Origin of the sequence: Saccharopolyspora kobensis (assembly GCF_900108315.1) — a bacterium.
Lineage (GTDB): Bacteria > Actinomycetota > Actinomycetes > Mycobacteriales > Pseudonocardiaceae > Saccharopolyspora > Saccharopolyspora kobensis.
In genome coordinates, this window is record NZ_FNVB01000005.1 from 1 (window position 1) to 57671 (window position 57671).

Annotated in this window: 40 protein-coding genes, 1 tRNA gene and 1 rRNA gene (1 of these 42 running past the window's edge); 17 read left to right on the forward strand and 25 right to left on the reverse strand. The window is 71.5% G+C overall.

What is annotated here, in order from left to right; genetic code table 11:
- The 6 genes from C4T78_RS16945 to C4T78_RS16975 all read right to left on the reverse strand — a co-directional run.
- A 16S ribosomal RNA gene (locus tag C4T78_RS16945) occupies window positions 1-89 on the reverse strand; the annotation flags it as partial.
- 865 nt (window positions 90-954) lie between these two features.
- On the reverse strand, window positions 955-2541 hold the full coding sequence (locus tag C4T78_RS16955; RefSeq protein WP_093348677.1) for an ABC transporter ATP-binding protein: 1587 nt from the start codon (window positions 2539-2541) through the stop codon (window positions 955-957).
- Window positions 2538-3359, reverse strand: coding sequence for an ABC transporter permease (locus tag C4T78_RS16960; RefSeq protein ID WP_235863199.1), 822 nt, complete (start codon window positions 3357-3359; stop codon window positions 2538-2540). The genes C4T78_RS16955 and C4T78_RS16960 overlap by 4 nt, the downstream gene beginning before the upstream one ends.
- 226 nt (window positions 3360-3585) lie before the next feature.
- Entirely contained in the window at window positions 3586-4545 is a 960-nt protein-coding gene (locus C4T78_RS16965) for an ABC transporter permease (protein ID WP_093348682.1), read from the reverse strand.
- A gap of 1 nt (window position 4546) precedes the next feature.
- Window positions 4547-6160 (reverse strand): ABC transporter substrate-binding protein, encoded by a 1614-nt coding sequence (locus C4T78_RS16970; RefSeq protein ID WP_093348685.1) that lies wholly within the window; start codon window positions 6158-6160, stop codon window positions 4547-4549.
- A gap of 119 nt (window positions 6161-6279) precedes the next feature.
- Window positions 6280-6741, reverse strand: coding sequence for a histone-like nucleoid-structuring protein Lsr2 (locus tag C4T78_RS16975; protein WP_093348687.1), 462 nt, complete (start codon window positions 6739-6741; stop codon window positions 6280-6282).
- A 362-nt stretch (window positions 6742-7103) separates the two neighbouring features.
- Between C4T78_RS16975 and C4T78_RS16980 the strand changes: the two genes are divergently transcribed.
- Window positions 7104-7448, forward strand: a complete 345-nt coding sequence (locus C4T78_RS16980; RefSeq protein WP_093157756.1) for a histone-like nucleoid-structuring protein Lsr2 — start codon at window positions 7104-7106, stop codon at window positions 7446-7448.
- A 102-nt stretch (window positions 7449-7550) separates the two neighbouring features.
- On the opposite strand, the gene rbsK is transcribed toward C4T78_RS16980, so the two are convergent.
- On the reverse strand, window positions 7551-8450 hold the full coding sequence (gene rbsK, locus C4T78_RS16985; RefSeq protein ID WP_093349993.1) for a ribokinase: 900 nt from the start codon (window positions 8448-8450) through the stop codon (window positions 7551-7553).
- Between the two features lie 103 nt (window positions 8451-8553).
- On the opposite strand from rbsK, the gene C4T78_RS16990 reads away from it, so the two are divergent.
- Window positions 8554-9621 carry a hypothetical protein gene (locus C4T78_RS16990; RefSeq protein ID WP_093348690.1) on the forward strand — a complete coding sequence of 356 codons (1068 nt, stop codon included), beginning with the start codon at window positions 8554-8556 and terminating at the stop codon, window positions 9619-9621.
- 107 nt (window positions 9622-9728) lie between these two features.
- On the forward strand, window positions 9729-10505 hold the full coding sequence (gene map, locus C4T78_RS16995) for a type I methionyl aminopeptidase (RefSeq protein WP_093348693.1): 777 nt from the start codon (window positions 9729-9731) through the stop codon (window positions 10503-10505).
- Window positions 10506-10611: 106 nt separating this feature from the next.
- Here the strand turns inward: map and C4T78_RS17000 are convergent, their stop codons facing one another.
- The 4 genes from C4T78_RS17000 to C4T78_RS17015 all read right to left on the reverse strand — a co-directional run bounded on the left by C4T78_RS17000 (window position 10612) and on the right by C4T78_RS17015 (window position 15259).
- Window positions 10612-11484 (reverse strand): spermidine synthase, encoded by an 873-nt coding sequence (locus tag C4T78_RS17000; RefSeq protein WP_093348695.1) that lies wholly within the window; start codon window positions 11482-11484, stop codon window positions 10612-10614.
- A 192-nt stretch (window positions 11485-11676) separates the two neighbouring features.
- A complete protein-coding gene (gene speD, locus C4T78_RS17005) occupies window positions 11677-12069 on the reverse strand; it encodes an adenosylmethionine decarboxylase (protein ID WP_093157750.1) in 393 nt (130 codons plus the stop codon).
- Window positions 12070-12146: 77 nt separating this feature from the next.
- Window positions 12147-13361: a type III PLP-dependent enzyme gene (locus tag C4T78_RS17010; RefSeq protein ID WP_093348698.1), complete on the reverse strand. Its 1215-nt coding sequence runs from the start codon at window positions 13359-13361 to the stop codon at window positions 12147-12149.
- A gap of 386 nt (window positions 13362-13747) precedes the next feature.
- A complete protein-coding gene (locus C4T78_RS17015) occupies window positions 13748-15259 on the reverse strand; it encodes a PucR family transcriptional regulator (protein WP_093349995.1) in 1512 nt (503 codons plus the stop codon).
- Window positions 15260-15438: 179 nt separating this feature from the next.
- On the opposite strand from C4T78_RS17015, the gene C4T78_RS17020 reads away from it, so the two are divergent.
- The 6 genes from C4T78_RS17020 to C4T78_RS17045 all read left to right on the forward strand — a co-directional run bounded on the left by C4T78_RS17020 (window position 15439) and on the right by C4T78_RS17045 (window position 23098).
- Window positions 15439-16308: an FAD binding domain-containing protein gene (locus C4T78_RS17020; RefSeq protein WP_093348700.1), complete on the forward strand. Its 870-nt coding sequence runs from the start codon at window positions 15439-15441 to the stop codon at window positions 16306-16308.
- Window positions 16299-16769 carry a (2Fe-2S)-binding protein gene (locus C4T78_RS17025; protein WP_093157745.1) on the forward strand — a complete coding sequence of 157 codons (471 nt, stop codon included), beginning with the start codon at window positions 16299-16301 and terminating at the stop codon, window positions 16767-16769. The genes C4T78_RS17020 and C4T78_RS17025 overlap by 10 nt, the downstream gene beginning before the upstream one ends.
- Complete coding sequence (locus C4T78_RS17030) at window positions 16766-18244, forward strand: 8-oxoguanine deaminase (RefSeq protein ID WP_093348703.1); 1479 nt, start codon at window positions 16766-16768, stop codon at window positions 18242-18244. The genes C4T78_RS17025 and C4T78_RS17030 overlap by 4 nt, the downstream gene beginning before the upstream one ends.
- 214 nt (window positions 18245-18458) lie before the next feature.
- Window positions 18459-20762: a xanthine dehydrogenase subunit D gene (gene pucD, locus C4T78_RS17035; RefSeq protein WP_093348705.1), complete on the forward strand. Its 2304-nt coding sequence runs from the start codon at window positions 18459-18461 to the stop codon at window positions 20760-20762.
- Between the two features lie 85 nt (window positions 20763-20847).
- Window positions 20848-21336: a nucleoside deaminase gene (locus C4T78_RS17040; protein ID WP_093348708.1), complete on the forward strand. Its 489-nt coding sequence runs from the start codon at window positions 20848-20850 to the stop codon at window positions 21334-21336.
- Between the two features lie 319 nt (window positions 21337-21655).
- Window positions 21656-23098, forward strand: a complete 1443-nt coding sequence (locus C4T78_RS17045) for an NCS2 family permease (protein WP_093348711.1) — start codon at window positions 21656-21658, stop codon at window positions 23096-23098.
- 72 nt (window positions 23099-23170) lie between these two features.
- Here the strand turns inward: C4T78_RS17045 and C4T78_RS17050 are convergent, their stop codons facing one another.
- Entirely contained in the window at window positions 23171-23416 is a 246-nt protein-coding gene (locus tag C4T78_RS17050) for a hypothetical protein (protein WP_093348713.1), read from the reverse strand.
- Between the two features lie 182 nt (window positions 23417-23598).
- Here C4T78_RS17050 and C4T78_RS17055 point away from each other — a divergent pair, with 182 nt between their 5' ends.
- From C4T78_RS17055 to C4T78_RS17065, 3 genes are all read left to right on the forward strand, one after another.
- Window positions 23599-24192: a nucleotidyltransferase family protein gene (locus C4T78_RS17055; RefSeq protein WP_093348716.1), complete on the forward strand. Its 594-nt coding sequence runs from the start codon at window positions 23599-23601 to the stop codon at window positions 24190-24192.
- A gap of 97 nt (window positions 24193-24289) precedes the next feature.
- On the forward strand, window positions 24290-24550 hold the full coding sequence (locus C4T78_RS17060) for a hypothetical protein (RefSeq protein WP_093157738.1): 261 nt from the start codon (window positions 24290-24292) through the stop codon (window positions 24548-24550).
- A gap of 118 nt (window positions 24551-24668) precedes the next feature.
- Entirely contained in the window at window positions 24669-25307 is a 639-nt protein-coding gene (locus C4T78_RS17065) for a TetR/AcrR family transcriptional regulator (RefSeq protein WP_374703879.1), read from the forward strand.
- 292 nt (window positions 25308-25599) lie between these two features.
- On the opposite strand, the gene C4T78_RS17070 is transcribed toward C4T78_RS17065, so the two are convergent.
- The gene (locus C4T78_RS17070; RefSeq protein ID WP_093348721.1) at window positions 25600-25821 is read right to left on the reverse strand and encodes a DUF3618 domain-containing protein; all 222 of its coding nucleotides are present in this window, start codon (window positions 25819-25821) and stop codon (window positions 25600-25602) included.
- A gap of 150 nt (window positions 25822-25971) precedes the next feature.
- Here C4T78_RS17070 and C4T78_RS17075 point away from each other — a divergent pair.
- A tRNA-Leu gene (locus C4T78_RS17075) sits at window positions 25972-26048 on the forward strand.
- Between the two features lie 6 nt (window positions 26049-26054).
- Here C4T78_RS17075 and C4T78_RS17080 read toward each other — a convergent pair.
- Complete coding sequence (locus tag C4T78_RS17080; RefSeq protein WP_093348723.1) at window positions 26055-27197, reverse strand: FAD-dependent monooxygenase; 1143 nt, start codon at window positions 27195-27197, stop codon at window positions 26055-26057.
- Window positions 27198-27294: 97 nt separating this feature from the next.
- Here C4T78_RS17080 and C4T78_RS17085 point away from each other — a divergent pair, with 97 nt between their 5' ends.
- The gene (locus tag C4T78_RS17085; protein WP_093348726.1) at window positions 27295-27630 is read left to right on the forward strand and encodes an ArsR/SmtB family transcription factor; all 336 of its coding nucleotides are present in this window, start codon (window positions 27295-27297) and stop codon (window positions 27628-27630) included.
- 49 nt (window positions 27631-27679) lie between these two features.
- Complete coding sequence (locus C4T78_RS17090) at window positions 27680-28618, forward strand: sensor histidine kinase (RefSeq protein WP_093348728.1); 939 nt, start codon at window positions 27680-27682, stop codon at window positions 28616-28618.
- Here the strand turns inward: C4T78_RS17090 and C4T78_RS17095 are convergent.
- From C4T78_RS17095 to C4T78_RS17105, 3 genes are read right to left on the reverse strand one after another with little or no spacing between them, the layout of a single operon-like run.
- Window positions 28615-30414 (reverse strand): hypothetical protein, encoded by a 1800-nt coding sequence (locus tag C4T78_RS17095; RefSeq protein WP_093348731.1) that lies wholly within the window; start codon window positions 30412-30414, stop codon window positions 28615-28617. The genes C4T78_RS17090 and C4T78_RS17095 overlap by 4 nt on opposite strands.
- On the reverse strand, window positions 30411-31085 hold the full coding sequence (locus C4T78_RS17100; RefSeq protein WP_093348733.1) for a response regulator transcription factor: 675 nt from the start codon (window positions 31083-31085) through the stop codon (window positions 30411-30413). Before C4T78_RS17100 ends, C4T78_RS17095 begins: the two co-directional genes overlap by 4 nt.
- Window positions 31076-31624 carry a hypothetical protein gene (locus tag C4T78_RS17105; RefSeq protein WP_093348736.1) on the reverse strand — a complete coding sequence of 183 codons (549 nt, stop codon included), beginning with the start codon at window positions 31622-31624 and terminating at the stop codon, window positions 31076-31078. Before C4T78_RS17105 ends, C4T78_RS17100 begins: the two co-directional genes overlap by 10 nt.
- A gap of 281 nt (window positions 31625-31905) precedes the next feature.
- Here C4T78_RS17105 and C4T78_RS17110 point away from each other — a divergent pair, with 281 nt between their 5' ends.
- Window positions 31906-33663, forward strand: coding sequence for an Hsp70 family protein (locus tag C4T78_RS17110; RefSeq protein ID WP_235863348.1), 1758 nt, complete (start codon window positions 31906-31908; stop codon window positions 33661-33663).
- Between the two features lie 354 nt (window positions 33664-34017).
- On the forward strand, window positions 34018-34530 hold the full coding sequence (locus C4T78_RS17115) for a sigma-70 family RNA polymerase sigma factor (RefSeq protein WP_211841188.1): 513 nt from the start codon (window positions 34018-34020) through the stop codon (window positions 34528-34530).
- Window positions 34531-34605: 75 nt separating this feature from the next.
- Here C4T78_RS17115 and C4T78_RS17120 read toward each other — a convergent pair whose 3' ends face one another.
- The 8 genes from C4T78_RS17120 to C4T78_RS17155 all read right to left on the reverse strand — a co-directional run.
- Complete coding sequence (locus tag C4T78_RS17120) at window positions 34606-37626, reverse strand: AAA family ATPase (protein WP_235863201.1); 3021 nt, start codon at window positions 37624-37626, stop codon at window positions 34606-34608.
- Complete coding sequence (locus C4T78_RS17125; protein ID WP_093348741.1) at window positions 37623-38447, reverse strand: hypothetical protein; 825 nt, start codon at window positions 38445-38447, stop codon at window positions 37623-37625. The genes C4T78_RS17120 and C4T78_RS17125 overlap by 4 nt, the downstream gene beginning before the upstream one ends.
- Before the next feature lie 11 nt (window positions 38448-38458).
- Window positions 38459-41239, reverse strand: coding sequence for a hypothetical protein (locus tag C4T78_RS17130; RefSeq protein WP_093348744.1), 2781 nt, complete (start codon window positions 41237-41239; stop codon window positions 38459-38461).
- A 289-nt stretch (window positions 41240-41528) separates the two neighbouring features.
- A complete protein-coding gene (locus C4T78_RS17135) occupies window positions 41529-53657 on the reverse strand; it encodes a WXG100-like domain-containing protein (RefSeq protein WP_093348747.1) in 12129 nt (4042 codons plus the stop codon).
- Window positions 53658-53667: 10 nt separating this feature from the next.
- A complete protein-coding gene (locus tag C4T78_RS17140; RefSeq protein ID WP_143185753.1) occupies window positions 53668-53979 on the reverse strand; it encodes a hypothetical protein in 312 nt (103 codons plus the stop codon).
- Entirely contained in the window at window positions 53976-54371 is a 396-nt protein-coding gene (locus C4T78_RS17145) for a YbaB/EbfC family nucleoid-associated protein (protein WP_093348752.1), read from the reverse strand. The genes C4T78_RS17140 and C4T78_RS17145 overlap by 4 nt, the downstream gene beginning before the upstream one ends.
- 1581 nt (window positions 54372-55952) lie before the next feature.
- Complete coding sequence (locus tag C4T78_RS37500) at window positions 55953-56189, reverse strand: hypothetical protein (protein ID WP_502572836.1); 237 nt, start codon at window positions 56187-56189, stop codon at window positions 55953-55955.
- Window positions 56190-57343: 1154 nt separating this feature from the next.
- Window positions 57344-57671 carry the final stretch of a hypothetical protein gene (locus C4T78_RS17155; RefSeq protein ID WP_093348756.1) on the reverse strand. Its footprint extends 1145 nt past the window's final position, so only the last 328 of its 1473 coding nucleotides appear in the window; the start codon falls outside the window, past its right edge; its stop codon occupies window positions 57344-57346.

Below are 57671 nucleotides of genomic sequence, written 5' to 3' on the forward strand. Positions count from 1 at the left end.
CCACACCCGAAAGTGCTTCAGCGTTCGACTTGCATGTGTTAAGCACGCCGCCAGCGTTCGTCCTGAGCCAGGATCAAACTCTCCAACAATGCTGTTGAACAATCCCAGCAGACACTCAAACCATCAAAGGCGAGCGTCATACTCAAAGAAACCACCAACCAAAACAAACATCTGGTCGGGGGCATAAAAGAACACTAACCAAAACAGTCCGCTGTTGAGTTCTCAAAGAACACACCCACACCATCACCCACGACCCGAATCAGGCCGCCAAGCTCCGGGGAGCATTTCCTCTGTTCGCTTTCGTGTTTACCACACTAGACCATCCCGTTTTCCGGAGTCAAATCGGGGGGGCACTCTCGTTTCCCCGCATCCAATTCGTTATCTACCGGATTCGAAGCGGTCTGTAGTTTTCAACACGTGCAAGCGTTTCGCATTTTCAAAGTCTTGCCGTTTCGGGCTCACCCACTCTACCACTCGTTCGTGGGAGCTTGGTTCGTGACCCCGCGCCAGGCCCGTTCCGGTTTTCCCGGCCCGTGTCGCTCTGACTCGTAGAACTTTACAGACCCCCGAACACCCCCTGAACACCACCCCCTCTTAAAGGTCATCTCCGCAGGTCAGACCTGATCTTCAGGCCTCTGCGGCGAGGTCCTCCCGGAGTGCTGTTGATGTCCACGTTCGTGTGGTCCTGCTTCGTCACCGCGATTCGTCCCGTGCGCGCGGGTAGCCTGCCAGGCGACCGTCAGAACGGGGGTACGCAGTGGACTCGACGCCGATCTACACCGAGCTGCGAAAGACTCTGATGGACCCGGAGGACCGGAATTGGGGTCCGAGCTCTCCTCCGGAGTTCGCCGCTGCGCTGGCGGATCGGGTCGAGCGGCCCAAGGCCGAGTCGAAGAAGCCGGCGCGCTCCGCTCCCGGTCAGCGCGCTCGCTCCCGACGGCACCGCGCCGAGGACTAGGCCAGCCGGCGTTCGCGCTGCCGCTCCGGGTCCGGCACCGGGACCGCGGCCAGCAGGCGCTGCGTGTACTCGTGCTCCGGGTTCCCGAGGACCTGCGCCGTCTCCCCCTGCTCCACCACCTGGCCGCGCCGCATGACGGCCACGCGGCGGGCGAGCATGTTCACCACCGCCAGGTCGTGGCTGATGAACAGGCAGCTGAAGTTCAGCCTGGCCTGCAGCGACTGGAACAGCTCCAGCACCGCGTCCTGCACCGAGACGTCCAGCGCGCTGGTCGGTTCGTCGGCGATCAGCAGTTCCGGTTCCAGCGCGAGGGCGCGGGCGATGCTGACGCGCTGCCGCTGACCGCCGGAGAGCTCGTGCGGGTAGCGCTGGCGTCTGGACGCGCCCAGCTCCACCGCGTCCAGGAGTTCGTCCACCCGCTTGTCGAGCTCCCGGCCTCGCGCGACGCGGTGCAGGCGGAGCGGTTCGGCGATGCTGTCCGCGATGCTCATCCGGGGATCCAGGGACGAGCCCGGGTCCTGGAAGACGATGCCGATGTTGCGCCGCAGCGGGCGCAGTCGGCGGGCCGGCAGGCGGCTGATGTCCTGGCCGTTGAGCACGATCCGGCCCTCAGCCGGGGTCAGCAGGCGGGCCGCGCACTTGCCGACGGTGGACTTGCCGGAGCCCGACTCGCCGACCAGCGCGAGGACCTCGCCCCGGTCGACGCGCAGCGATACGCCGTCCACCGCGCGCTGGCCGCCGTAGGTTACGACCAGGTCCTCGACGACGAGCACCGGTTCGGCCGGTTCGGGCTCCGCGCTCTCCCCGATCTCCAGCCTGGGCACCGCGGCGAGCAGCGCTTCGGTGTACTCGTGCTGGGGCGCGCGGAACAGGTCGGCGGCAGCCGCCTCCTCGACCACCTCGCCGCGGTACATCACCACCACCCGGTCGGCGAGGTCGGCTACGACGCCCATGTCGTGGGTGATCAGCAGGATCGTGGTGCCCAGCCGGTCGCGCAGGTCGCGCAGCAGGGCCAGGATCTCGGCCTGGACCGTCACGTCCAGCGCGGTGGTCGGCTCGTCGGCGATCAGCACCTTCGGCTCGCAGGCCAGCGCCATCGCGATCATCACGCGCTGCCGCTGACCGCCGGAGAGCTGGTGCGGGTAGTGCTTGAGCCGTCGCGCCGGTTCCGGGATGCCGACCAGGTCGAGCAGTTCCACGGCGCGCTCGCGGGCCTTCGCACTGGTCGTGCTGGTGTGCAGCCGGATCGCCTCGACGAGCTGCCAGCCGATGGTGAACACCGGGTTCAGCGAGGTCATCGGCTCCTGGAAGATCATCGCGATGTCCTTGCCGCGGACCCGGCGCAGTTCCTGCTCGCCGAGCTCGGCGCCGTCGAGCTCGATGCGCCCGGTGACCTCGGCGGTGCGCGGGAGCAGCCCCAGCGCGGACATCGCGGTCACGCTCTTGCCGGAGCCGGACTCGCCCACCACGGCCAGGATCTCGCCGGGTGCGACGCCGAAGCTGACCCCGCGCACCGCCTCGGCGGTGCCGTCCTCGGTGCGGAACCGAACCCGCAGGTCGGTGAAGGAAAGCACGTCGCTCATCGGTTCCCCTTCGGGTCCAGGGCGTCCCGCAGGCCGTCGCCGAGCAGGTTGAAGCCGAGCGTGGCGAGCACCACCGCGATGCCGGGGAAGACCACCAGCCACGGGGCCTGCGTGAAGTAGGTCTGCGCGGACGAGAGCATCACGCCCAGCGACGGGGTGGGCGGCTGCACGCCGAGGCCGAGGAAGGACAGCAGCGCTTCGCCGATGATGGCCTGCGGAATCGCCACCGTGATCTGCACCAGCAGGGCGTTCACCGAGTTCGGCAGGATGTGCCGGAACATCGCCGTGGCACCGGACGCACCGGCCGCCACGCTGGCGGTCACGTAGTCCTCACCGGCCAGCCGCAGGGTTTCGCCCCGCACGACCCGGATCAGGTTCGGCACCTGGGACAGGCCGATCGCGATCGCCGCGTTCACCATCGAGGCGCCCATGACCGCGGCGAGCCCGACGGCCAGCACCAGGAACGGGAAGGCCAGCAGCGTGTCGGTGATGCGGGAGACCACGGAGTCGACGACACCGCGGTAGTACCCGGCGATCAGGCCCAGCGGCACCGCCACCACGACGGCCAGCAGCACCGACAGCACGCCCACCACGATCGACGCGCGGACGCCGTAGAAGATGCGGGAGAGCTGGTCGCGGCCCAGTTCGTCGCTGCCCAGCGGCGCGGCCAGCGACGGCTGCTGCAGGACCTCGTCGAAGTTCACCGCGGCCGGATCGCTCGGTGCGATCAGCGGTGCGGCCAGCGCCACCAGCACGAACAGCACCGACAGGACGAGGCCGACGACGCCGGTGCGGTGCCGCAGCAGGCGGCGCAGCACGCGGCGGGATGCTGCCCCGCCTCTCCGCGATTCACAGTGGTGGTTGCGTTCGGCAGTGACCTCGCGTTGCGGGGTTTCTTGTGGCTGGTTTACGTCACGTTCCCCTGGGGTGCGGTTGCGCAGGGCTCGGGTTGGTTCAGAGCCGGGATTACTCATGCGGACACCTCCGAACGCTCCCCTGATGTGCGGTTGCGCAAGGCTCGGGTTGGTGCAGGGCTGGGGTTGCTCATGCCGCACCTCCGCTGACCCGGATTCGCGGGTCCACCACCGAATAGAGCAGGTCGACGAGCAGGTTCACCACGATGTAGCCGGCCGCGCTGATCAGCACCGCGGCCTGGATGACCGGGTAGTCGCGGGTGAACACCGCATCGACCATCAATTTGCCGAAGCCCGGCAGCACGAAGATCTGCTCGGTGACCACCGCGCCGGAGATCAGCGTGCCGAGCTGCAGGCCGAGGATGGTCAGCACGGTGATCAGGCTGTTGCGCAGGCCGTGCACCGCCACCACCCGGAACTCCCCCGCGCCCTTGGCGCGCGCGGTGCGCACGTAGTCGGCGCTCAGGGCGTCCAGCATGGACGATCGCATCTGCCGCATCAGCACCGCGGCCAGCCCGCTGCCCAGCACGAACGCCGGCATGATGAGCCGTTCCAGGTTGCCCAGCGGGGATTCGGTGAACGGCACGAAGCCCGATGCGGGCAGCCAGCCGAGGCCGACCGCGAAGACCAGCACGCACATCAGGCCGAGCCAGAAGTTCGGGATGGACAGTCCGAACAGCGACACCCCGTTGCCCAGCCAGTCCAGCGGCCCGCCGCGGCGGACGGCCGCGATCACGCCGGTGGTCAGCCCGATCAGCGCGGCGAACAGCAGGCTCAGCAGGGCCAGTTCGAGGGTGACCGGGATCCGGCTGAGGATGATCTCGCCGATCGGCAAGCCGGTCTGGGCCGATTCGCCCAGGTCGCCCTGCAGGGCGCGGCCGATCCAGCTCAGGTACTGCACGTGGACCGGCTCGTCGAGCAGGTAGGTGCGGCGGACCTCCTCGATCGCGGCGTCGTCGGCTTCGGCACCGGCCAGCGCGATGGCCGGGTCGCCGGGCAGCGCGCGCAGGCCCGCGAACACGACGAGCGAGACCAGCACCAGGGTCACCAGCGACTGCAGGACGCGGTTGAGCGCGTAGCTGCGCAGCATCTCAACTCCCGGACTCGACGCGACCGGCGGTCTTCAGCCGCATGATCCCGTCGGGGTAGACCTCGACACCGGCCAGCTCGGCGGTGTGCGCGGTGTAGTACTGCTGGCGGTAGAGGTAGATCACGTTGTTGCGCTGCTGCAGCTGCTCGACGACCTGCTCGTAGAGCTCGCGGCGGCGGTCGGTGTTCTGCTCGGCGGCGGCCTGCTTGAGCAGCGCGTCGGTCTCCGGCGTCGAGAAGCCGCTGTAGTTCTGCGCCGCGCCTTGCGCGTGCATGCCGGTGATGTTGCCGTCCGGGTCGGGGCGGCCGGACCAGCCGATCAGGAAGGTCTGGAAGCGGCCCTTCTTGCCCGCGGAGATGGCGCTGGTGGACTCGCTCGGGCGGAGCACGACGTCGAACCCGGCCTCGGCGGCCATCGCCTGGATGACCTGGCCGACGCGGCTGGTCGTGGAGTCGTTGGTGAGCAGCAGCTCGACGCGCACCGGGGTGCGCGCGCCCGCTTCGGCGAGCAGCCGGCGGGCCCGGGCCACGTCGTGCGGCGGGCAGGCCTGCGTCGCGGGGGTGGCGAACTCGCTGGTCGGCGGGATCGGGCCGCAGGCAGGCTGGTAGAGGCCGTTGAAGGCGATGCGGTTGAGCGTTTCGCGGTCGATGGACAGCGACAGCGCTTCCCGCACCCTGGGGTCGTTGGCCAGCGGTCCGTCGACGTGGCCGGTCTTCCCGTCGACGTTGTTGGTGTTGACGGTGATGCCCATGTACTGGATCGACGGCTGGTTGAGCAGCACCAGGTCCTGCTCGCGGGAGACCACCGGCACGTCCGGCGGGCCGACCTCCCAGACCACGTCGAACTCGCCGGAGCGCAGGTTGGCGATGCGGATGTTGTCGTCGGGGACCGCCTTGTAGACCAGCCGGTCCAGCCGCACCGCGTCGCGGTCGTAGTAGAACTCGCTGCGCTCCAGCACGATCCGGTCCTGGGCGATGCGCTCGACGAAGCGGAACGGGCCGACGCAGACCGGGTCGTCGGAGAAGTCCTCGCCGAGCTCGTCCAGCTTCGCCGGGGACATGATCATGCCCGCGCGGTCGGCGAGCACGGTGGGCAGCGGGGCGGACGGCTGCTTGAGCTTCAGCCGCACCGCGGTCGGATCCACGACCTCGACGGAGTCGATGGCGGTGAGCTCGGAGCGGCGGCCGGAGGACGGCAGTTCGCGGTGCCGGTCCAGGCTCTTCTTCACCGCTGCCGCGTCGAACGCGGTGCCGTCGTTGAACAGCACCCCGGTGCGCAGCGGGATGGTCAGCTCGCGCCCGTCCGGGGAGACGCGCGGGAGTTCGGTGGCGAGCTGCGGGACCGCGCGACCGGCCGGGTCGACGTCGTAGAGCTTCTCGCACATGCTGTTGAAGACCTGCCGCCCGGCCAGCGTGGTGGCCAGCGTCGGGTCCAGCTTGTCCGGCTCCTGGTCCAGCGCGATCACGGCTTCGCCGCCGCGCACCGTGGGTGCCTGCACCGAGGCGCGCAGCTGGCCGGCGGTCTGCTCGACGTCGACCAGCGGGCTGCACCCGGTCGCGCTCACCGCCAGGACCAGCAGTGCTGCCGGAGCACCACGTATCAACCGCGCCGTCACCGGGCCTCCCGCCAGCAAGAGGAGCAAAACGCGAGAACCGTATTTGCCGGCGGCCGGCCGTGTCCACAGCCGTGATCATTCCGGCATCGGGCCGGAACCCGGTGCCGCCCGTGGTGGGGTCAGTCGACGGCGGAGGAGAACAGCGGCAGCGAGACCGCGGAGGCCTGGGCCGGCTCCTTCTTCTCCGCAGCGGCGGCGTCGAAGCGCGGCGCGGATTCGACGATCTCGGGCTCGACGATCTCGGGCTCGACGGCCTCGGCCTGCGCCTCGGGCTGCTCGGTGGCCTTCTTGTGGTGCTCGCGGGTGCGCTGGGCGGCGCCGCGGATCTGCTCGGTCAGCTGCTTGTTGGCGAGGCGGGTCTGCTCCTCTTCGCGCTCCTGCTGACGGGTGGTGCGCGCCGGTTCCGGCTTGGGCTTGCGGGCCGCTTCGATGTAGCGGGTGAGCAGCGCGCGCAGCTCTTGGGCGTGTTCGTCGTTCAGGTCGATTTCGTACGTCACACCATCCAACGCGAAGGTAACGGTGTGGGTGGCTGGAGACCCGTCGATGTCGTCGACGAGTTCGACCTGAATCCGCTCGGCCATGATCACCTGTCTCGGGAACGTGCCCCGCCTCGATCCGCGACACTTGCAGGTAAGACTACTGCGAGTCCCGCTCACGTTGTAGCACGTGACATCTCAGTTGTCTCGCATCCAACCATAGAACAGCGGACCCACCTGCCGATAACCGCCAGGTGGGTTGGTGTTGCCAGGCGTGCGAGCAGCGCGACGAACGGGAACGCACGGTAACCGGCGCCCGGTCTATCCGGAAAGTAATGCAGGGCACAGCGGAGAAAATTCCGGCGGCGGGTGGAACATTCTTCGCGCGATCGTTTATTGTTCGCTCGCTCTTCTCCGCACGCGCGGTGCGGAGAAGGAGGGGAATCGGACCGGAATCGAGGGTTACCGTGGCGCAGAAAGTCACCGTTCAGCTCGTCGACGATGTCGACGGCACACCAGCCGACACCACCGTCGAGTTCGCCTTGGACGGGGTGAGCTACGCAATTGACCTGTCCTCGGACAATGCCTCGAAACTGCGCGACTCGCTCGCGTCTTTCGTGGCCAGCGCGCGGAAGACCGGCGGTCGCAAGCGGATCGCGACCAAGCCGGGCAAGCCGTCGAGCACCCCGACCACCGCGGACCGGGAACGCAACCAGGCCATTCGGGAATGGGCCCGGAATCAGGGCATGCAGGTTTCCGATCGGGGCCGCATTCCCGCCGAGGTCGTCGAGGCCTACGACAACGCTCAGTGAGCGCTGGCACGGACGGCCGGTATGCGGTCGGGGAAACCGGCCGTCCGTGAAACCCGGGAATGACGCCTCGTAACCGGGCGATCGACCTTCGGTAATTGCGCCTTATCGACCGGCGAGGAAGTCGGCGATTTCCCGGCGGGTCGGCATCGAACTGCTCGCTCCGTTGCGCTGCACCGACACCGCGGAACCGGCGGAGGCCGTGCGCATCGCCTCGGGCATGTCGGCGCCCTCGCCGAGCGCCGCGCTGAGCACGCCGACGTAGGTGTCGCCCGCCGCCGTGGTGTCCACCGCCTCCACCGGGAAGCTCGGCACCTCCACCCGCGCGCCGTCCCGGCTGCCGTAGAGCGAGCCGCGCGCACCGAGCGTGATCACCACTTCCGGGACAAGTTCGAGCAGCTTCTGCAGCGCCCGGTCCGGGTCGTCGTGGCCGGCCAGGATCGCCGCCTCGTGCTCGTTGGGCACCAGCACGTCCACGTTCGACAGGATGTCCTCGGACAGCTCCGCGGCGGGTGCCGGCGTGAGCACCACGCGCACCCCGTTGCGCCGCCCGGCCGCCGCGGCCGCGGCCACGCCGGAGAACGGGATCTCCAGCTGCAGCAACAGGCTCTGCGCGCCGGCGATGAGCTCCTCGTCGCCGTCGACCAGCCCGTCGACGGTGCCGTTGGCGGCGGGCACCACGACGATCGAGTTGCCGCCCTGGTCGTCCACCACGATGTGCGCGGTGCCGCTGCGGCCGGGCACCGCGCGCAGCCCTGCGATGTCCACATCGGACTCCTGCAGGACGCGGCGGATCTCCGAGCCGAACTCGTCCTCGCCGACCGCGCCGATCATGCGCACCGCCGCGCCCGCCTTCGCCGCGGCGAGCGCCTGGTTGGCGCCCTTCCCGCCCGGCACCGTGTGGAACTCCCGGCCCAGCACCGTCTCACCGCGCTTCGGGGCGGTGTCCGCGTACGCCACCAGGTCCATGTTGCAGCTGCCGAATACGGCCACAGTCGTCGTCACGTGGTCCATCATGGCTGATGAGGGACCCCGGATCGGCTGACGGGTCCGGGCGCCCGCGAGGACGTACCATGCCGACCAACCGGCGAGGAGAGGGCGAGACGCGGTGGACTATGCGGTGACAGCGGAGCTCGGACCGCCGAACGGCGTGGTGGAGCTCGACCCGCTGCAGCAGGAGGGGATCGCGGCCGTGCTGGACCGCCACCTCGCGCTGGTCGAGGGGGTCTCCGGCCCCGGTGACGCCGACATCGACGTCCTGGACTACCGCATCACCGTGCACCCGGCCGGGGCCAGCGTGGTGCTGGCGCTGGACGCGCCCTCGCTGCTGGCCGCGGAGGACGCCGCCGCCTCGGTGCTCGACGAGCTGATCGGCGAGAGCGAGGTGCTGGCGGGCTGGTCGGTCGCGCACTCGGAGGTGCGGATCACCGAGGACGAGTTCAACCGGCTGGCGGCCAGCGGCGAAGCGGTCGTCGACGAGCTGGAGGCGGCCGTCGAGGAGGCGCTGGAGAGCTCGGCGGAGCCCGCGATGGACGTCGAGCAGTGGCGGGCCCGGTTCCTCGGGCTCGCGCCGCGGCTGCGGGCGTTCGGGCCGGAGGCGTTCGGCGGGCCGGGCGACGCGGCGTCGCTGGCCGCCGGAGCGCTGGTGCACGCGGTGCGGGTGGTCACCGACGAGGTCTTCTACGACGAGCTGGCGCTGGCGGTGAACAACGCCACCGTCGCCGACGCGGTCGGCCTGCTGGTCCTGGAGGAGCTGCCGCCCTGCTACGACCACCGCTACGACGCGTTCTTCGCCCGTGCGTTCGTGCTGGCCTCGATGCCCGTCGCGGAGCGGTTGACCGCGTCGTCGTGGACGCCGCCGCGCTCGGTCGCCGAGGCGCTGGCGCTGCGGCTGTTCGTCAACGAGGCCAGGGTGGCGCTGGAGGCCGCCGAGCTGATGAACTGGGACGACAGCGAGCCGGTGTTCGCCGGTTTCGCCGCGCGGGCGGCCGGCGGGATGGCGCTCGACGAGCTGTACGAGATCGATCTGCCGCTGGCCGGAGACGCGGAGCCGGAGACGGCGGCGCAGGCCGCCAAGCTGGAGGCCGAGCTGCACTCGCGCGGCTTGGCGTTCGACCAGTGGTTCGCGCCGCGCGACGGGGACCCGGCGCAGCACCCCTACCTCGACTCGCTGTGAACCTCTTCGCCGGTCGGGGCGCGTGAGCCGCCTGGTTGGTATTTCTATACCGCTCGGTGCTAACGTCGGTATTATTATACCGGAATCCACTGGCACGCGAGGTACCCGTGATCGAGCTCAAGACGCCCACCGAGATCCAGCGCATGCACGTGACCGGCCAGTTCGTGGCCGAAGTGCTCACCGAGGTCGGCCGGATCGCCGACGTGGGCGTCAACCTGCTGGACATCGAGCACCACGTGCGCGACATGATCAAGCAGCGCGGCGCGGAGTCCTGCTACTGGGACTACGCCCCGTCCTTCGGCAAGGGGCCGTTCCGCAACGTCATCTGCCTCTCGGTCAACGACGCCGTCCTGCACGGTCTGCCGCACGACTACGTGCTGCGCGACGGTGACGTGCTCACCGCCGACATCGCGGTCGCCATCGACGGCTGGGTGGCCGACTCGGCGCGCACGGTCATCGTCGGCACCCCCGCCGAGGAGGACCTGCGGATCGTCCGCGCCACCGAGGAAGCGCTGGACGCGGCCATCGCGGCGGCGCGCGCGGGCAATCGGATCGGCGACATCTCGGCGGCGATCTGGGCGGTGGCCTGCGAGTACGGCTACCCGGTCAACACCGAGTTCGGCGGCCACGGGCTCGGGCGCACCATGCACGAGGACCCGCACGTGTCCAACCGGGGCAAGGCGGGGCGCGGCATGAAGCTGCAGGCGGGCATGACGCTCGCGCTGGAGCCGTGGTTCGCCCGCACCACCGACCGGATCGTCTTCGACCCGGACGGCTGGACGATCCGCTCGGCCGACGGCTCGCGCACGGCCCACTCCGAGCACACCGTGGCCATCACCGAGGACGCCGCCCTGGTGCTCACCCAGCGCGAATCGGCCGCCTGAAGAACCGTTTCCGCTGGTCAGCGACCGTGAGTGTTTTGGGGGCCTACAGCACCCCAAAACACTCACGGACCCGCGCCCGACCGCAGGCCGAGTCGGCTGCCGGTGTTCAGCCCTGGTTGCGGACCGAGTACGGCGGGACGGTGGCGCCGATGATCGTCGCCTCGTCGATCGTCTCCGGGCGGTACGACGACTTCGGGAACGCTTCGAGCAGCACGTTCGTCGGGTCGTCGATCGGCTCCACGCGGCCGAAGATGAACGCCCACTCGTGCTCGTCCGAGCCGAAGTAGGCGACCGTGTCGAACGCCGCCTGGAACCGGTTGTAGGCGCGGATCAGCGTCTCGTTGCGCCACACCGTCGGGCAGCCCGCCTGGAACGCGACGACCCCGCCCGCGGACAGCACCGACTGGCAGCGCTGGATGAACTCCATGCCGTAGAGCCGGTTGTGCTGCCCGTCGGCGTCGTCGGCCCGCTCGTCCGGCAGGTCGACGACCACGATGTCGTAGCCCTCCGGCGGCGCCTGGTCGAGGAAGCCCCAGCCGTCCGCGTAGTGCAGCTTGATCGGCCCGTCACCCCGCTCGGCGCGGGCCAGGTCCTCGGTGCTGTAGCCGTAGGGCAGGTGCTCGGCGCACTTGCGCACGCACAGCTCGTCGATGTCCACGTGGTCGACGCGGGTGGCGCCGGCGGCCACCGACATCTGGCTGGCCACGCCCTCGCTGGAACCGATGATCAGCACCCGCTCCACCTGCGCGGCCAGCAGGAACGCGGGCACCATCATCGCTTCGTGGTAGACCAGCTGGGAGAACTCGGTGCTCTGCCGGTCGTCGTCGCAGAACAGCGAGACGCCCTGTCCGGTGCGGCCGATCACCACGTGCTGGTAGGGGGTGTCGCCCTCCCACAGCACCTCGTCGACCCGCCACAGGCGCTGCAGGTCGGCGCCCATCGGCTCCTTGATCCACCGCTGCCCGTCGATTTCGATCAACGGTGCTCCTCCTTAGAGAGTGTTCCAGGCTCGTTCTGCTCGGCGGTGCGAGTAGCGGGTCCTCAGCGCCCTCCTGGACTGCGGGTGCCCCGACTCGTGTGCGGATACACGGCGTCAGGGCCGTCCGCCCAGGCGAACGCTGAGGACCCGCGGCGGCGCGAGCGCTGACCGCGCCCCCTCGCCACCGCAGGTTCAGCTCAGGTGTTCGTAGTCCCGGCCGCGCTGGATGGTCTGGACGTTCTGCGTCGTGGGGCGCAGCGCGTCGGCCAGCAGGCGCACCGCCAGCTCCGGCTTCGCCGTGTGCCCGCAGGTGAAGACGTCGATGAAGATCGAGCCGTCCTCCGGGTAGGTGTGCAGCGAGGCGTGGGATTCCGACAGCAGCGCCAACACGGTGACCCCCTGCGGTTCGAACCGCTTGGCGATCATCTGGCACACCGTGGCGTGCGACCGGCTCAGCGCGTCGTGCAGGGTCTCGCGCAGGAACTGCTCGTCGTCCAGCAGTTCCGGATCCACGCCCTCCAGCTCGGCGAGGACGTGCTGGCCGGTGAACAACCCGACCGGTGGTGTCCCGGTGTCGACGGACATCTATCGACCTCCCATCATTTCGCAGAATTCCTGGTTCTTCGCGGCGTTCTCGGGCGCCTTCGCCCGGTGCCGGGCGATCAATGCCGCTGATCGCCGTCGACGCAGTGGGTGGGCAGCGGGGCGAACCCGTTGAAGCCCACGGAGGAGTAGCTCGCCGTGTAGGCGCCCGCGCTCAGCAGGTCCACCCAGTCACCGCCGCGCAGCGTGCGCGGCAGTTCGTAGCGGGTCCGCTGGTAGAGCACGTCATCACCGTCGCAGGTCGGGCCCGCCAGCACGACCGGACCCACCGGATCGCCGTCGCGGGAGGTGCGCAGCCGGTAGGTGATGGCCTCGCCCTCGGTCTCGGCCAACCCGTTGTAGCGGCCGATGTCCAGGTAGACCCAGCGGGACTCGCCGTCGCAGGAGTCGGTGACCAGCACCACCTCGCTGCGCAGCACGCCCGCGTCGCCCACGACGAACCGCCCGGGTTCGACGAGCAGCTCCGGGCGGTCGGCGCCGAAGTGACGGTCCAGTGATTCCTCAATGCGGCGCACGTAGTCGGCCAGCGGCGGCGCGGACTGGGTGTAGGCGGCGGGCAGCCCGCCGCCCAGGTTCACCATCCGCAGCCGGAGCCCCTGCTCGGCGCAACCGGCGAAAACCCGCCGTGCGGCGTCGATCCCGTGCTCCCAGGCCGTCGGCTCCAGCTGCTGCGATCCAATGTGGAACGACACGCCGAAGGCGTCCAGGCCGAGGTCCCGCGCGCGCACCAGCAGCTCGACGGCGGTCTCCGGCAGGCAGCCGAACTTGCGGCCGAACGGGGTCCGGGAGCCCTCGTTGTCCACCAGCACCCGGCAGAACACCTGCGCGCCCGGCGCGACCTCGGCGATGTTGGCCAGGTCGGCGGCGCTGTCCGTGGCGAACAGCCGGACGCCCTGCTCGTGGGCCCGGGCGATGTCGCGGCGCTTCTTGATCGTGTTGCCGTAGGAGATCGACTCCGGCGCAGCGCCCCGGGCCAGGCACAGGTCGATCTCGCCGGGGCTGGCGACGTCGAACGACGCACCGAGGCCGACCAGCTCACCGACCACTTCGGGCGTGGGATTGGCCTTGACCGCGTAGCAGATGCGAGCATCGGGCAGGGCGGTCCGCAACTGCCGGTAGCGGTTGCGCACCTGCGCCAGATCCACGACCAGGCAAGGGGTTTCGGGCCGCTGCCGGTCCAGGAACTGCTGGATCGCATCCGGAGTCGTGCCGGTCTGCTGCGCGGTGCCGCTCGGGCGGTCCGTCACACCGGTGGTGGCGGACAGATCGGTCAATCCCGGTACCTCCGTCTCGGGTGGTGGGGTGGGGGTTTCGCCGGGCCGATCCCGCCGGAGCGGGTGCCCGTGGAGCACAACTGCGACCAAGCACGGTACCTCCCTCACGGAGAGATTTCGAACCGCGCCCACCTGTTCCCCCGGAAAGCCGAACTCGGTGTGAGCACACCCACGGATCGGCGGCGCGCTCGTCGCGTTGCGTGCACGGCCACCGACGTGACGTGTCGGTGGCGATTTCGCGCGAAATCGTCCCGTTCACCCGGCGATCACGCCGATTTCGCGCGAAATTGCCCGGAACCCGGTTCCGGTGGTCGCGGAAAATCCTTGCACGGCAAGGACTCCCGCAGCGCGGTTCTTCACGGGACGTTGACGGTGACGCCGCTCGCTCAGCGCCCGGGCGGCGTGGTGCGGTCGAGTTCGAGGGCCAGGTAGAAGTCCACTCGGGACGGGAACTCCGAGAGGTCGCGCCCGGTGATCTCCTCCACGCGCTGAATCCGGTAACGCAGCGTGTTCACGTGGACGTGGAGTCGCTTCGCGCAGCGCGACCACGAGCCCGAGCAGTCCAGGAACGTCCGCAGCGTGCGCACCAGGTCGGAGTGGTGCACGTCGTCGTAGGCGATCAGATCGGCCAGGAGCCGTTCGCGGTAGGAGCGGCGCAGCTCGTCCGGGGTGGAGGCGAGCAGCACCTCGTGCGAGGCCAGCTCCGCCGCCGCGACGACCTCCGCTCGCCCGCGCTTGCGCTGCGCCAGCCGCCGCGCGTAGCCCGCCTCCTCCAGCGCACCGCGCAGCGCGGTGGCGCGGGTGATGTCGCTTACCCCGACGGCCAGGTTCCGCCCGTCCAGGCACGGTTCGGCGTCGGCGACGATCCGGCCGAGCTGCACGTCCAGCTGCCCGAGGTGTTCTTCGTCGTCGACGAACAGCGCGGTCGCGCCATCGCCCAGCGGTGCGGTCACCGAGGCCATGCCGGTGGCCGCGGCGATCTCGCGCAGCAGCGTCGTGGACTCGACGACGTCGCCGACGTCGAGCGCCACCGCGCGCAGCGGGTCCCCGGCGGGCAGGCCGGCGGTCTCCAGCCGGGCGGCGACCTCGGCCGGGGTGGACGTCCCGTCCAGCAACCGGCGCAGAGCCGCCTCCACCGAGCGCCCCGCGATGCGCCGGGCCTCGTCCACCCGCGCGCGCAGCAGCGCCACCACGGTGCCGAGGTCGGTGGCGATGGCCAGCCGTTCCGCGTCCCACTCGTCGTAGGCGCCCTCGGCGAGGACGAACCAGCGGGCCGCTCGCGGCTCGGCGTCGGATTCCACCGGCCACAGCACGTGCGCGCCATCGGAGCGGGCCGTGCTCGGCAGCCGACCGGTCGCGAACTCGCGCAGCGCGGCGCGGCGGGCGTCCTCCGGCAGCTGCGCGGTCCCGCCGACGATCCAGCCCGCGGCGGACAGCACCCAGCACTCCGCGCCCAGCTCGTCGGCCGCCATCCGCAGCGCCTGGTCCAGGTCCGCGCCCGCGGCCACCGCGGCGACCAGCTCCCGGCGCGGCGCGGCGCGGCGCTGGATGCGGTCGGCGAGCGTGTTGAAGCTGACCGTCAGCGGTACCTCGACGACGGGCAGGTCGTGGCGGCGGCAGGCTTCGACCAGGTCGGGCGGGGCGTGCCCGAGGCGCGCCGTGCCCGCGGCCAGCGCGGCCACCCCGGCGTCGACCAGCGCGGCCACGAAGCGCTCCGAATCGGCCGGGCCGTTGTGCCACATCAGGCCGCTGAGCACCAGCTCGCCGCCGTTGAGGTAGCGGCGCGGGTCGATCAGGTCGGTGATGTAGACGCCGCGCACCGGCCGGTCCGCCCGGTCGGCGCCGTGCAGCGGCACCAGACCGAGCTCCGGGTCGGCGAGCAGGTCGCCCAGCAGCACGCGATCCACCTCCCCGCCGACCGGCGGCGTCGTGAGCCGGTCATCCGCATTTGGAGAAACATACAACTCCCGTTCGGCGGCCGGAAGGCTTTTTCGGGGTTTCCGCCGCTAGTCAGCGGGAGCATCCCGGCTGTGTACTGACTCACACCTTTTCACCGGCCGTGACGAGGAGAACAACCGTGGAATTCCTCCGCCCCGCGACGTGGCGGGAAGCGCTCGAGGCCAAGGCCGCGCATCCCGACGCCACGCCCATCGCCGGCGGCACCGACGTGATGGTCGAGATCAACTTCGACCACCGGCGTCCGGACGTGCTGCTGGACCTGACCCGCATCCCCGAGCTGACCACCTGGTCGCAGGACGGCGACGTGCTGCGCATCGGAGCCGGGCTGCCCTACACCCGACTGATCGAGGAGCTCGGCGACCGGGTGCCCGGCCTGGCGATCGCCAGCCGCACCGTCGGCTCGCCGCAGATCCGCAACCGCGGCACGCTCGGCGGCAACCTGGGCTCGGCCTCACCGGCCGGCGACGGGCACCCGCCGCTGCTGGCCTCCGACGCGCAGATCGAGGTCGAGTCGGTGCGCGGCACCCGGCTGATCCCGGTGGCGGAGTTCTTCACCGGGGTCAAGCGCAACGCGCTGGCCGCCGACGAGCTGATCTCCGCGGTGCACATCGCCCCGGCGACCGGTCCGCAGCAGTTCTCCAAGGTCGGCACCCGCAACGCGATGGTCATCGCGGTGTGCACCTTCGCCATCGCACTGCACCCCGAGCAGCAGCGGGTGGGCACCGGGCTCGGTTCGGCGGCCCCGACGCCGCGGCGGGCGCTGGAGGCCGAGGAGTTCCTGTCCGCCGAGCTCGACTGGGCGGGGCGGCGACCGCTGGAGGACTCGGTGGCGCGCCGCTTCGGCGAGCTCGTCGCGCAGGCGTCCTCCCCCATCGACGACGTGCGCGGCACCGCCGACTACCGCCGTCACGCGCTGGCCGTGATGGCCCGCCGGACCCTGTCCTGGGCCTGGCACGAGCACTGTTCCGGGAGGCAGGAATGCGCCTGAAGTTGACCGTCAACGGGCAGCCGCACGAGGCCGACGACGTGTGGGAGGGCGAGAGCCTGCTGTACGTGCTGCGCGAGCGGCTCGGCCTGCCCGGCTCCAAGAACGCCTGCGAGCAGGGCGAATGCGGTTCCTGCACGGTCTACGTCGACGGCGTCCCGGCCTGCGCGTGCCTGGTGGCCGCGGGGCAGGCCGAAGGGCGCGAGGTGCGCACCGTGGAAGGCCTGGCCGACGGCGAGCGGCTGGACCCGGTCCAGGAGGCGTTCGTCGAGGCGGGCGCCGTCCAGTGCGGCTTCTGCACCCCGGGCCTGCTGGTGCAGACGCACGACCTGCTGGAACGCACGCCGGAGCCGTCGGACGCGGAGATCCGCGAGTCGCTGGCGGGCAACCTGTGCCGCTGCACCGGCTACGAGAAGATCATGGACGCCGTCCGGCTCGCGGCCCAGCGGAAGGCCCGGGCATGAGCAGCCCTTCCTCCAGCCGAGTCCGCCCGGGCCGCAGCTCGGGGGACCGCGACGCGAACCAGCCGCGGGAAACCGCGGAACGCCAGGTCGATCCCGAACGCGACCACCACCGCGCACCGCGGAGAGGCGGGACCGTGGTCATCGAGGGCGGGGCCGTGGTGACCGTCGACGACTCGGGTAGCGAGTTCACCGAGGGCCACGTCGTGGTCGAGGGTGATCGGATCGTCGCGGTCGGCCCCGGTTCCGCGCCGCCGCAGGACGGCGCGGTGCGGCGCATCGACGCGACCGGTTGCCTGGTCACGCCCGGGCTGATCAACACCCACCACCACCTCTACCAGTGGGCGACGCGCGGTTACGCCGCCGACGCCACGCTGTTCGGCTGGCTGACCGAGCTGTACCCGGTGTGGGCCGGGATCGACGAGGAGATCACCCACGCCGCCGCATCGGCGGGCCTGGCGCGCATGGCGCTGTCCGGCTGCACGACCGCGGCCGACCACCACTACGTCTTCCCGCGCGAGGGCGGGGACGTGTTCGGCGCGGTGGTCTCCGCCGCGGAGCGGATCGGCGTCCGGCTGCACGCGGTGCGCGGGTCGATGGACCGCGGGCAGTCGCACGGCGGGCTGCCGCCGGACTCCGTGGTCGAGGACCTCGACCAGGCGCTGGCAGGCACCCAGGACGCCATCGACCGGTTCCACGACCCCTCGCCCGGGGCGCGCGTGCAGGTCGCGGTCGGGCCCTGCTCGCCGTTCTCGGTCAGCACCGAGCTGATGCGGCAGGCCGCCGAGCTGGCCCGCCGCAACGGCGTCCGGCTGCACACCCACCTCGCCGAAACGGTCGACGAGGAGGAGCAGTGCCGCGCCGAGTTCGGCAAAACTCCGGTGGAGTACGCCGACGACCTCGGGTGGCTCGGCCCGGACGTGTGGCTGGCGCACACGATCCACCTGTCCGAGCAGGGCATCGCGCGGCTCGGCGAGACCGGCACCGGGGCGGCGCACTGCCCCAGCTCCAACGGCAGGCTCGGCGCCGGGACCGCCCCGGTCCGGCCGCTGCTGGACGCCGGTGTGCCCGTCGGGCTGGGCGTCGACGGCGTCGCGTCCAACGAGGCGGGCGGGCTCGGCGAGGAGATGCGGCAGGCGCTGCTGACGGCGCGCGCCCGTTACGGGCCGCAGGCGCTGTCGGTGCGCGACGCGCTGCGGCTGGCCACCCGCGGCGGGGCGCGCTGCCTCGGCCGCGACGGCGAGCTCGGTTCGCTGGAGCCCGGCAAGCTCGCCGACATCGCCGTCTGGCAGCTGAACGGCGTCGACCACGCGGGCATCGCCGATCCGGTGGCCGCGCTGGTGCTCGGGCAGCTGCCGAGGCTGGAGCGGCTGCTGCGCGGCGGCGAGATCGTCGTCGACGACGGCCGGTTGATGTCGGTGCCCGACCTCACCGACGAGCTGACCAGGGCCAGCACCCGGCTCCGGGAGGCGTCATGACCAGCACGAACAGGATCTCCACCAGTCGGTCGCACCGAATCCCGAGCTCGGGCGCCAGCCTCGAACCCGCAACTTCCATTGAAATCGGACGTGCAATTTCAATGGAAATTGGACACCTGATTTCCATTGAAATTGCGGATGACCGAGCCGGACGACCGCGCACGACCACCACGAGAAGCACTGATCGGGTCCGAGCAACACCGGAGGTGTCCGCATGAGCAGCAACGCGCCTGCTCGCAGTCCGCAGGAGCTCAACGACGCCATCGGCGGCGGCATCGGCGAATCGCCGCTGCGGCCCGACGGCACCATCAAGGTGCGCGGCGAGTTCGCCTACTCCTCCGACCTGTGGGCCGAGGACATGCTGTGGGGCGCCACGCTGCGCAGCCCGCACCCGCACGCCCGGATCCGGTCGATCGACATCGGCCCGGCGATGGCGATGGCCGGGGTGCAGACGGTGCTCACCGCCGAGGACGTGCCCGGCGACAACTGCTTCGGGCTCAAGTACGCCGACCAGCCGGTGCTGGCCTCCGACGTGGTGCGCTACGTGGGCGAGGCGGTCGCGCTGGTGGCCGCCGACCACCCGGAGACGGCGCGGCGGGCGCTGGAGAAGATCGTCGTCGACTACGAGGTGCTGGAGCCGGTGCTCGACGCCGAGCGGGTCGCGCACGACGAGTCGCTGCCGCGCCTGCACCCGGACGGCAACGTGGTGCGCCACCAGAAGATCGTCAAGGGCGATCCGCACGCGAAGGCCGACGTGGTCGTCTCCGGCGTCTACACCGTCGGCATGCAGGACCAGGCCTTCCTGGGCCCGGAGTCCGGGCTGGCGATCCCCGCCGAGGACGGCGGCGTCGACATGTACCTGGCCACCCAGGACCTGCACTCCGACCTGCGGCAGACCGCGCGGGCGCTCGGGCTGCCGCCGGAGAAGGTGCGGATGACCATGTCCGGCGTCGGCGGCGCGTTCGGCGGCCGCGAGGACCTGTCCATCCAGGTGCACGTCTGCATGCTGGCGCTGCACCTGGGCAAACCGGTCAAGATGGTCTACAACCGCGAGGAGTCGTTCTACGGCCACGTGCACCGGCACCCGGCCAAGATGTACTACGAGCACGGCGCGACCCGCGACGGCGAGCTCGTCTACGTCAAGGCGCGGCAGTACTTCGACGGTGGCGCCTACGCCTCGAAGACGCCGGTCGTGGTCGGCAACGGCACCACTCTCGGCGCCGGGCCGTACAAGGTGCCCAACGTCGACATCGAGGGCTGGGGCGTCTACACCAACAACCCGCCGTGCGGCGCGATGCGCGGATTGGGCGCTGTGCAGCCGACTTTCGCCTACGAGTCCCAAATGGACAAGCTCGCCGCCGAGCTGGGCATCGATCCCGTCGACCTGCGCATCCGCAACGCCATCGAGCAGGGCGACTCGATCCCGACCGGCCAGGTGCTGGACTACCCGGCGCCGGTCGCCGAGCTGATGGAGCGGGTGCGGGCGCTGCCGATGCCCGCCGAACCGGACGGGCCGGTGGACATCCGGAACCTGCCGGGCGGAGCGTCGAACACCACGCACGGCGAAGGCGTGGTGCGCGGCGTCGGCTACGGCGTGACGATCAAGAACATCTGCTACGCCGAGGGCGCCGACGACTTCTCCACCGCGCGGGTCCGGCTGCAGGTCATCGGCGGTGAACCGGCCGCGATGGTGCACACCGCGGCGGCCGAGGTCGGCCAGGGCCTGGTGACCGTGCAGCAGCAGATCGCGCGGACCGAGCTCGGCGTGGAGCGGGTGACCATCCACCCGAACGACACCAGCGTCGGGCCGGCGGGCTCCAGCTCCGCCTCGCGGCAGACGCTGGTGACCGGCAGCGCGGTCAAGGCCGCCTGCGAGGCGGTGCGCGACGAGCTGTTCGCCCGGGTCGCCGAGCGCTTCGACGTCGACCCGGCGCAGCTCTCGCTGCACGGCGGGAAGATCTCCTCCGAGACCGGCGGCGTGCTGGCCGACCTGGTGGAGGTGCTGGGCGATGACGTCATCGAGCAGACCCGCGAGTACCACCACCGCGAGACGTTCCCGCTCGACGAGCAGGGCCGCAGCGACCGGGTGCACGTCCAGCACGCGTTCTCCGCGCACCGCGCGGTGGTCGACGTCGACCTGGACCTGGGCCTGGTCAAGGTGGTGCAGCTGGCCTGCGCCCAGGACGTCGGCAAGGCGATCAACCCGGACGCGGTGATCGGGCAGATCCAGGGCGGCTCCGCGCAGGGCATGGGGCTGGCGGTGATGGAGGAGATCAAGGTCGCCGACGGCCGCATCCGCAACCCGTCCTTCACCGACTACCTGATCCCGACCATCCTCGACACCCCGCCGATGGAGATCGACATCATCGAGCGCGGCGACCCGAACGCGGCCTACGGGGTCCGCGGCGTGGGCGAGCCGCCGACGATCTCCACGACGCCGGCGGTGGTCGCCGCGATCCGCGCGGCCACCGGCCGGGAGCTCCCGCACACGCCGGTGGCGCCGGAGCACATCGTGTGAGGCCAGACCTGCTGCGGCGGCGGGGCCGGGCCGCCGCCGCAGCAACCCCCTCACCCCGGCATCGAGAAACCGAAGGAGAAACAGCATGTCCGTGGACGTCGCGACGAGCGCCGAGCAGGACTGGATGGCCCGGGCCATCGAACTGGCCACCAGCAACGTGGCCGCGGGCGGTGGGCCGTTCGGCGCGCTCGTCGTCCGGGACGGCGAGGTCATCGCGACCGGCACCAACAAGGTGACCGTCGACCTCGACCCGACCGCGCACGCCGAGGTCACCGCGATCCGCAACGCCTGCCGCGCGCTGGGCAGCTTCAAGCTCGACGGCTGCGTGCTGGTCACCTCGTGCGAGCCGTGCCCGATGTGCCTGGCCTCCGCGCTGTGGGCGCGGGTGGACCGGGTGCTGTTCGCCGCCGACCGGGACGACGCCGCCGAAGCGGGCTTCGACGACCGAGCCTTCTACGACGTCTTCGAGGACCCGCGGACCGAGACGCCGACGCCGGTGCAGCGGGTGGCGATGCCCGACCGCAACGCGGCCTTCGACGCCTGGCGGAACAAGTCCGACCGCGTCGACTACTGATCCGCTCCTGAACCGGGCGGACGCCCGTCCCCTCACCCCGACAGCCGCCTTGACCAGCGGTTCCGGCAGCGACGACCGGGTCGCCCCGGAACCCAGCGAGCGGGCCTCCACCACCGCTTCCGCCTGATGCGGAACCAGGCCCGCCCGCCATCCCGGAAACCCTTACCGGGACAGCGAATTCAACTCCGTTCAAACGCCCCAGCTCGAATTCGGCGGATTCCCGCCGGGCCCTCCCCTGCCCGGAAAACCCGCCGGAGGAAACAGTCCGGGCGGCACCGAGACGTGCCGCACGGGGGCGCCCACCGGCATGGGAGGACTCATGACCCAGCAGCTGAGACCGGAAAGAGCCGACGCGGAACCGTCCGGATTGGACCGCTTCTTCCGCGTCAGCGCCCGCGGCTCCACCTTTTCCCGCGAACTCCGCGGCGGCCTGACCACCTTCGTCGCGATGGCCTACATCGTGATGCTCAACCCGCTCATCCTCGGCTCGTCGGCGGACGCCACCGGCGCCCAGCTCACGCCCGAGCAGCTGACCACCGCCACCGCGGCCACCGCCGGGGTGATGACCGTCGTGATGGGCCTGGTCGGCAACGCGCCGCTGGCCCTGGCCGCCGGGCTCGGCGTCAACGCCGTGGTCGCCTTCACCATCGCCCCGGCGATGACCTGGGCGCAGGCGTTCGGGCTGGTGGTGCTGGAAGGCATCGTAATCATCGTGCTGGCGGTCAGCGGTGTGCGGGAGCGGATCATCAACGCCATCCCGGCACCGCTCAAGACCGCGCTGACCGTCGGCATCGGCCTCTACATCGCGCTGATCGGCCTGGTCAGCGCCGGTTTCGTGACCCGGAAGCCGGACGCGGCCAACACCACGGTGCCGGTCCAGATGGGCCAGGGCACCGAGGGCCACCTGGTCGGCGTGCCGATCGCGATCTTCTGCCTGAGCCTGCTGCTGATGCTGGTGCTGCTGGCGCGGAAGGTGCCCGGCGCGATCCTGATCGGCATCGCGGTCAGCACCGCCATCGCGGTCGCGGTCAACGCGGCCTTCGGCATCGCGCCGGAGCAGTGGGGCACGATCGTTCCGGAGCTGCCCGACCACGTGGTCGGCAGTCCCGATTTCAGCCTGTTCGGCCAGGTGGACCTGTTCGGCGGGTTCGCGGCGGCGGGCGGCATCGCGGCCACCGTGTTCCTGTTCACCCTGGTGCTGTCCGGGTTCTTCGACGCGATGGGCACCATCACCAGCGTCTCCTCGGAGGCCGGGCTGGTGCGCAACGGCAAGGTCGAGGGAATGGGCCGCATCCTGGCCGTGGACGGCGTCGCGGCCGCGGCAGGCGGTCTGACCGGCTCGTCGCCGAACACCGTGTTCCTGGAGTCGGCCACCGGGGTCGCCGAAGGCGCGCGCACCGGGCTGGCGAGCGTGGTCACCGGGCTGCTGTTCTGCGCGACGCTGCTGTTCACCCCGCTGGCCGCGGTGGTACCCGCGCAGGCCGCCGCCCCGGCGCTGGTGATCGTCGGCGCGCTGATGATGGCGCAGGTCCGGCACGTCCCGTGGGACGACCCGGAGTACGTGATCCCGGCGTTCCTGACCATCGCGGTGATCCCGTTCACCTACATGATCACCAACGGCATCGGCGCAGGCCTGATCGCCTACGCGGTGATCAAGGTGGCCCGCGGCAAGGCCCGCGAGATCGGCTGGCTGGTCGGCGTCCTCGCCCTGGTCTTCGCGGCCTACTTCGGCGTCGAAGCCGTGGAAGCCCTCATCGGGTGACGACGATCCCGCGGGTGCGCGGCGCTTCTGGACGGCCCGGCTTCCGACGGCAGCGGAGGCCGGGCCGCTCCGTCACGGGAAGGCCACGTCACCGACGAAGGTGTGCGTCTGCACGAGGGTTCCGGCGGAGCCGTTGTTGATGTTGGACCGTCCGTGAAGGCCCTGAACGGCGCAGTCCAGGATGACCTGCCCGAGATCGACACCCTCGGCGGCGGCGATCTGCTCGAGTGCTGCCCGGTCATCCGCGTCCAAGCGGTCGAGCTGCACGTTCACGATGTCGGCGCCATCCGTCTCCGCCGCACTGCCCGTGTTCGTCATATGCCAAATCGTGGCACACGGGGCGTTCTCATCAGGTCGGGTTCACCAATCCGACCCAGCTCGGCTCGGCGAGGTGTCACGCTCCGCAACACCGAGTCGATCGTCGCGAGACACCTCGCCGCCGAGGGCCGGGACGCCCGTCGCACGTCACCTGATCAGGTGGAATCGGGAGTCGAGATCGGATGAGTAGCGTGGGTGAGGTGGAGGTCGCGGGAGTGGTGCTCGCCGGCGGCGCCGGGCGGCGGTTCGGGATGCCCAAGGCGCTGGTCGAGCACGAAGGCGCGTTGCTGGTCGAGCGGGCCGCTCGGGTGCTCGCGGACGGCGGGTGCTCGCCGGTCCTCGTGGTGCTGGGCGCCGCTGCCGACGAGGTGCGCGAGCGCGCCGATCTGTCCGGGGCGGCGGTGGTGCTGAACCCCGACTGGGAGACCGGGATGGGATCCTCGCTGCGGGTCGCACTCGATGCGCTGACCAGCACTGATGCCGATGCGGCGGTGGTGCTGCCGGTCGACATGCCGGGGATCGGGGCGGCTGCTGTGCGTCGCGTCGCCGAGCTGGCGAGCCCGTCCGCGCTCGCCGCCGCCGCGCACGATGGCAGGCGCAGCCACCCGGTGCTGCTCGGGCGCGAGCACTGGGCCGGGGCGCGGACCGCCGCGACCGGGGACGCCGGGGCTCGCGGCTACCTGCGCGACCGCGAAGTGGCGCTGGTGCCCTGCGACGACATCTCCGCCGGGTTCGACGTGGACCGTCCCGAAGACCTGCCGCGAGCGGACACGTAGAGTCGGCGGCCACGCGGGACCGGTCCGGTGACCGCGTCATCGCTGCCGGGCCGGGACGTCACACCAGCGCCCGAGAAAGCCAGAGCAGGAGGCGTCCATGGCAAGCGGACACATCACCGCCAACTACCTGCCCGAAGGCGACGACTGGCTGGTCACCGTCACGACCGACGCCGATCAGCGCAGCGCCCGCGCACCGGGCCTGATCGCCGCCCGCGACCAGGCCGATCAGCTCATCGAGCAGCTCGCGCCCAGTTCGGTGGGCCGGATCGTGATCCACCTGCTCGACGGCGACGGGTTCGCCTTCACCACCGCCTACCTCCAGGCCCGCCACGGCGTGACCGCCCAGCCCGGCCGGTGACCGCGCGGTGCACCCCGATCGCGTGCACAGTGGACCGACACGCGCGAGCGGCCTGCGCAGCAGCTCACGCCGCTCGCGGACCCAACCCCGACCCGGCCCGGAGCTTAGGATGGCGGTCGTGAACGCGCCGACGAGCAGTGCACGCGAGGAGGAGACCTTGGCCAGCGCCGAGCAGACCCGGCCGGCCGGCCGGGGGCGACCGCGGGACGCCTCCCGCGACGCCGCGCTGCGCCAGGCCGCGATGGAGGTGCTGTCGCAGGTCGGCTACCGGGCGCTGACCATGGACGCCGTCGCCGCGCACGCGCGGGCCGGCAAGGCCACCATCTACCGGCGCTGGGACTCCAAGCTGGACCTGGTCATCGACACCTGCACCCAGCTGGTCCAGCGCAACATCCCGGAACCCGACCGGGGATCGATCGAAGCCGACCTCGGAGACTTCCTGCGCAGCTTCGCCTCGTTCCTCACCGGACCGGTCGGCAAGGCCGCCCAGGCGCTGGTCGGCGAGCTGCCGCACGAGCCCGAGCTGGCCGCCGCCTTCCGCGAGTCGTTCCTGCTGCCGCAGCGCGACGTCCTGCGCCGCCTCATCGAGCGCGGGGTGCAGCGCGGCGAGATCCGCGCGGACGCACCGGTGGACACGGTCGTGGAGATCACCGGGGCGTGCCTCATATACCGGCTGATGCTCACCGACGAGCCGCTCGACACCGGCTTCGTGGACCGGCTGGTCAACGAGGCCCTGATGCCGCTGCTGCACGGCTGATCCCCGGCAGCATCAAACGCGCTGAGACCCGCAGGCCTTCCAGCGAAGGTCCACGGGTCTCAGCGAGTTCTTCATCCTGGTCGGCAGTCGCGACGCACGACCGGCACCGAGCGGAAAGTGCCGCATGCGCCGCAGGCGCACAACCCACCCACGCAGCTCGCACCGCCGCGGGTTCTCAGACGTCGCCTGGCGAGGACAGCCCGTTCGCCGTGTATCGGACGGGATCCCGCAGCCAGGCGGCCTCTGAGGTTCCGCCACCCGCACCGCTACGCAGAACGAGCTTGGAAAAACCTCATCGGAACAGCTTGCGCACCACGACGACGGCGACCAGGGCACCGACCCCGATCAGCGCGTAGCGCACCCGCGGGTCGTTGAGCCTCTCCTGAACGCTGGCCTTGCCGGCCTCCACGAACCGCTGCGGGTTCGCCTTCACGCTCAGCTGGTCCAAAGTGGTGGCAAGCGCTTCGCGCGCCTGCTCGATGTCGCGCTCGATGGCGTCCGGATCACGAGCCACGTGTCCTCCTCACCCTTCACCTGGCTGCTGACAACCGTAGAGCACCGGCGAGGCGCCGACGCACCAGCGGTTGGCGTGTCGCGCACCGCACCTCCCGGGACACACCCCGAAGACCAAGATCACCCCACCGGCTAGGCTGTGACCCAGCTGGGGGCCGTAGCCCAATTGGCAGAGGCACTAGGTTTAGGTCCTAGCCAGTGAGGGTTCGAGTCCCTCCGGCCCCACCACCCGGTCTACCGGTTCACGGGTTCGCGAGAGGCGATCCGGCTCGTGCGGCCGACCGCGCGGGCCACCGCGTTGCGCACCGCGAGACCCTGCCGGGTGCGGGGCACCAGGAGCCTGGAGAGCGGACCGACGCGTCGCTGCCGCGGGTCCACTTCACGGCGGAGCCGCGACTCGTACGCGGCGAAGGCGCGGGCATGCTCGCCGGGATGGGCGGCCAGCTCTTCTGCGAGGGCGTACGCACCCGCCATCGCCATGCTCGACCCGTCGCCCAGCAGTGCCGTCGCCGCCGCCGCGTCCCCGAGCAGCGCGACCCGTCCGCGGGACCACGAGGGCATCCGGACGGTGGTCAGCGGGTCGAAGAACGGAGCCGGGTGCTCCAGGTACGCCGCCACGAGTTCCGGTGCCCGCCACCGCACGTCGGCGTAGGCGTCGGCCACGATCTGCTTGTGCAGGGCGGTGTTCTTGCGGTCGTGGGGCGCTGGCCGTGCGGCGCGGAAGGTGAAGATCGCGAGCGGAGTGGTCCGCGAGGGATGGACGACCAGCATCCGGTTCGGCGCGGTCAGCATCGTCATCTCGCTCGGATCCTCGATGGCATCGGGTTCCAACGGGACGGTCGCGCCGTACAGGCCCAGGTCGCTCGCGAACTGCCGCTCGGGTCCGAACATCAGGCTCCGCACGGTGGAGTGCATCCCGTCGGCACCGACCACCAGGTCGAAGCGACGTGGCGCGGTCCGCCGGAAGGTGACGTCGACCCCACCTCCGTCCTGGTCGAGAGCGGTGACCGTGTCGTCGAACAAGAACTCGGCCTCGTCCTGCGCCGACCGGTGGAGCACCTCGGACAGGTCGGCGCGGGTCACCTCGACCGCCGGCGCCCCGCCTGAGGTGCCCGGGAGTTGCAGGATTCGCCTGCCGCCGGGGTCGAGCAGGGTCAGCGACCGGTTGCGGGTGGCGAGCCCGCGGAGCTGCGGGAGGACGCCCATGCGCTCGGCGACCGGGATCGCGGGCCCCTTCACGACGATCGCGCTACCACCGGAGCGCAGCTGCCGGGCCTGTTCGACGACCGTCGGCCGGTACCCGTTCCGGGAGAGCCAGTACGCGAGCGCGGGCCCTGCGATTCCGGCTCCGACCACGAGCACTTCGGGCTTCTTCATGGCAAAGACCTCTCACGAACCAAGGTACGATCAATTTCGTACCTCAGTAGAGCACGGGCTGAGGTACGATTCAAGTCGTACCTGAAGGAGGTGCCACGTGGCCGGGACGGACCTGGTCGGCCCGGAGGCCGACGCGCTCGATCTGGGTGCGGTGTTGCGCGCCCTCGCCGACGAGCACCGCCGGTCGGTGATGACGGAGTTGGCCGCCGACCGCAGCGACGGCGAACGGGGCTGCAACTCGTTCAACCTGCCGATCTCGAAGCAGACCCAGACCCACCACTTCCGGGTCCTGCGCGAGGCAGGCCTCATCGACGAGATCGACTACGGCAACCGCAAGGGCATCCGGCTGCGACGCGCGGACGTCGAGAAGAGGTTCCCCGGGTTGCTCGCGCTCCTGGAAGCAGAGTCCCTGGGCGGTACCGCTCCGCGCTGAGCACGGAACGGGGTGGACGTTCTCGTTCGGTAACGTGCTTGGGGTGCGGATGCGGGAGCGGCGTGCCGCCGAGGCCATCACCGCCTACCTCGGTCGAGGTGGGCGGGTTCTCGATCCCGTCGCGCTCGCCGGGGTCGTCGGCTCTGCTCTGGGGGCTTCCGGTTGTGCTCTCGTCATCGGCGGGCAGCGGTTCCAGTGGGGCGCTGGCGATTCTTGGGTCGAGCAGGACATCTCCTACGGCGGGTCGGTGTGCGGCGTGCTCGCCGTGGCTCCCGAGTCCGTCGGGGCGGTGGCTTCCGTTGCCGCTGTGCTCGGGGCTCCCGTCGCGATGATCCGGTTGGCCCGGGAGACCGATCACGCGCGGCGCGTCGGGGATTCGGCCGCTCGGTCGCTGGTCGACGACCGGTGGCGGGCCGCCGCCGAGATGGAGGCCGAGCGGCGGGGCTTGGAGCGGGATCTGCACGACGGCGCCCAGCACCAGCTGGTGGCGCTGCGGATGTCGCTGGCGCTCGCCGAGCACGCGCTCAGCACCGGGAACGGTCAGGAGCACGTCGCGAAGCTGATGGGTCAGCTCGACGACGCCGAGCGGGTGCTGGTCGAGACCGCCGCCGGGATCCTGCCCGATGTGCTCGCCGCCGAAGGGCTCGCCGCTGCTCTGCGCACCGAGCTGGCCCGGCACGGCGTTGTCTCGCTCGACCTCGGTGGGCTGCGGCGCCGCTATCCGACGCCCGTCGAGTCGGCCGTCTACTACGTCGTGCTCGAAGCCGTGAACAACGCTCGCAAGCACGCTCCTGGTGCGCGGGTCACCGTCACCGCGTGGGACAGCTACGAGGGCTTGGCCTTCGCCGTCTCCGACGACGGGCCGGGTTTCGCGGCGAACGACGGCCTGCCCAACCTCACCGCGCGGGCCGCGTCGGTCGGCGGAGTCGTGGAGGTCCGCTCAGCGCCCGGCGCGGGCACCACCGTCAGCGGCGTCGTGCCCGTCTAGCAGGCCGTGCCCTTCGGGGCGAGCAGGCCTTCCGCGGTGCGCACCAGCACCTCGCAGGCCGCTCGGTCGCGGCTGCCGTTCGCCGGGTGCTCGGCGTGCGCGCGCCAGCGGGTCACCGCTGCTCGGGCCGCGGTCACCACGTCCTCGTCGGTCGCTTCGGGCGGCAGGCCGAGCCGGGTGCGCGGGTCGATTCCGTCGGCGCCGAGCAGCCGGGTCGCGGCTGCGGCCACGGCGCGCAGGACACCGCCTCGCTCCAGGTCGTCGAGGAGGTCGAGCTCGGCGAACTCGTGGGCGTCGGCGCTCACCTGCTCGACCGCCCAGCGCAGCTGGTGGCCGGCGGGCAGGCCGCGGACCAGATCGCGCATCGCCACCACCGCGCGGCGCGCCGCGATCACCGGGCCGTGCGCGGCGAGCCTCGCCGCCAGCGACCCGACCGAACCGGATTCCGCCAGGACGACCCGGTTCCGCCCGGACAGCAGCACTTCGCGGAACTCCGGTGCGGCCGGGACCCGGCACAGGACGCCGTCCACGCCACCGCGCGGGTCGTCGTCGGCGCGGAGCTCCTCCGCGAGCTCGCGGTCCGCCGGGGTGTCGAAGACGATGATGGAGGCCAGCGTGCCGCCCTTGATCTCACCGCCGGGGCCCACCACGGCGAGGCGCGGAGGCATGGTCAGCCGCTCCGCGACGGCGTCCCACGCCGCTCTCCCCGGTGCTCCGCCGACGGCGATCTGCCCCTGCCGCACCAGTTCTCGCACTTTCCGGTAGACGGCGCTGCGCTCCAGCTCGGCCGGATCGACGGCCGGTGGCGCCAGCTCGACCCGTTCGGCGAGCCGGACGGTGATGACCGCCGCGCCGTCGACTGCCGCGCACTCCATGTCCCCGCCGAGCACCGCGAGCCGCTCGACGTCCTGGCCGAGCGCGTAGCGCAGTTGCGCTTCGGCGGGCGCGTCCGGCGCGTGGATCCTGGCCCGCAGCGCGTCGTCGCGGCCGAAGGTCACCGTCAGCGGGCGCGCGGATTCCTCGCCCGCCAACAGGTTCAGCGCCGCCGCGACCGCGTGGTAGAAACCGGACTCCAGCTGCCAGCCGGCCCGGCGCCCGAGATCGCCCTTGAAGGTCACCGCGCGCGGCAGCGTCGCCGCCAGCTCCTCCAGCGCTGCGCGCGGGCCGCGGTCGGGCAGCATCGCCGGGAACACCCCGCGCACCACCGCCCGGAAGTCGTCGATCAGCTCTTCCAGCACGCCTTCGGCCGTGGTGAGTTCCGCGCCATCGTCGGTGACCGCGCGCAGCGACTTCCGCACCTCGTCGAGATCGCGCAGCGTCGTCGCGGTGATCGCCTGGACCAGCCGGTGCCGCTCCAGGTCGCGGACCCGCGCCAGCCGCGCACGAGCGCTGTTCAGCTCCGCGTTCAACCGGCGCGCGCGCTGGTCGGCCGCGGCGTGGTCGACGTGCAGGCGCGCCAGCTGCACCGCCACGTCGAGCCAGCCCGCGGTGTCGCGGAGCAGAGCGCGCGCCGCGTCGTCCCACTTGCTCGGGGCGATGACGAACAGGGCGCCTCCGGTCGAGCCGACCCGCTCCGCTCCGGCCGCGCCGGCGACACCGGACAGGCCGGGCGGCCAGGACTCGACGACGACGTGGCTCCGCTCGGTCGGCACCGCGTAGGCGGCTCTCCCGCCGGTGCCCTCCGCGAGGTTGCGGACGAGGGCCGCGGCCAAGCGCTCAGGCGGTTCGGCGGCGGCGATCTCGTGCGGCGGGCGGCCCGAAGTGGACAGCCAGCGCCGGACCAGCCCACCGCTCAACGCATCGACCCGTCGATCCGCTGGGCCTGCAGGTACGCGAGCACCGCGAGCACTCGCCGGTGGTGCACCGTCGCGTCGCCGGGCAGGCCGAGCTTGGTGAAGATCGCCGCGATGTTCTTCTCCACGGCCTTCGCCGAGATGTAGAGCTCCTGGGCGATCGCGTTGTTCGCGCGCCCTTCGGCCATCAGCCGCAGCACGTCGGTCTCCCGCTCGCTGAGCTTGCTGATCGCGCTGTCGGACTGCGCCGCGCCGCCCTGCACCAGTCTGCGGGCCAGCACCGGTTCGATGACGATCTCACCCGCGGCGATCCGGTCCAGCGTGTCGCCGAGCACCTTCACCCCGGCCACCCGCTCCTTGAGCCGGTAGCCGATCCGGTCCGCGCCGATCTCCAGAACCCGCATCAGGTAGTGCGTCTCGGCGTAGTGCGACAGCAGCAGCAACCCGACCTGCGGGTGCAGCGCGCGCACGCGCTCGGCCGCGACGAGCCCGCCGGTGGGGCCCGGCGGCATCCGGATGTCCAGGATCGCGACGTCGACCGGATCGGTGGCCACCGCGGCGACCAGCGCCTCCCCGTCCTCGAAGCAGCCCACGACCTCGTGCCCGGCGGCCTGCAGCAGCAGCACCAGGCCTTCCCGGAACAGGGCGCCGTCCTCGGCGATCGCTACTCGCACCGCAGCACCGCCCGGTGCGCCCGCCGGGCCGACCCGCCCGGCTGCTGATCGGTGATGTTCACCCGCACGATCCGACGTCCCCGCACCCGCACGCGCACTACGCTACCCGGCCGCAACGTGTGGAGGTGATCGGCGATGAGCAGACCGATCCGCGCACGGGCCTGCCCGCCGAACGCGCTCGGCGGCAGGTCGAGCAGCAGTCGCAGGTCCAGCCGCTCGGCGACCGCCCGCAGCCCCGGTCCGAGGCCGGCCCCGGTCAGCACCGGCGGGTAGATCATCGCCTCGACGCAGCGCAGGTCGTCCAGGATGCCGGTGACCCGGTTCTGCGCGGCTGCCACCCGTGCGGCGGCTTCCGCATCGGGGGTTGTGTCGGAGATCATGCCGAGTTCCAGTGCCAGCGCGGAGATGTCGGCCACCGCGCCGTCGTGCAGCAGGCGCTCCAGCTGGTAGCGCTGGCGGACGGTGTCGCGGCCGGGCGGCCGGATGGGCGTCGGCAGCGCTGCCGCTGACCAGCGGAACCAACGAACCAGGCGGTGCACCGTTGCCAGCGTCGTCGTCGGACCGGCCTTTGACAAGGGTGCCGCCCCTCCGCAACGGTAGGGATATCCCCACCGTTGTGTCCCGAACCGCAATCAAGTTGCCTCGCACGATCAACCCGCGGCGCCGGGGCGCAACCTACATTGGGGGACGATCGTCCAGACCTGTGGTTCGGTCGGACGGCAGTACGGGGTTCACAGGAGGTGGCGTGTCGTACGCGATGGGGATCGACCTCGGCACAACGTTCACATCCGCCGCCGTCGGCGATGCGGCGGGGACGAGGATGGTGCCGTTGTCCCGGGATATCGTCGTCCCGTCTCTGGCTTACCACGCGCCGGACGGAACTCTGCTCACCGGCGCCGCAGCCGCTGGTGCCGACGGTGATCCGGCGCGGCTCGGCCGCGGGTTCAAGCGCAGGCTCGGCGACCCGACGCCCCTGGTGCTCGGTGGCGCCACCTACTCGCCGAGCGCGTTGATGGCCGCGCAGCTGCGCGCCGTCCTCGACCAGGTCCGCGCGCACATGGGCGGGCCGCCCGGATCGATCGTGCTGACCTGCCCGGCGATCTGGGGCCCCTACCGGCGGGAGCAGTTCGCCGAGGTGCCGCGGCTGGCCGGTGTCGAGAACGTGCAGGTGATCACCGAGCCGGAAGCCGCTGCCACGCACTACAGCCGGGAGCGGGCGCTGGGCGAGGGCGAGGTCGTCGCGGTCTTCGACCTCGGCGGCGGCACGCTGGACACCACCGTGCTGCGGATGCGCCGCGACGGGATGGAGATCCTCGGCACGCCGGAGGGCGTCGAGCACCTCGGCGGCATGGACTTCGACGACGCGCTGCTGGCCCACTTCGACGAACGCCTCGACGGCGCGATCACCCGGCTCGACCCCGCCGATCCGGCAGCTGCCGCCGCGCTCGCGCAGATCCGGGCGCAGTGCGTGCGCGCCAAGATCGACCTGTCCACCGAGCCGGACGTGACGCTGAACGTCGCGCTGCCGTCCGGAGCGCGCGAGCTGACGATCACGCGCCGGGAGTTCAACGCGGCGATCCGGCCGTCGGTGGAGGTCGCCGTCGATGCGCTGCGCCGCACCGTCGCCTCGGCGGGACTGCGCGGCGAGGACCTGTCCGCGGTGCTGCTGGCCGGTGGTTCCTCGCGGGTTCCGCTGGTCACGCAGCTGGTCTTCGAGCAGTTCGACAAGCCGGTGCGGATGGCGCACCACCCGAAGTTCACCGTCGCCCTCGGCGCGGCGACGATCGGAACCCGCGCGCTCACCGCTCCCCCGCCGCGACCGGTGCAAGCCGTCGAGCCGGCGCGCAGCGAGCCGAAGCGACGCCGCTGGTTGGTGCCTGCGGTCGCGGCCGCGGCCGCCGTGGTCACCGCGGTGGTCGGCGGAGTGCTGCTGTTCAGCAGCGGGCCCGACGTCAACACCGCGGCCAGCACCAAGACCCCGGTACCGGAATCGTCCACTTCGGACGCCAGCGCGGTGCAGGGCGGTCGGCTGCCCGACCCGCTGCTGGTGTTCGACGACGACACCGCCGGGCCCTACCGGGCTTTCATCTCCTCGCAGGAGAAGTGGGACGGCACCGAGGTCATCGCGCACAGCGCGGCCCACGCGGCGATCTCCGCGACCACCGGCGACGGGTTGCGGGTGAACTGGACGAGCGACGACCCGGCCCAGATCTACCTGCAGACCGGCAACAACACCCGGGACCTGTCGTCCTACGCGGCCAACGACGGAGCGCTGGTGTTCGACGTGGTGGTGAACCAGCCGCTGAGCGGCTCGGCATCGGTGGCCACGCACTGCGGCTACCCGTGCGGTGCCGAGCTCGACGCCACCGGGCTCTTCCGCGGCCTGCCCGTCGGCTCGCCGGCGAAGGTCACCATCCCGCTGAGCTGCTTCACCGAGAAGGGCCTGGACCCGAAGCGGGTCAACACCCCGTTCCTGGTCTACGCCCAGGGCCCGTTCGACGCCACCTTCCGCAACATCACCTGGGTCGCGGGCGCGGCCACCAGCCCAGAAGCCACACCCTGCTCCGCGCTGTCGTGAACAGATTGATCCCAGGCCGTTCTGCGTGGCGCTAGCGGGATCTCAGCGCCCGCCTGGACTCCGGGTGCCCGGCCTCGTGCATGACCAGTGCACGGCGGCCGGGCCGTCCTCGTCAGACGAACGCTGAGATCCCGCTCCGGTGCAGGCGCCGAGGGCGGGCCGTGCGCTGTTCGTCGCTGGAGGCCTCGCCGCTGCGGTCCCTCGAATGATCCGACTGGGACCGGCGCGGGGGGGTTATCCCTACCTGAGAAGGCGGGATAACCCCTTGAGCTGGAGGGACAAACCCAGCGACGGTTCCGCTCCGGGCCGCGACGCTTGCTGTCGTAGTCAGCAGGCGATACGGCGGGAGCGGCAATGCCCAGTGTTCAGCTCGAAGACGTGATGCGGGCCCACGGCGATGCTCTGCACGCATATGTCACACGTCTGACCAACGGCGATCGGTTCGCCGCCGAGGACGTCGTGCAGGAGACCTGGGTGCGGGCCTGGCGCAACCTGGACCGGCTCACCGAGAACCTGGGCTCGGTCCGCGGCTGGCTGCTGCGGGTCGCGCACAACATCGCCATCGACCAGCACCGCAGCCGCCGCGCCCGCCCGACCGAGGTCGGCCTGCCCGAGCAGGACCTGGAGTACGCGGCGGTGGCGCCCAGCGCCAACGACCAGGTCGAGACGAAGATCGTCGTCCGCGCGATGCTCGAAACCCTCTCCCCCGCGCACCGCGACACCGTGCTGGAGGTCTACTACGCCGACCGCACGGCGGCGTCGGCGGCCAAGGTCCTCGGTGTCCCGGCGGGCACGGTGAAGAGCCGGCTGCACAACGCCTTGCGCACGCTCCGCGAATCGGTCTCCGCGCAGCCGCTCGCGGCCTGACCCCGGATCGCACGAGATGGACCGTGAGCACTTTCTGCCGCAATAGCCCCAGAAAGTGCTCACGGTCCACCCGGCTCAGGACGTGTGGCTCGGCGGCGCGGGGACGTCTTCGGGCAGCAGCAGGCAGAGGTCGTCCATCGTGGGCTCGGTCAGCGAGCGGGTGCGGCGGGCGTGGTGGGCGATCGTCTCGTCCAGGACCTGACGGGCGTAGCGGCCGTTGCCGAAGGACTCGCCGCGGCTCATCGTCGCGAAGTGCGTGCGCAGCGCCGCCACCGTCGGGCCGGTGCACTCGTAGCCGGTGTCGGTGGCGTGCTGGTTGACGATCGTGACCAGCTCGTCGGGCGTGTAGTCGGCGAAGCGCACGCGGTGCGAGAACCGGGACGACAGACCGGGGTTGGCGGCCAGGAAGCCCTCCATCTCCCGCTCGTAGCCCGCCGCGATCACCACCACCTCGTCGCGGTGATCCTCCATCAGCTTCACCAGCGTGTCGATCGCCTCCCGGCCGAAGTCGTTGCCACCGGCCTTGCTGGAGGACAGCGTGTAGGCCTCGTCGATGAACAGCACGCCGCCGCGCGCGCGGTCGAAGGCCTCGGTCGTGCGGCGCGCGGTGTGCCCGATGTACTCGCCGACCAGATCCGCGCGCGCGACCTCGGTGACCTGCCCCTGGGCCAGGACGCCGAGCGCCGCCAGCAGCGAGCCGTAGAGGCGGGCCACCGTCGTCTTGCCGGTGCCGGGCGGGCCCGCGAAGATCAGGTGCCTGCTCACCGACGGCACCGGCAGGCCGGCCGCCTGCCGCCGCCGCGCCGAGGTGAGCAGGTCGACCATCGCCGACACCTCCGCCTTCACCTCGTCCAGGCCGACCAGGGCCTGCAGGGTCCCGAGCAGCTGCTCGATGCGCTCCTCGTCCACCCGGCCCGCGCCCGCGCCGACCGATGAACCGGGCAGCGGGCCGAGATCCTCCGGCAGCAGCCTGGTCAGCGCGACGTGCCCGGCGTCGAGGTCGTCGGCCAGCCGGTAGGCCTGGCGGCCGAGCATCTCCTCGAACACCTTGCGGGCGGTGCGGCCGTTGCCGAACGCCGCGTCGCGCGGCAGGTTCGTGAAGTAGGTGTGCAGCGCCGCCCGGGTTTCGAACTCCAGCCGGTAGTCGTGGCTGCGGCACAGGCCCTCGACGATGGTGACCAGCTCCGCCGAGGAGTAGTCGGCGAACTCGATGGTGCGGGAGAAGCGCGAGGACAGTCCCGGGTTGGCCGCGAGGAACGAGCGCATGTCGTTGGTGTAACCGGCGACGATCACCACCACCTCGTCGCGGTGGTCCTCCATCAGCTTCACCAGCGTGTCGATCGCCTCCCGGCCGAAGTCCGGGCCGCCACCGCCGTTGTTGCCCGCCGACAGCGTGTAGGCCTCGTCGATGAACAGCACGCCGCCGATCGCCTTGTTGAACATCTCGGTGGTCTTGATCGCGGTGCCGCCGACCACCGAGGCGACCAGGTCGGGCCGCGCGACCTCGACCAGCTGCCCGGAGCGCAGCACGCCGAGCGCGGTGAGGATCCGGCCGTAGAGCCGGGCCACCGTGGTCTTGCCGGTGCCGGGTGCGCCGGTGAACACCAGGTGCCGGGACAGCGGCGGCGACGGCAGGCCCGCGGCCGCCCGGCGCTCGGACATCTGGTGCAGCCGCACCAGCGTCTCCACCTCGCGCTTGACGCCGTCCAGGCCGACGAGCGCGTCCAGCTCCGCGAGCAGGTCGTCCAGCTCCTCGGTGTCGCCGCCGGGCTCGACCGGGGCCGGGGCGGAGTCCGGAGCGGACTTCTCGACCAGCGCGGGGACCTCGCCGCCGGGCAGCCGGACGTCGGTGCCGAGGTTGCGCTCGGCGACGCAGCCGCTCACCTCCACCGGCTGGTCGGTCTGCACCGCGATGCCGTCGCCCAGGTTGTCCCGCACACCGCAGTCGGTGATCGAACCGTCGGCGTGCCCGCGCCACAGCACACCGGTCTGGCACTCGCGCACCTCACCGCCGTCGACGACGAGCCGGGCCTGGTCGGTGGCGAGCAGGCCGGTGGCCGCGGTGCCGACGACCTTGGTGTCGCGCACGGTCACCGCGGCCTGCCGCTCGACCAGCACACCGTTGCCCGCGCCACCGGTGATCTCGCAGGCCACCAGCCGGATCGTGCCGTCCGCACCGGCGACGACGGCGTCGTGGCCGGTGCCGGTGAGCACGCACTCGGACAGGTCGGCGGTCGATCCCTCCAGGACCTGCACCGCGTGCCCGCGAGCTCCGTCGACGGTCACCTGCTCCAGCTCGACGGCCGATTCCTGCACCACCACGACGGCCTGGGCGGTGGTGTCGCGCAGGTGGCAGTCGCGCAGCACCGGGCGGGATCCGCTCGCCGACAGCACGCCCACACCGTCCACAGCGGACACTTCAGTGCCGGTGACGATGAGCTCGCTGCGCTCCTCGACCACGATCGCGGTGCCCGAGATGTCGCTGATCCGGCAATTGCGCAGCTCACCGCGCCCGCCGTCGGCAGCGAGCACGGCGCCCTTCGCCTCGGTCACCGCGCAGTCCACCAGGACCGGAATGCCACCGGAGCGGGCGACGACCGCGGTGGTGCCCACGGAGCCGATCGTGCAGCCGGTCAGCTGGGCCGCACCACCGTCGAAGGCCAGCACCCCGGCCCCACCGGGGTTGCGCACGGTCGTGGTGTCGGCGCGCAGCTGGGCGCCGCGGCGGACCACGACCGCGACCTCCGAGTCGGCCGCGACCTCGCACTCGCCGAGGTGCAGCGCCCCGGATTGCAGGTCGACCGCGACTTCGCCGTCGGAGTGCGCGAACTCGATGCCGGACACCTCGGCGTGCTCGGCGGTCACCCGCAGCACCGGGGTGCCCGCCGCCTCGATCCGCACATCGCCGGGCGAGCCGGAACCGGACAGCGTCACGTCGCGGTCCAGCACGATCGACTCCGGGTACAAGCCGGGGCGGATGGCGATCACGTCGCCGTCGCGCGCCGAGCTGATCGCGTCTCCGACGGTGCGGTAGCAGTCCGGCTCGGTCGGCGAGACGCCGAGCACGGAGCGGACACCGGACATCCTGCTCGTCACGATGGGCCCTCCTGTGGTGTCAAGGCCGCGCGCACGCGGTGGCGGGCCAGCGGGGTCAGGCGGCCACCCGGCCTGCCGCCCAGCGCGTGCCCGGCCAGCTCCGCATCGGGCGCCAGCTGGTAGCGGTCGAGGTAGTACTTGGCGGCGTCCGACCACACCCAGGTGCCGTCGGAGCGCAGGCCGGCGGGCACCGCGCGGGTGCCGGTGAACACGTCGAGCATCAGCACGTCCGCGGTCAGCACGACCTCGCCCGCGGTGAGGAAGTCCAGCAGCCGCCGCCGTTCGGCCGGATCCACCACGAGCTCGTGGCCGGGGTCGAACCACGGCCCGGCGGCGGTGGCGCCGTCGAAGGTGCGGGCCACGCGGACCTCGGGGCCCGGCTCCGCCGACCACAGCAGCGTCGCGGCCAGCAGCGCGTTCTCGTGGTAGCCGGGCAGGACGTCGCCGGGCGCGAACACCTCCACCCGCGGTGAGTCCACCAGGCCCGCCAGCGCCCGGTGAGCGGCGGTGGTCGTGGCCGTCAGGTCTCCTTCGGACTGGACGAGGTGCACGCGGTCGGTGCCGCCTCGGGTGGTGGCCCAGCACGCCTGCGCGCCGGGCTCGTCCCGGATCGCGGCGAGGACGGCGCGATCGGCTTCTTCGTGGCCGTGCGGCTCCGGGGCGAAAGTGTGCTGCGGCTGCTGGGGTTTCGCGTCGCCGAGCAGGGCGAACAGGCCGTCGAGGCGGGTCTCGTCGGCGGCGGCGTGCGCTTCGCGGGCGATGGCCAGCCAGCCGTCCGGCACCTGACCGGCCAGCGCGAGCAACTCCTGGTGCTGGATCACCGGTTCTCCTCTCATGCCGCCGGGAGCGGGCCGAACCACCTGCTGGTGGCCGGCCGGTTCGCGATGTCGGCCCGCGCGGCAGCGGCGGCCCGGAGCCGGGTCAGCGCCGCGTCGCGGGCGGTTCCGTCCTCGGCGAGCAGGATCCGGTCGGACTCGACGGCCAGCACCCGCAGCTTCGTGTGCCCGGAGAGCACCACGTCACCGCGGTGCGAGACCTCCGATTCCGCGGTCGGCTCGTCGAGCAAGCCGTCCAGCCTGCGGCCGGTGGTGGTCCAGATCAGCGCCTCGGCCGGGCCCACCGGCTCGGTGCCGGTGGCCGGGGCGGCGACCACCGGGGTGGGCAGCCGGAGCACCGACTCCGGCCGCACCGCCGTGTTCGCCGGAATCCCGCGCACCACGACGGTTCGCACCGTCGGCAACCGGCGCAGGCCGTCGGCCAGGCAGACGTAGAAGTCGGCGTCGTACTCGCCGGTGGGATCGTCGGCGAACACCCGGACCACGGCCAGCTCGGCCAGCAGCGCGGCCCGGTCCTCGGAGGCGAACCGCATGCCCGGCCGCTCGGAGAGGAGCCGGGTGACCGCGCGGGTCGCGACGTCGTAGCGCGAACCGAGCGCCGCGCGCATCGCGCGCCGCTGCTCCGGCGTGCTGCGCGCGTCCTCCGGCACCTCCACGGCCTGGACCGCGGGCAGGTCACGCTTCGGCAGCAGCCCGGTGATCGACTTGGTCGCCGGTTCCGCTGCGGACTTGGTGGTGGACGCCACGGTTGCGGGCAGCGCGCCGACCGGAGCAGCCTCCTTGGCCGCTGCCGGTGCGGGCGGCGGCACCGCGCTCGCCGAGGCGACCGCGCGGAAGTCTCGCGAGCTGGTCGTCGCGGGGATCGACCGGCTGGGTTCGGCCGCCCGGTCCTCGGTGGGCTCGGTTTCGGCGACCGCACCGGATTCCGGCTGGGCCGCACCGTCCTCGACCGCATCCGGCTGCGCTGCTGCCTCGGCTTTCCGCTCCTCGGCGGCAGCTTGCGTCTCGGTCGGCCACACGGGTTCCGCCTCGGCCGGTGCGGGAGGAGCGGGCCTGGTGTCGAGCTGCCCGATCCACGGCGGCTGGCCACCGGCGGGGGCCGAGCGCGGGTGCCCCCACAGCGGCGCGTGGGCTGCCGGGGCCTGGACCGCTCGCGGGGCCTGCTGGGCGGAACCCGGCATGGCGGGCTGGGCCGGGGCTGCCTGCTGAGCCTGCGCTGCGGCCTGGGGCGCGTGCGGTGCCTGCACGGTCTGCGGCGCGGGAGCTGCTTGCGGGATCGGGGGCGTCGGCCACGTCGAGGCGGGCGGTCGCGGCGGAGCCGGGGGCGCCGGGTTCGGCTGCAGCACCTCCGGCAGCTGGATCTGCTGCTGCACCGGTGCCGACGAGGCCGGTCGGGCCGGTGGCAGCACCGAGGCGATGTCCGGGAAGTCGGCGGGTCGGCTCCGGACGTCGTTCTTCGCCGCGGGCCGCGCCGGAGCGGCGAGGATCGGGGCGACGGGCAGGATTCGTCCGTCGGGCGTCACCATCACCGCGCCCTTGGGCGGGGCGACCAGCTGCGGCGCGCCGGTAACCCGGCTCGGCGCGGGTCGCTCGGCGACGCGCTCGATGCGGTCCGCGGCTTCGACATCGGCCAGCACCGAGGCGTCGCCGACCGGGACGATCCGCAGGTTCTCCCTCGCAGCGTCGGGTAGTTCGCGCACCAGGCGGTCGAACGCGGCGATGACTTCCGGTGGTACCGCGCGCTCGGCCGCGAAGACGACGTCAGCCGTCGGGCCGGGCTCGGCGGCGGTGACGGCCTCGTCGAGGTGCACCGCGTCGGGCCGCACGACGAGCCCGCGCGGCACCACGTCGGCGCGCCAGCCCTCGGCCAGCCGGTACGACCCGGGCTCGACCATCGCCAGGGTTCCCGGAGCCAGCCAGCGGTCCAGCACCGGCGGGCCGTCGTCGCGGTACACGCTCTCCACCGCGAAGGGCCGCCAGCGGACCGCGCCCTCGCCGTCGACCTGCACCAGCCCGTCGCCGCTGGGCACCCCGTGCGCCACCCGCACCGGCGCTCCCAGCGCACCGGCCACCTCGCGGATCAGCTCACCACCGCCGAAGCCGTAGCAGGCCAGGACCGCCCGGTCCCGGCTCTCGTCGGGCAGCTCGCGCAGCACTTCGACCACGGACTCCGACGCGGGCGGCGGCTCTCCCGGCGCGCCGAGCACCACGTACATCCGGTCGGGATCGGGCGCCTGGGTCAGCAGACGATCACCGTCCCGGGGCTCGGCGCCGGGCCGCCGGAGCCACAGGCCGGCGGGCACGTGGACCAGGTGCTCGGCCGGATCGGGAAGCCCGTCCTGCCACCACGGTGCGGGCAGTCGCGCACCGATGCGGGTGCGGCGGCCGTCCGGCCGGAACGACACCCACCCGCAGCTCTGGCCGGGGACGAACAGGCTGCCGTCGTCGAGCGCGACGGGTTCGCCGTCGGGCGCGGTGACCTCGACGCCGAGGCGGTCGGCGAGCAGCTTCGCGGGCGGCAGCGCGCCGTTGCCGCCCATCGAACCGAAACCCGGCGCCACCACGCACAGATCGCCACGCGCTTCGTCGGCCAGGTCGGCGGCGACCCACGGGTCGATGCGCGTCATCGCGTCCCGCGCGGAGGCACCGACCACCACGTAGGTGCGATCCCGCTTCGGCGGCAGGTTCGCCGCGAGCAGCACGGCGGCGCCGTCCGCGTCGAGCCGCCCCACGACCAGTGCGTGCCGAACGCGCTCCACGGTGATCGACTCGTCCACTCCGCCTCCTCCGCTCTCCGGAGAACACGGCCCCACACCCCCCAGGAGTTCACCGCTCCTCCCAGCACCCCCAAACGCCGCTCCCGACCGTCATGACGCAATTTCAATTGAAATCGCACGTCCGATTTCAATTGAAATTGCGCAGGTTCCCGGCGTGTCGGGGTACGACACGCCGGAGGGATCGCAAGTTCAATTGAAATTGACCATGCGATTTCCATTGAAATTGCGGGTCGTCGTCTCGTCTCGGGTCTGGTGGGGTCAGGGATCTGGGGGTCAGGGCTTTGGGGGGTCAGGGTTCTGGTGGGGTGGTTCGTTCTGGGCGGCCTCTTGGCGGGAACTTGAGCTCTTCGAGGCCGGGGACCGGGCCGTACTCCGGTTCCGGGTATTCGGCGTCCGGGCCGATCACCAGGGCGATCAGGTCTCGGTTGGTGAGGGAGGCCAGGTCGGCGGCGAGTTCGGCGGTGATGGCCGCGCCGACCAGGCGCAGGCCGCCGAGGCTCGGCACGAGCCGACCGCCGGTGCCCGGCACCGGGATCTCCTCACCCGCCGCCGCGGCCCGGCGCATCTCGTGGGCCAGTTGCGCCCGCTCGTGCTGGGCGGCGGCGTAGGCGTCGGGGTTCACCGGCGGTTGCGGTGCCGGCGCCGCGTCCTCGACGTAGTCGCCCTCGGCGTCCACCGGGATCGCGTAAACGCGGTCCAGCCAGGAGAAGCCGTCCGTGGTCGCGGGGCGGACCGTGCCCGCCTGGGCGTCCACGATGGACACTTCGCCGTGGTGGTTGACCACGTTCCACGCGTGTCCCTGACCGCTGCGGGGGAAGCCGATCACCAGCGCGTCGGCGCCGTGGCCCGCCCGGGCGACCCGGTCGATCACCTCGGCCAGACCCGCCGGGCCCTGGCCGAACAGCTCCGGCGCGTAGCCGAGCCCTTCCGCCGCGGCCGTGCCCGCGCCCAGCGGTGTTCCGTTCGGCGCCGCGCCGGCGACTCTCGGGTTGCCGTGGTAGGTCTCGTGGAAGGCCAGCGCCGCGTCGACGCAGTTGACGTCGCGGCCCTGCTCGGCGCGGGAACCGTTGATCAGCCCCGCGAAGCTCGCGGGATCGGCGAAGCGGGTGCCCGGCGGCACCGCCGCGCGGAGCAGGTCGGTGTCGCCCTGCGCGGGCGGCACCAGGCGTTCCGGGATCGGCCGCTGGTGGGACGGCTCGCGGAAGGTCTCCGGTCCGTCCTCCTCGAACTCCGCGCGCGAGCGCTTCCCCGAATTCGCCGACGACTCCTCGGCGAGGACATCACCGGTCGCTGGAACGGCAGCGGCGCGGTGATCCACCGACCCACCAACGGAATCGGTGCTCTGCGTGGACGGCCCCGCCTGCGGCTCCGAACCCGTGGTGACGTCCACCGAGCTCGGCTGGTCGTTCTCCGCTTCCGGTCGGCCTTCGCGCACCGCGTCGCCGAGCACCTGGTAGGCACTGTCGGGGCCCGGCTGCTCGTGACGCTTCGGCCGGGTCTGCTCAAAGCTCTCCGCGTTCTGCTCGAGGAGCTTGTAGGAGCCGTACTCCGCCAGGTTGTCGAAAGCCTCTTCCTTGAACGACTCGCCGAGCGTCTTGCCCCGGTCGCCGAACGGGCCGTCCACGCCGAGGGACACGCTCGTGAACCGCTGCTGCCACTCCGCCCGCTGCGCACTGCGCTCCGGGCCCCAGTTGTCCGCGAGCCACTCCCACAACGACCGCGCTTCCCAGAAGGAAACCGGCACCGCGGCCTGCGAATACGTCGCCTGGACGTCAGCGCTGTTGACGTCCTGGTGCATCGCCAGCGCGTGCACCTGCACCTCCGGGCCGAGGTGCTGCTGGAGGTGGAACTGCGCCGAGACCAGCGAGAGAGCGGTCTGGGTGTAGTCGATCAGCACGATGTCGCGATCCGGCGTACCGACGAACTCCTGGAAATGCTCCCGCAACATCCCCCACTGCGCATCGGTCAACGGCGTCGTGTCAGCCCCCGGCCGGTTGAACACCCGGTCCAGGATCGAGTTCAGCTCCGACCGCGGCCCGGGCCGGAAACTCGACAACGGCACCGAAACCGCGTCGTGACCGAGCGATTGCAACGCCGCCATCACCGGAGCCGGACTGCGCCCGAGACCCACGTAGCTGTACTGGTCCGGCGGATACTGATCGGTGACCCAGGTCGTCAGCTCGTTGACCGCCGTGACGACTTCCTGCTGCCCGGTGAACCACGACTCGCGCCGACGCTCGCGCAGATCGGCGATGAACTCATCCCGCTGGTCGAGGCCGTACTCCTTGGGCACCCGGTTGCCGTCACCCGGCCCGTACAGGTGCTCGTGGAGGGCGGTGCTGCCCGGCCGGTCGGTCAGCAGCGCGAGATCCGGCGAATCCGCGAACCACTTCCGGACCATGAAGCGGGTCATCCCGGCGGTGCTGCCGTCGTCGAGGCGGAAGACGGCGAACTCCGACGGCTGGTCCGAGACCCACACCTGCCGACCTTCCTTCAGCGCCTCCATGTCGTAGCGGCCGTCCTCCCGCTCACCACGCCCGGGCCGGAGCTGCTCGACCCGCTGGGCGTCCGTGGGAGCCGGGAAGTCGGATACCGCGTCGTGGTACTCGGAGGAGGAGTCGGAGTCCGAGTCGGTGGTTCCAGCGGAATCACCGGCGACCGGGGCCGCAGGCGGTTGCGAACCGATCGCGTCCGTGCGATGTGGCACGACCACGGGAGGAGGCGTGCTGCGAGCGGTGGTCGAGCCGTCCGGGTTCGCCTGCCCCGACCCGGACGGCTCGACCCCGCTCCGCTGCTGCGACGAGCTCTCCCGGCTCTCGACCGGAGCTTCGGCCGCAGCTGGATTCTCGGTGACCGGCGTCTCGGTGACCGGAGTTCCGGGCAGCGACACCTCGGGCGCGGGTACCTCGGGCACCTGGGTGTCGACCGAAACCTCTGAGCTCGTCGGTGTTTCGGTCACCGGCACCTCGGTCACCGGCACCTCGGCCGTCGGAGTCTCGGTCGCCTCCGTCTCGGTCACGACCGGCTCCGTCGTATTCCCGGTGTTCGCCGTGTTCCCGGTCTCCGTCGCCGTGTTCCCGGTCTCCGTCGTGGTCTCCGGCTTCGGCGGCTCCGGCAGGTCCGCCACCGCTTCCCGGACCTCGGCGTCCCCGAAGTTCAGCCCCGGATCGACGGTGTAGGTCGCCGGGCGCATGTCCTTCGGGAGCTTGCCGATGAAGTCCTTCACGCCGTCCAGGGTCACCCCGGGCGCGACGTGCAGGTTCCGGCCCGGTGACTCGTTCGGCGCGGGCTGCCCGGCGGCCGGGGCGGCCTGGCCCGCCGGGTGGATCGTGGCGCCGCGGGCGTTGCCGGTCACCCCGTAGGTCGCCCGGTCGTCGGGCAGCTTGCCCGCGTGGTCCCACACGTCGTGGAGGGTGATCAGCCCCTTGTCCAGCGCGGTGTTCTCCCAGACGCGGACGTGCAGGTCGTCGTGGGAGGTGATCTTCACCGAGCTGTCCCGGGGATGCCCGTGCCCGCTGAAGAGGTCCTTGATCGCGGTGATCGGCTTGTGCGTCCAGTTCGACCCGTGCACGCGCACGTCGGAGTAGATGTCGGCGACGTCCGCGCGGAACAGGTACGACCGGCCTTCGTGCTTGAAGCCGGTGGTCTTGCCGTCCTTCGAGCTCTCCGCGGTCGTCCGGTCGTGGCCCACCGTGCCGGAGGCCGGCGGCGCGAAGACGGCGCTCGTCGGCGACGGCCCGGCGGCCTGGTGGGTTTGCGAGCCGTAGCTCGAAACCGAGGGCCCGAAGCTCGTGGTGACCGTCTTGGTGGTGCCGTCCGCGCTGGTGATCTCGCGTTCCCGGCTGAGGTTCATCGTCGTGTCGTCGGGCAGCGCCGCGACGAACGTCAGGTTCTCCGGGCGGACGTCGCCGGAGAGCTTGAGGTCGAACAGCGAGTCGTAGAGCGGGTGCTTGGTGCCGAGGGTGTTGCCCGCCTGGTAGTCGCCGCCGGTGAACATGGTGTTCGACGCGTTGTGCAGCGAGCTGCCCTTGGTGGTGGTGTGCGCGACGTACTCCGAGTTGCTGCCCGGCCGGGTGAACTCCGAGCCCGTCCGGGTCGCCGCGGCGATCTGGTCCGCGGTCAGGTTCCCGTTCGGCAGCTTGGTCGACAGCTGCGCGTACACCGCGTCGTGGACGGCTTTCGCGGTGTCGGTGCCGATCGACTCGATGCGGAACGCGTCGTCGGAGGTGAAGCCCGGCGTCCGCTGCTCGCGCGGTCCGTCGAGCACCTCGATCTCGGGCTGCTGCCCCGGTTTCCGCAGCGCGGGCGAGGCGTCGCTGCTCGGTGAGACCAGGTCGACCTCGCCGCTGAGGCGGATCGGCGCGTCGCCGACGCCCTTGTCCAGGTCGACCAGGTGCTTCGGGATGCCCGCGCCGAGGGTGTCGAGACCCGGCATCGGCTGCCTGCGGCGGGTGATCTCCAGCTCGTAGTCGACCAAGCGGGTGTCGCGGCCGACCTTGTCGTTGTCGACCTTGGTGGTCACCTTCTCGCTGCCGCTGCCGTCCAGCACGTTCTCGGTCTTCCAGGTCTTCCCGCCGCCGAGCACCTGCGGGGTGAACGCACCGGAGGACGCGCCCGGGTTCGGCGGCGCCTTCTGCACCTGGCCGTTCTCGCCCGGCTGCCCGGGCGGCACCGACGGCGTCTCCACGCTGCGCACGCCCGCGTTGAGGGCGGCGTTCACCGACCAGGTGGTGGAGTTCTTGTCCTGGGTGGAGGTCGAGACGTAGCTGGACCGGGTCAGCTTGTCCGGGGCGGTGCCGTCGGTCTGCGACGGTGCGGGCGGGCCGGCCACCGGCGTCGCCTTGACCCGGATGTCGACGACGTCCTCCACCCCGGCGTTCGAGTGCGACACCGAGATGAGGCCCTGCTGCCCGGCCAGCGGGTCCTGCAGCCACTGGTGCCCGGCCGGGGTGTTCAGCAAGGCGTTGACCTGGTTGACGACGTCGCGCTGGCGCTCGGCGTCGGTGATCCCGAGTTCGCCGAGCCGATCGCGGACGGGACCCATCGGGTCGTCGCCGGTCAGCCGCGCGCCGGTCACCGAGGTGTCGCTGTAGGAGGCGTAGTCGCCGGGGCCGGGGAGCACCGTGTGCGACGGGTTGCCGACCTGCTCCTTCGCCGGCGGCACCATGGCGGAGAGCTCCGGCGACACCGGCAGGCCGAGCGCCTCGAACATCGCGATCGCCTGGTTGACCGGCAGTTCCACCAGCACGCCGTCCGGCTCGTCGACGGTCACCTCGTCGGGCCGCGCCCCGGAGGTGTCGCCGAACTTGCCGTCGCCGAACATGCTGCGCAGCGCCATGTCCGCCCAGTACCGGTAGCGGACGTCCAGGGTGACCAGCGCCGTCGGGCCCTTGTACTCGGTGTCCTGCTTGCCGCCCGTGGTCAGGTCGATCGCGTGGCTGCGGCCGTACTTCCCGCCGCCGCTGAACAGGCCGCCGATCATCGCGCCCACCTTGCCGTCGCGCTTCGGCATCACGTTGGCGCTGATCTCGACCTCGCCGCCGAGGCCCCAGGACTTGGTGCTCCCGGCGACCTGCTCACCGGCCTGGTTGCGCTTGAGCGTGCTCTCCGGCCGGACGTCGACCAGCCGCGGCGAGTGGTAGGTCGCCTCGCCGTTGAGCGTGCCGTTGAAGTCCTGCGTCCGGCCCTCGCGGAACATCTTGCCCGTGCTGCTGGACAGCTCGCCGAGGCCCTGGGTGGCCGTGCCGAGGCTGCCCACCCTGCCTTGGAAGTCGCGCACCGCGTTGCCCGCCGTGGTGCCGGGCCGCGTCAGCTCGGAGCTCTTGTACGCGTACTCGGTGGACTGCCGCGTGCCGTCGGCGCCGGTTCGCGTGTCGGTGAAGGTCTTCTCGGCCCACGCCGGCCAGTTCCCGCTGCCCTTCGGTGGTTTGCGGACCGTCGTGCTGCCGGTGCCGTCCGGTTGCAGCTGCTCGATCCGCTTGGCCAGCGCGATGTCGACGGCTTCGGTGTTGTTCGGGGTGATCCGGACGTTCTCGACGTTGGCGTAGTCGCCGAACAGCTCCGCGGTGACCGGGTTCGACGGCAGCGCGGGCGGCGTGCCCAGGTAGGTGCCGGGCTGCGTCGTGCTGGCGGGCAGCGGCCTGGTGCCCCAGTCCAGCTTGTCGGCGGCGGTGGACACCCGGATCGCGTCGTCCACCCGGCCCCGGTGGATGTCCTGGTTGGCCACCTCGCCACCGGCCAGCGCCTGGTCCAGCTCGGCCTTCGACGGCCCGCTGTAGCGCGAGTCGGCCTTCGGGCCGAACAGCATCCGGTCGCCGAGGAAGAAGTGCTGCGCCCAGTTCGGGTTCTTGGTGGAGCCGTGCACGACGACGAGGTCCAGCGGCCCCTGGTAGTCGCGCATGTCGCCGCCGTACTTGGCGGCCCGGCCGTCCTTGCCGGTGTAGCCGGACTTGTTGGAGATGCCGCCGTCCCAGGTCACCGCGGCGGTCGCCCGCGGTCCCGCGGTCGTCTGGGTGGGGCCGCCCTGGTACGGGTTCGGCAGGCCGTTCTCCGGTGTCGCCTTCGGCGCGTCCGGGTTCGGGCTGTCGGTGTGCTTGGCCAGGAACGCGCCGCCGGCGCCGATGCGCGCGGTCCGCGACGAGTTGTAGCCGCGCTGGAACTTGTCGCTGTGCTTGACCTCCGTGCTGGAGTCCTGCTGCCCGGAGGGCGTGGTGCTCTCCGGTGCCGCCGGGATCGCGTAGATGTCGACGAAGTGCGTCCGGCCGCCCTTGACCCACGAGGCGTGCGCACCGCCGTGCATCGCGTCGTAGATCGTGTTCTTCGCGACCTCCGGGGAGCGGAACTTGTCCTTGATCGCCTCCCGGCCCTGGTCGCTCAGCCCGTCCGCGGTGTCGCGGACCCGGCCGGTGACGAAGTCGGAGACCTGGTCGCGGTCGACGAACTTGATGTCGTCGCGGCCGAACCGGTACGGCTGGTTGGCGTTCGGCGTCGGCGTGCTCGGCTCCGCGAGGTGCGGCGGCAGCGGCAGGCCGAGGTCGCGGGCCTGCCACACCGGCACCTGCAGCCGGGTGCGCACGGTGCTCTGCGGCTGGCCGTCGGCGGGGTCGGTGTGGCCGTTGCCGACGCGCATGTCCCGGGAGACCTCGTACACCAGCTCGTGGTCGCTGCTGGTCTGGGTGACCGAGTCGTCCGCGCTCGGGGTGCTGCCGTCGGTCAGGCCGCTGGTGAAGTCGACGAATCCGCCGACGTAGAACGGCGTCGAGCCGCCGTAGAGCCCGGCGCCGAAAGTCGCGTCGCTGCCCTTGGTCGTCTGCCAGCTGCGGCCCAGGCTCACCGCGCTGGAGCTGTCCACCGACGTGGTGCCGACGTAGCTGACCTGCGCGTCGCCGACCGGCGCGATCGTCACCGGCTTGCCGTCGATGGTGGTGCGGTCGGGAGTCCCGGTGCCGGCGAACAGCTGGTTGGTCAGGCTGGCCGCGGCCTCCCGGGAGTTGCCGAGGACGTCGCCGAACTGGTCCGGGACGCTGGCCAGCCCCGGCTTGACGCCCTTGAAGTCGGTGTCCGGCAGCGGGGCGGTGATCCCGTCGCCGCGGGTGATCTGGGGAGTCCGCAGGCCGGCGTCGATCGAGGTGGTCGCCTGCTTGCCCGGCACCGAGAGGCCGAGTTCCATCCGGGTGGGCACGTAGCTGCGCGAGCTGCCCGAGTTGTCGGTGAACGTCAGCGAGGACTCGAACCGCTGGGAGCGCTTCACGGCTCCGCCGACGTAGACCATCGGCCGCATCACCGCGCCGGCGAGGTCCAGCGGGGAGACGAACATCAGCGGGATTCGGATCGGCACGCTGGTCGAGGTGGACTCGCTCTGCGGCCGCCCGCTCTCGTCGGAGGAATCGGTGGACCTGGTGCTCGGCTGCTGGTTCGGCGGGGCGGCCCGGGTGTCGTCCGGCCGGTACAGGTCGGGGTTGACCGCGACGTCCACGCCGCCGACCCGGATCTTGCCGTCGCCGATCGCCGAGACCAGCTCGGCGTCGCTGAGCCCGCCGATCTCCGTCGCCACGACGTCGCGGTCCGCGCCGGTCAGCTCGGTGAGCGCATCGATCAGCCCGTCGCGGGAACCGAGCGTCTCGAACTGCAGCTCCGATCCGTGCGGGAGGAAGGACAGCTCGGTGAGCCCCTGCTCGTACTGGCCCTGCGCGGCTGCTTCGCCGGCCTTCTCCTTTGCCTTCTCGGCCTGTTCAGCGGCGTTCTCGGCAGCGCTCCGGGCGTTGGCGGCCGCCGTTTCGGCGGCGCGCGCCTGCTCACGGAGCGCGTCGATCTCGGCGCGGATGTTCTCGACGTCGTTTACGGCGTTGTCGTGCTGCTCCCGGGCTTCCTGCGCTCGGGCGGCGAGGTTCTCGGCGTTGTCCCTGGCCGCCTCGATCTGCCCGTCGAGGTCGGTCAGCTCGTTCTCGAGGGTTTCGACGCGGGTGTTCCAGTCGGCGCGTTGCTGGTCGTTGTCCGGGCGGGAGAGGCGGAGCTCGGCCAGGTCGCGGCCGACGTCGTTGCGCTGGTTCTCCAGCGCGGCGAGGTCTTCTCCGGCCTGACCGGCCTGACCGGCGAGGCGGTCGGCCGCGGTCTTCGCGGTGTTGGCTCTGCTGACCGCATCGTTGAGGTCGCCGAGCGCTTGGGCGGACCGGTTGGCGGCGTCGTTGGCGAAGTTCAGGCTGTCCTGGGCCCTCGTGTTCCCACCGGTGATCGTGCTGACCGCGTCGGTGGCCGTGTTCCGCGCCGAATCGACCTCGTCGTAGGCGGTGTTCGCCGCGTTCGCGGATTCCTGGGTGGCCTTGGCCCGGTCCAGGTCCTGCTTCGCACCGGCAGCGGCGGCAGCGGCTTCCGAGTGGGCCTGGTCCGCCGTCCGCACGCGCTCGCCGAGGCGGTCAGCGGATTCCTTCCACCGCCGGATGCCGTCCTGCGCTCGGCGGATCGCGTTCGGGTCCGCGTCGGCTCGGGCCTCGCCGAGCCGGGTGCGGGCCTCGTCGAGCCGCTGCAACGATTCCTGGTGCCGATCGCGCGCCGCGGCGAGCTCGCCCGCACGATCGATGCGGTTCTGCTCGGCGGCGTCGAAGCGCTCCTGCGCCTGCGCGGTCCGCTGCGGGTTGGGACCGAAGGCCTCTCCGGTGGCGATCACCGCGCCGCGCGCTTCGCGCATCGACCGCTGGATGGCACCCAGGTGGTGCCGGGCCTTGGCGGCGGCGGCGTTGATCTTGCCCAGGTCCGACTCGATCGACTGCCGGGTGGCCGCTGTTTCCCGGGCGTTGCGCGTCGCCTCCGCGACGACGTCGGCGAACGGATCCTCCTGGCGCGTGGAGTCGCCGCTGCGAGTGTCGTCCTGGTTGCCGGTGTTCTGCTGGTCGGTGTGCTGGACGGGGATGTGCTGACTGGTCTCCTCGGTGCGACCGGTCGGCAGCGTCGACAGCTCGTAGCTCTCCGGAGCGTTCCGCGAGCTCGTGGCCTCCACCTCCGGCAGGCCGATGCTCGCCACCGCCTGCTGCGGCGAGAGCTGCGAGGTGCCGCCGTCGTGGTTCGGCGTCATGCCCGGAACCGCCGTCGATGACGACGTCTTCAGCGTGCTCACGTGCTTCGGGGCGTTCGTGCTCTGGCCGACCCGCTGCGTCGTCGACTGCGTGGACGGCAGTGTGGACGAGCCCGGGGCCGTGGTGGAGCTGGACGTCTGGCCGGGGTTCGACGTCTGGCCGGGGTTCTGCGTCGACTGGACGAGCGAAGGCGTCTGCTGCTGAGCCGGAGGCGTCTGCTGCGTCGACGTGGGCGTCTGCTGCGCGGAGCTCTGCTGGGCCTGCGGTGCCTGCTGCTGGATGACGCTCGGCTGCTGCTGAGCGGAATCCGACGACTGCTGGATGACGCTCGGTTGCGGCCCGGTGCTCCCCGGCTGCTGGGTCGTCGAGGTCTGCTGCCCGGAACTCTGCGACTGCTGAGCGGAGCTCGACGTCTGCTGCACCAGCGGCGGATCGTCCTGCGACGGCTGCACCTGCCCGTCCGCCGTCCGCTCGACGACGGTCGCATCAACGTCCTGCGGCGGCGCGCTGGTGTTCGCCTGTTGAGCCGGATCGCCCTGCTGCACCCGGGGGTTCGTGGTCTCGGTGCCGAACTCCTGGTTCGGAGCATTGGACTCCGGCTGGGGAGTTTGAGACGTGGTCTGCCCGTCCTGCTGGACCGGCGACGTCTCGACCTCCGCAGGTGGCGGCAGCTGCGTGTTCGTCGCCCGGCCGCTCGGGTTCGACAGGTCTTCGGTGTTCAGCGGTGGCGGCACGTTCTCCACCTGCTGGTTCCCGGACAGCCCGCGGTTCTGATCGGGCGTCGTAGCCGTGAAGTCCGCATCGGTCGTCGAGCCGGGCGATTGCCGCCCGGTCTGCAGGTCCGGAGGCGCGGCGCCGGTCCGCTCCGAGACGTCGACCGGATTCGGCTCGGCCTGAGATCCCGTCTGATCAACCGGCGTCGGCGTGGTCTGCTCGTTCGGCGACGGCACCGTCTGATCGACCACGTTCGGCACCGTCTGATCAACCGGGTTCGGCGTGGTCCGGTCGACCGGGTTCGGCACCGTCCGGTCGATCGGCGACGGCGTTGTCTGATCGACCGGCGACGGCGTGGTCCGATCGACCGGCGTCGGCGTGGTCTGATCAACCGGGTTCGGCGAGGTCTGCTGCTGGTCGCCGGGTGGGGTGACCTGGTTGCCGGAGGTGTTCTGGCCGGTCGAGGGGCTCGGCTGCTCGACGGTCGTTCCCGGTGGTTGCTGGTTGCCGTTCGAACCGTGCTGAACCTGCGGCGACTCGTTCTGGACCACCGCGGGGTTCTGCTCGCTGGACTGCGGTGCGTCGACCGCGGTGTTCGGCATCGTGGTGCTCTGCTGCCCCGGTGCCGGGCCGGAGCCCTGCGGTCCGACGACAGGCGGCCCCTGCTGCCCGGTGGTCCGCGCCGGATTCTCCTGTCCGCCGGGGTTTTCCACCGTCTGAGCGTTGCCCGGCGCAGTGGTGTTCTGCTGACCGGAGGTCCCCTGCGACGACTGCGAGCCGCCCGGCAGGTCCTGCCTGCTCCCGATCTGGTTCGGCGGCCCGTGCGGGCTGGAGCGATCCGCCGTTTGGCCAGGAGGCACGTTGCCAGTGCTCGACGACGTCTCCTGCTGCCCCGTCGATCCGGTCGGTTGGTTCGTGCCGCCCGAGTTCCCGGCCGGAACGCTCGGCGGCTGGTTTCCACCGTTCGCCTGCGCCTGCACCACCGGCGGGTTCTGCCCACCGGCACCGGACGAGTTCTGCCCGCCCGCACCGGACGAGTTCTGCCCACCGGCACCGGGCGGGTTCTGCCCACCCGCACCAGGTGTTTCGGTGCTCGGGCTCGTGGGAGGCGTCGAGGTGTCACCCGAGTCGCCGCCGGAGATGCCCCGGTCGCCACCGGAGCCGCCGGTGTTCGCGGAGTTCCCGCCCGAGCGGTCACCGCCGCCGGGCCCGTTCTGCATGGCGGAGGCCAGCTTGTCGCCGAGCGCCGAGCCGCCCGCGCTGCCCGCGCCGGAGGCCGCACCCGCCGTCGCCGCGTACGGGTTCAGCTCGAACTCGCCCTCGGTGGCGTACTTGTACAGCGCCTCGGTCATCAGCTCGTGGAACGACTCGGTGCCGATCTCCGAGAGCACCTTCACGCCGTTCTTGGCCCAGTCCTTGCCGAACTTCTTGGCGAAAGCCGCGTTCAGCGCGCTGTTGAGCCCGCTCCCGAACAGCTTGCCGAGCCCGCCGATCGGCAGCGCCAGCGCCGCACCCATCGCGCCGACGCCCGCCGCGTTCTTGGTCTTGTCGGTGTCCCACTCGGTGCGCGTGCCCATGGCGAACTGCGACACCTGGGCCACCACGTCGATGAGCAGCTGGAACGCGATGCTGAACACCGCCGTGGACAGCACCTGCATCAGCACCCGGCCGAGCAGCGTCTTGATCAGGAACCGGACGATGGCCATCCGGGCGGCCAGCCACGCCATCGTCGCGCCGCCGGTGAACGGCGCCATCGCGGTCGCCCACGCGATCTCGGCGATCAGCGCGACCAGCGAGGCGATGGTGACGATCTTCATGTACTCGACGTCGAGGGCGAGGTCGGTCAGCGTCTTGGCCAGGCCGTTGAACAGCTCCGCCGCGGCGGAGATCAGGTCGTCGCCCTCCACGAACGGCGCCACCCGCTGCACGAACGCCTGCGCGGCCTCGCCGGCGAACTCCGACCGGATGGCCTGGACGGCGCTGCGCAGGCCGGGGCCCAGCTCGGCGAGCGTCTGCGCCGCCGCCGTCCACTCCGCCGCGAGCGCGCGCAGCTGGTCCTCGTTGGCGTCCGGCCACTCCTCGCCGGTGAGCACCTGGAACAGCTTCGCCACTTCGGGGCTGACCACCATCGCCATGACCGGTCGCCTATTCCTTCGGGGCCACGCCGTTGGCTTCGTCGTCGGTGTCCTCGAACTTCTTGCCCGCCAGGAGCGTCTTCTCGGAGATCCCGCCGACGGCTTCCTCCAGCATCGACAGGAACTCCATCGCCTTCTCCGCGCCCGGCCGGTAGTTCGCGTCGAACTGCTCGCCCATCTCCCCGGTGCCGCCCGCGTGCCGGTAGGTGGCGGTCACGTTGCGCATGTGGGCGGCGAGCCGGTTGGCCGTCGAGGACCACTGGCCGAGGTTGAGCCCGCCCCTGGTCAGCCCGGCGGTGTCGACGTAGACCCGGTCGCTCACCGCGACCACCGCCCGGTCTCGCCGACCGCCGATTCGAGCATGGCCTGCAGGTCGGGGCCGTTCTCCCGCAGCTCCTGCAGGTCGACGCCGTTCGGGGTGAGCCCGGCCATCACCTCGTCGACCGCGGTGGCCGCCTGGCGCTGGGCGTCGGCGACCACCTCCACGATCTTCGCCGTCAGCTCCTTGGGCGCCATGTCCCGCCACCGCTGGCCGTTGAACTCCAGCCCGGTGAGCGTGCCGCGACCGTCCACTGTGGCCTTGATCGAGCGGTCCTTGGTGGTCGCGCTCGCGGTCACCTCGTCGAGCTTGCCGAACGCGGTGCTGAACTGCTCCTGCTGAGCCCGCAGCTCCCGCATCGCGTCGGTCATCTCGTTGTCCATCGAGGAGTACATCCCAAGGCCTCCTTGGTGGTCGCTTGCCCTTGTCGCTGACGTGCCCCTACCCGGTCGCGCTCTGCTCCGCGGCCTGCGCCGGCGCGGCCTGCTCCGGCTGCTTGGGAGCGCGCGACGCCGAACCGACGTGGACGTGCGTCGGAGCGAGCGGTTCGTCGGATTCGAGCGAGGGATCGTTCGGCAGGCCGATGACGCCGTTGCCGCCGACGTCGTCGGTGCCCCACACCTTCTCGTCCTCGGACAACCAGGTCTGGCGCTCGCGCTCCTTCTCGTTCTGCCCGTTGTTCATCGGCGGCATCATGGGCGGCATCATCGGCGGCATCCCGCTGCGCTGGTCGCCGACCGCGCCGCCGGACGGACCGCTCTGCTGGCTGGACTGGTCCTGCCCGGACCAGTCGGACCAGCCCTCGCCGCCGTACCCGCCGGAGCCGCCACCGGGCAGCCCCGAGCCGGCTCCACCGGGCAGGTTCGAGCCCCCACCGGCCGGATCGAAGCCACCACCGGGGAAGCCGGAGCCGCCACCCGGGAGGTTCGACGTGCCACCGGCAGGGTCGAGGCCGCCGATCGGGAAGTTCGCACCGCCACCGGGCGGGTTCGGCAGCCCTCCGGGCAGGTTCGCGTTCCCACCTGCGGGATCGAAGTTGCCTCCGGGCAGGTTGGAGTTCCCACCGGCAGGGTCGAAGTTCCCGCCGGGCGGATTCGGGAGGCCCCCGGGCAAGTTCGCGTTCCCACCTGCGGGATCGAAGTTTCCACCGGGCAGGTTCACATCACCAGGGCCACCGCCCAACCCACCGGGCAAGTTGGACGAACCACCGGCCGGATCGAAATTCCCACCGGGCAGATTCAGACCACCAGGACCGCCACCCAACCCACCGGGCAAGTTCGAGCTCCCACCGGCCGGATCGAAGTTCCCACCAGCCAGGTTCACATCACCAGGGCCACCACCCAGCCCGCCCGGCAAGTTGGACGAACCACCGGCCGGATCGAAATTCCCACCGGGCAGATTCAGACCACCAGGGCCACCGCCCAACCCACCGGGCAAGTTGGACGAACCACCGGCCGGATCGAAGTTGCCGGGCAGGTTCGACGACCCGCCTGCCGGATCGAAATTGCCGGGCAGGTTCGACCCGCCACCGGGAAGGTCGCCGGTCAGCGGCGAGAAGTTCGAACCGCCGTTCGCCGGGTCGAACGGGTTGTTCGGGTCCGGCATCCCGTTGAGGAGCCGCTGGCCGTCGCGCGAGTTCCCGCTGCCGTTCGGAGTCCCTCCGCCCGGTCCCGGCATGCCACCGGGCGGAATGAGCGGCGGGATGCTGCCGCCGCCGTTGGCAGGCGGCGGGACGTTGAAGTCACCGCTGCCGCCACCGCCCGGCAGCTGACCGTCACCACCGATGGACGGCAGGTCGCCGCCCCCGCCCGCAGGCGGCGGAACGTTGAAGTCGCCGCCACCGTTGGCAGGCGGCCCGTTCAGGCCACCACCAGGCGGCGGAACGTTGTCACCACCTCCGGGTGGCGGGACGTTGTCACCCCCGCCCGCAGGCGGCGGAACGTTGAAATCCCCGCCACCGTTCGCAGGCGGCCCGTTCAAACCACCACCAGGCGGCGGAACGTTGTCACCACCTCCGGGTGGCGGGACGTTGTCACCCCCGCCCGGGGGCGGGACGTTGTCACCCCCGCCCGGGGGCGGGACGTTGTCACCCCCGCCCGGGGGCGGGACGTTGTCACCCCCGCCCGGGGGCGGGACGTTGTCACCCCCGCCCGGGGGCGGCGGGAAGTTGAAACCACCGCCTGGCGGCGGCGTGTTCCCGCCACCGGCGCCACCGCCGGTCGTCGGGACGGGCGTCTCCAGGCCTTCCAGCGACGACTTCGTCCGCTCGTAGGCGGTCTGCAGCGCTTCGAGCTGCTTGCGCGCCTCCTCGTCGAGCGGCTCCATCTTCTTGCGGACGTGGTCGCTGATCTTGGTGTTGATGTCGTTCCAGGTCGCCTGGCTGCCGAGCGGACCGGAGATCGTCGGGAAGCCGTCGGGGAGCTTGTAGGGCGTGAACGTCACGGCGTCCTCGTTCACCCCGCCGTGGTTGATCGAGAAACCGATCATGCCCGGGGTGACCGAGGTCCTGGTGACGGCCGGGCCGGTGTTGGCGTTGGAGTTGTACGCGTTCATGACCCTGGTGATGTACGCCTCGGCCGTCGACCTGTCGTCGATCGCGAGCTCGTCCAGGGCGTAGTTCTCCGTGCCGTGCACCAGCCCCTTGCCCCTGATGTAGGTGGCGACGTTCCAGAGCACGGAGTTCATCGCGGAGTCGACCTCGTTGCGCACCGCGTTGCTGTACTTCGTCCACACGTTGGCCATGCCCTGGCCGAAGGTCTTGACGGCCTCCGCGGCCTTCCGCAGCCCTTCCGAGGTGTTGCGCTCCTCCGCGATCTGCTCGTGCAGGCTCTCGACGGTCTCCACCAGGGTGGTGAGGTTCTGCTTGAGCGCGTACGCCGCCTTGCCCTTGAACGCCGAGTCGTCGCTGGTGAGCTTCGTGACCCACTGCTGGAGCGTGTCCCGGTTGGTGTCCAGCCACTTGACGTAGTGGTCGACCGCGTTCTTCGCCTCCCACAACCGGTTGACGTTGAGCAGGCCGAGAACGCCGGAGTTCAGCCCGTCGACCAGTTCGTCGATCTCGCTGACGGCGGTGGTCCAGTTGCCCGGCAGCGTGGCGTTGCGGTCCACCGAGATGTACCACTTGTCCCACGCGTGGTAGCTGTAGCCGGTGGCGGCCGTCTGGCCGTCGGTCTGCTCGCTGCCCGGTTTCGTGCTGGACTCGACGAACCAGCCCGTGTTCGGCGTGGCTCCGCTGTCCAGGACGCCGTGCAGGTTCGACCCCTCGCCGGTGACCGTGAACAGGATCTGGTCGAAGGTCGCGCGCGAGTGGTCGTCGCCCTTGATCGGCTTCGGCTCGCCGATGGGATCAGTCATCGCTCAGCTCCAGTCACACGGCGCCGGTCCCGCCGGTGAACCCGGGGAACTCGGTGGTGAACTTGGTGACGTCGTAGGCGGCGAGGTCATCGGTGTCCTTGAAGACCACCTTGGCCTTCTCCAGCCCGCTCTCCAGCTGGGACAGCTTCTTGCGGAGGTTCTTGTTCTCGGTGTCGACCGTGCCGCCGAAGGTCCCGCCCCACTTGACCAGCCGCTGCGCGGGCTCCCAGGTCTGGCTCATCGGCTGCAGCAGCAGCTCGGCGTCCAGGTACACGTCGTTGTGCGTGATCGCCTTGCGCGCCCCGGCCTTGATCTCGCCGATCACCGCGATCAGCGCGGTG

Bases quoted from the DNA above. Each gene is read 5' to 3' on its own strand.
- C4T78_RS16955 (WP_093348677.1), bottom strand. From the start codon at position 2,541: ATGAGCGACGTGCTTTCCTTCACCGACCTGCGGGTTCGGTTCCGCACC.
- C4T78_RS16965 (WP_093348682.1), bottom strand. From the start codon at position 4,545: ATGCTGCGCAGCTACGCGCTCAACCGCGTCCTGCAGTCGCTGGTGACC.
- C4T78_RS16975 (WP_093348687.1), bottom strand. From the start codon at position 6,741: ATGGCCGAGCGGATTCAGGTCGAACTCGTCGACGACATCGACGGGTCT.
- speD (WP_093157750.1), bottom strand. From the start codon at position 12,069: ATGTCCGTCGACACCGGGACACCACCGGTCGGGTTGTTCACCGGCCAG.
- C4T78_RS17025 (WP_093157745.1), top strand. From the start codon at position 16,299: ATGCGCCTGAAGTTGACCGTCAACGGGCAGCCGCACGAGGCCGACGAC.
- C4T78_RS17030 (WP_093348703.1), top strand. From the start codon at position 16,766: ATGAGCAGCCCTTCCTCCAGCCGAGTCCGCCCGGGCCGCAGCTCGGGG.
- pucD (WP_093348705.1), top strand. From the start codon at position 18,459: ATGAGCAGCAACGCGCCTGCTCGCAGTCCGCAGGAGCTCAACGACGCC.
- C4T78_RS17040 (WP_093348708.1), top strand. From the start codon at position 20,848: ATGTCCGTGGACGTCGCGACGAGCGCCGAGCAGGACTGGATGGCCCGG.
- C4T78_RS17045 (WP_093348711.1), top strand. From the start codon at position 21,656: ATGACCCAGCAGCTGAGACCGGAAAGAGCCGACGCGGAACCGTCCGGA.
- C4T78_RS17050 (WP_093348713.1), bottom strand. From the start codon at position 23,416: ATGACGAACACGGGCAGTGCGGCGGAGACGGATGGCGCCGACATCGTG.
- C4T78_RS17055 (WP_093348716.1), top strand. From the start codon at position 23,599: ATGAGTAGCGTGGGTGAGGTGGAGGTCGCGGGAGTGGTGCTCGCCGGC.
- C4T78_RS17060 (WP_093157738.1), top strand. From the start codon at position 24,290: ATGGCAAGCGGACACATCACCGCCAACTACCTGCCCGAAGGCGACGAC.
- C4T78_RS17080 (WP_093348723.1), bottom strand. From the start codon at position 27,197: ATGAAGAAGCCCGAAGTGCTCGTGGTCGGAGCCGGAATCGCAGGGCCC.
- C4T78_RS17090 (WP_093348728.1), top strand. From the start codon at position 27,680: ATGCGGGAGCGGCGTGCCGCCGAGGCCATCACCGCCTACCTCGGTCGA.
- C4T78_RS17110 (WP_235863348.1), top strand. From the start codon at position 31,906: ATGGTGCCGTTGTCCCGGGATATCGTCGTCCCGTCTCTGGCTTACCAC.
- C4T78_RS17115 (WP_211841188.1), top strand. From the start codon at position 34,018: ATGCCCAGTGTTCAGCTCGAAGACGTGATGCGGGCCCACGGCGATGCT.
- C4T78_RS17135 (WP_093348747.1), bottom strand. From the start codon at position 53,657: ATGGCGATGGTGGTCAGCCCCGAAGTGGCGAAGCTGTTCCAGGTGCTC.
- C4T78_RS17145 (WP_093348752.1), bottom strand. From the start codon at position 54,371: ATGTACTCCTCGATGGACAACGAGATGACCGACGCGATGCGGGAGCTG.